The organism is Flavisolibacter nicotianae (assembly GCF_003628535.1).
GTDB classification, from domain to species: Bacteria; Bacteroidota; Bacteroidia; order Chitinophagales; family Chitinophagaceae; genus Flavisolibacter; species Flavisolibacter nicotianae.
In genome coordinates this window covers 288,358-346,028 of the sequence record NZ_RBCI01000004.1, presented here as the reverse complement: position 1 = coordinate 346,028, position 57,671 = coordinate 288,358, and the positions used below count along the sequence as shown (strand labels likewise).

Here is a 57,671-nt window from a genome sequence, read left to right as displayed (position 1 = left end):
TTGGCAACGGCCGGTTGAAACAGCGGGTTGTGGCGGATGGAAAAGCCAGTTACACCTGGGAAGTGACGGCTCCGATCAACGCCTACAACATCATCCCCTACATCGGGCATTATGTCTCGTGGACTGATACGCTTTCAGGAGAAAAAGGTAAACTGGATCTTGCTTACTGGGTGCTCGACTATGAGAAAACAAAAGCCGAAAAACAATTTGAGCAAGTAAAGCCCATGTTCAGGGCCTTCGAGCACTGGTTTGGCCCCTATCCTTTTTATACCGATGGCTATAAATTGGTCCAGTCGCCCTACCTGGGTATGGAACACCAAAGCGCCGTGGCTTATGGCAATGGATTCATGAACGGCTACCTCGGGACTGACCTTTCCGGTACAGGCTGGGGACTCAAATGGGATTATATCATCGTGCACGAAAGCGGGCACGAATGGTTTGGAAACAACATCACTGCAAAAGACATTGCCGACATGTGGGTGCACGAGGGCTTTACCGATTATTCGGAAACATTGTTTACCGAATACTATTATGGAAAAAATGCGGGCAATGATTACACGCAGGGACTGCGAAAAGGCATCGCCAACGATAAACCCATCATCGGCCCCTATGGCGTGCACAAACCCGGTAGCGACGACCAGTACAACAAAGGCTCCAACGTTCTGCATACGATCCGGCAAATCATCAATGATGATGAGAAGTTCCGGCAAATTCTTCGTGGGCTGAATGAAACGTTTTACCACCAAACGGTAACAACAAAACAGGTAGAAGACTACATCAGCCAAAAGAGCGGCAGGGATCTCCGCAACGTGTTTGATCAATATCTCCGCACGACCAAAGTTCCGACACTGGAGTACAAGCGATCGGGCAAAACAGTTCGATACCGCTGGGCCAATGCTATAAAAGGTTTCGATATGCCGGTCAGGTTGACGAATGGCGATCTTATTGGTCCGACCGAAAATTGGAAGACCCTTACTTTGCCTAACACCGTACAATTTGACGTGGATAAAAACTTTTACATCAATCTACGAAAACTGTGATTTCTTTGCCGCGAATGAAAAATGACCTGACCGTTTTGTCGGTTCCATCCAAATCCGGGTTTGATCAATGAGCACCATCCGAAAGCAAAGCATTGTTGCCTCTGTTGTGGTGTATGCCGGCTTTGCGCTGGGTTTTTTCAACACCTTTCTCTTTACACGGCAAGGTGGTTTTACCAAAGAGCAGTTTGGCTTAACGGCCATTTTTGTGGCCATCGGTCACATGATGTATTCGGTGGCAAGTGTGGGGATGCCCGCATACATCAACAAGTTTTTTCCCTACTACAAGGCGCACCTCCCAGCCAGGAAAAGCGACCAGATGACCTGGGCCCTGCTCCTGCCCTGTATTGGTTTTTTGGTGGTGCTGGCGCTGGGCATCTTATTCAGGGGGCCGCTGGTAGGCAAAATCTTTAACAACTCGCCAGAGTTGCTGCAATATTATTACTGGCTCTTTCCGTTTGGATTTGGCTTCACCCTGTTCATGGTGCTGGATGTGTACACCTGGCAGTTGCACAAAGCTGTTTTAAGCAATGTGATGAAGGAGATCGTTTTCCGTGCCTTTGTTACGGTGCTGATCGGGTTGACGATGGTTGGTGTCATTTCCAGTTTCGACACCTTTATCGGCCTCTATGCGTTTGTGTATATTGGATTGGTGGTATTCCTGCTCGTCTTCCTGGGGAGCAGGGGCTTGTTGCATTTCCATTTTAAACCGACGAGGGTCACGCAGAAATTCCGGAAAAAGATCATTGCGCTGATTGGTTATGTCTGGACAGGCGGCCTTGTTTTCAGCATTGCTTCGGTGATCGACACCTTGTTTATTGCAGCCGTTTTACCCAACGGGATTGGTGCTGCCGGTGTATTTACTTTTGGACAGTATATGACGAGCCTGATCCAGGCGCCGCAGCGGGCAGTCGTTTCCGCAGCCACGGGGCCACTCTCCCAGGCCTGGCGGGAGAAAGATTACGGCAAAATAAGACGCATTTACCACCGCTCCTCTATCAACCAGTTATTGTTTTCCTGTGCAATGTTTTCACTTATCTGGTTGAACTTCGAAGACGGGATCAGCACGTTTCACCTGCAACCAGCCTACCTCGGAGCGAAATGGGTGTTTTTCTACCTGGGCCTGACCCGCATTGTGGACATGGGCACCGGCGTAAACGCACAGATCATCGGCACGTCCACCTACTGGCGGTTCGAATTCACCACAGGACTCATTTTGCTTGGATTGATGTTGCCGCTTAATTATATTCTTACACGGAAATTTGGCATGTACGGCCCTGCCATTTCGAGCCTGATTTCGTTTACCGTATACAACACCATCCGTTACCTGTTTCTTCTGCGAAAACTCGCTATGCAGCCCTTCGACCGGAAAACACTTTATGCCCTCGTGCTGGCTGCCCTCTGTTTTGTAGTCGCTTATTTCCTTTTTCATAACAAAACCGGGTTGCAATGGATCATACTCCGGAGCCTTGTTTTTTTCCTGCCCTTTGTTTTGGGAACCATCCAGCTCAAACTCTCACCCGATGCCATCCCGGTTTGGCATACGCTGAAAAAAAGGCTTGGACTGAGTCGTGGTGTGAAGCCATAAGTCATAGACGACTCTCTTTTACTCTACATTTTTTTAAGGATGTGAAACCATTCCCTGGGCTTTCAGCAGGTAAAGGACCATTACTGTGGAAACCCAGTCGCAACCGTTTTGCATCAAAAAAGCCCTGCTTTCCGGCAGGGCTTTTCAAATTTTTATGTGGAATACTAGGGATTTGGAGTTAACAAAACGGCCGGAACAGCATTGTTCTCTTCTACCAGTCTACCGGCGCCAATCAGGCGGTTGGCATAGTAGGGATCGAACATGTCGGAAATGGTGACGCCGTTGGACGAAGAGGCATGAACAAACTTGTTGTTACACAGGTACATTCCCACATGCGATACGCCTCCGGTGGTATTGAAGAAAAGCAGGTCGCCTTCCTTCAGTTCGGTGCGGGAAATCCTGCGACTGGCATCGTATTGCTGTTTGGCCGTGCGGGGCAGCGCCATGCCGTAAAGTGAAGCGAAAAATACCTGCATCAGGGCCGAACAATCGATCCCTCTTTTGGTAGCCCCTCCCAACAGGTAGCGGGTTCCCATCCAGCCGTCGATCAGGTTCAGCAGGTGGATATTTTTCAGGAATTCAACTTCTACATCCAAAAGCAAGGAGTATTTAAACTGCAGGGCGCCGGCGCCTTCGATTAAGCCGGACGACGAGGTTTTCGCTGCATTCAACAGGTCTTTTTTAACAGTTGGAACGGCCATCCGTACGGGTTCGGCAGGCATGGCTTCAACAGCCGGTTCAATGGAGATGTCATCGAGAAATTTATAATTTGTTTTAGAGGCTTCGGTGTTATTTTGTTTGACGGATGTTTGGGCCGACACGGACATGAAACTGCCCATAAATAACAAGATGGTGGCTGTCAATAGGATTTGTTTTACCATGAGGCTTGTTTTTGTGGTGCTCGGTGAGGGACGAAAATAGGGTCTTTGTTCCATTTTTCCCACACCCTGTGGATTTCTTTCAACGGACCTTAACAGGCATTATTGCGTTAAACGGCTGTACCTTGCGCAAGGTAGGCCGCCCTGCCTTTTACAATTTCTGATTTAGATCAAGAGGAGACCCGATGAAGTTTAGCCATTTACACGTTCACACACAATTTTCCCTTCTCGACGGTGCCGCCAATATCCAGGCATTGTACAAAAAAGCAGTGAAAGAGGGAATGCCGGCCATTGCCATCACCGACCACGGGAATATGTTCGGTGCGTTTGAATTTGTATCGGAAGCCTACAAGCACAAAAACGATGATGGAACCGTTAAGGTAAAGCCGGTCGTTGGGTGTGAATTCTATGTCGTGGCAGACCGAACCCGCAAGACCTTTTCCAAAGAGCAGCGCGACCAACGCTACCACCAGGTGCTGCTGGCGAAAAATGCGATCGGGTATCAAAACCTGATCAAGCTGACTTCTTTGGGCTACCTGGAGGGAATGTACTCCAAGTATCCCCGTATCGACAAACAATTACTTGAGCAATACCACGAAGGCCTGATTGCCACCACCTGCTGCATTGGTGCCTATGTACCGCAAACCATCCTGCACGACGGCGAGGAAGCCGCCGAGAAAGAATTCAAATGGTGGCTGGACATGTTTGGCGAAGACTACTTCATCGAGCTGCAGCGCCACAACATGCAGGAGCAGGAAACCATCAACCAGGTGCTGCTGAAGTTTGCCAAAAAATACAATGTTCCGGTCATTGCCACGAACGACAGCCACTATACCGACCGTGATGATTACAATGCCCACGACATCCTGCTTTGCATCAACACAGGCGAAAAGCAAAGCACACCGGGCTTTGATGATTTCGTAAACGACGATGCCAACCATAAAAACCGGCGCTTTAAATTTCCCAACGACCAGTTCTATTTCAAAGGCGTTGACGAAATGAAAAAGCTGTTCAGCGACGTGCCGGAAGCCATCGACAACACCAACATGATCGTGGACCGCGTGGAATTGCTGAACCTGAAAAAGGACATCCTTCTTCCCGCCTTCCCGATCCCGAAAGAGTTCCAGGTACACAACGATGCCAACCTGAATCAATGGGAATACTTAAAACACCTGACCTTTGAAGGAGCCCGCCAGCGCTATGGCACCATCGACGAAAAGGCGCAGGAACGCCTCGACTTTGAGCTGCACACCATTAAAACGATGGGGTTTGCCGGTTACTTCCTCATCGTATCTGATTTTATCAGGGCGGGTCGCGACCTCGGCGTCTTCATCGGTCCCGGTCGTGGATCGGCGGCAGGTTCGGCGGTGGCCTATTGCATTGGCATTACCAATATCGACCCGATTAAATACGACCTGCTGTTCGAGCGTTTCCTCAACCCCGATCGTAAGTCGATGCCCGATATCGATACGGACTTCGATGACGAAGGCCGGCAGAAAGTGATCGATTACGTGGTGCAGAAATATGGCCGCAACCAGGTGGCGCAGATCGTCACCTATGGTACGATGGCCGCGAAAATGTCCATCAAGGATGTGGCCCGTGTGCTGGACCTGCCGCTGGCCGAATCAAATGCGTTGGCCAAGCTGGTGCCCGACAAACCCGGAACGGAACTGGGCCGTGTGCTGAAGGCGCCGCTCACTGCGAAAGACGGCGAAAAGAGCCTGGAAGAAAAAGAAGGCTACGGCAACGACGATATCGAGAATGTCAAGCAGCTCCGGGCCATTTACAACGGCAGCGACATCCGTGCGCAGGTGCTCAAGGAAGCCGAACGCCTGGAGGGATCCGTGCGGAACACCGGTATTCACGCCGCCGGTATCATCATCGCTCCCGACAACCTGATGAACATCATCCCGGTGTGCACGGCCAAAGACTCCGAGCTGCTGGTGACGCAGATTGAGGGGAAGATCATCGAGGATGCCGGGGTGATCAAGATGGACTTCCTGGGTTTGAAGACCCTCACCATTATTAAGAATGCCCTCGAAATGATCAAGGCTAACCACGGCGTTGACATTGTAATTGACGATATTCCGCTGGATGATCTGAAGACCTACGAGATCTACCAAAAAGGTGAAACCATCGCCACCTTCCAGTTTGAAAGCCCGGGCATGCAGAAATACCTGAAGGAACTGAAGCCCGACCAGTTTGCCGACCTGATTGCGATGAACGCCCTGTACCGTCCGGGTCCAATGGCCTATATCCCTCAATACGTCGACCGCAAACATGGACGCGAGGAGGTCAAATACGACCTCGCGGAAATGGAAGAATACTTGAAGGAAACTTATGGTATCACGGTGTACCAGGAGCAGGTGATGTTGCTGGCGCAGAAGCTGGGTGGCTTCTCCAAGGGAGATGCCGACGTGCTGCGAAAAGCGATGGGTAAAAAAGACCGGAAGACGCTGGACAAGATGAAGAGCAAGTTCATCGACGGCGCCGTGGCCAAAGGCCACCCGGCAAAAGTGTTGGAGAAAGTCTGGACCGACTGGGAGGCCTTTGCCCAGTATGCCTTCAACAAATCGCACTCGACCTGTTATGCGTTCGTAGCCTACCAAACGGCTTACCTCAAAGCCCACTACCCTGCCGAATACATGGCGGCGGTACTCAACAACGCCAACGCCATTGAAAAACTCACCTTCTTTATGGAAGAGTGCAAGCGAATGGGTATCCGGGTACTCGGACCGGATATCAATGAATCCAGGAAAGGTTTTGCCGTGAATGCAAGGGGGGAAATTCGCTTTGGCCTGGGGGGATTGAAAGGCGTGGGTGAAGCAGCCGTGGAAAGCATCATCCTCGAACGCGAAAAAGAAGGCCATTACAAAGATCCGTTCGATTTCATGCGTCGCATCAACCAGCGAACGGTGAACAAGAAAACACTGGAATGCCTGGTGTACGCCGGCGCCTTCGACACATTTCCGCAACTGCACCGTGCCCAGTATATCTGCATCCCGGAAGGTGAAACCCAAACGGGGCTGGAAAAAATCATCAAGTATGGCAACATCGTGCAGTCACAAACACTCAATACGTCAAACACACTGTTTGGCGATTTGCCCGCCGTGCTCGATATCAAACCGCCGCAGATCGCCAGTTGCCCGCCTTGGTCGTTGACGGAGCAACTGGACCGGGAAAAAGATGTGGCCGGTATTTACCTGAGTGGCCACCCGCTGGATCACTACAAATTTGAAATGAAGAATTACGGTATTACACCGGTTGCCGATTTCAACGAGGTCAAAGATTCTCCCACCCTGTCTGCACAGGGCAAAAGCTTCAAGCTGCTTTGTCTTGTGTCCACGGCCAATCAACGGATTTCGCGGCAGGGAAACAAGTTTGGTTCGTACGTGCTGGAAGATTATTCCGGCAAAACGGAACTGGTTTTATTCGGCGACGACTATGTACGGTTCCAGGCTTTCCTGCTGCAGGGATCGGCTGTGTTGCTCTGCGGCGCGTTCAAGCAGCGCATGTACAAACCCGAATACGAGTTTAAACTGACAAGCATTACGCTTGCCGAAAATATCAAGCGCCAGCTCACCAAGCAGCTGCAACTCGAGATGGATGTACGCAACCTGCAAAGCGAGATCATTGCTTTTTTTGAAAAAAACCTGCAGACGCATCCCGGGAGTTCCTCGGTCCGCATCACGGTTGTCGAGCCAAAAAATAACTGGAAGGCGGCGCTGCAAACAAACGGGCATGGCTTTGAAATGAACCACGAAATGATCGAGTTCCTCGAACGAACGCCGGAAATCGATGTAAAAGTCGTCACAGCTTAAGCGTAAAAGAAAAAGGGGTACGGTTGAGATTTGAGTTCGGATGACTTTTGAAATTTTACTTTTGGCTTGCTCTCCTGACACGACGTCACGAAAATTCGGATTGGGCTTAAATTTGCAGAATTATCGTTTGAAAATTTTTTAAATCATAAAACCATGGCAAAAGCATTCACAGATTCAAACTTTGAAACGGAAGTACTGAAATCGGATAAATTGACAATCGTTGATTTTTGGGCTGAATGGTGCGGCCCCTGCCGTGCTATCGGACCAGTAATTGATGAACTGTCGAAAGAATATGACGGGAAGGTAAATATCGGCAAACTGAACGTTGATGAAAACCCGCAGGTAAGCATGAACTACGGTATCACGTCCATTCCTGCCATTCTGTTCATCAAAAACGGACAGGTTGTTGACAAGCTGGTTGGTGCGCAACCGAAAGGCAACTTTGTGAAAAAGATCGAAGCACATGCTAATTAAACACAATTGGCAATAAACAAAAGAAAATGGGGTGAACGGTTTCACCTAAAAACGAAAAACCCGAAGCAAAAGCTTCGGGTTTTTCGTTGCAGAATGCTTGTTGCCGATTGGATCAATGCGGTGTCATTTCCTGCAGTGTGGCTGCCTCCAGCTCCTTATCCACCGTTTGGTGACGGTGCCGGAACAGAACAAAGAACAGGACGGCCACGATCAGTGCATAGATCGCAAATGCCAGCCAGATGCTGTGCCAGTTCTTATCGCCATTGGGCAATGTATAATACGCATCGATCACATAGCCACTCACCTTGCTTCCTAAAAAAGCGCCCAGTCCATTGGTCATCATCATAAAAAGTCCCTGTGCGCTGGACCGGATGGAGGGGCTGGTTTCCGTTTCCACGAAAAGAGACCCGGAAATATTGAAAAAGTCGAAGGCCATCCCGTAAACAATACAGGACAGGATGATCATCCACAAACCTTCGGCAGGATTGCCGTAAGCAAAAAGTCCAAAACGCAGCACCCAAGCCAGCATTGAAAATAACATGACTTTTTTGATGCCAAACCGTTTCAGGAAAAAGGGTATGGTGAGGATAAACAAAGTCTCCGACATCTGCGAAATGGACATGATAATCGTGGAGTATTTCACTACGAAAGAGTCGGGGCCATATTGCGGTATTTTTTTAAAGTCATCCAAAAACGTATCGCCATACATATTGGTTAGTTGCAAAGCGCCGCCGAGCAACATCGAAAACAGAAAGAACAGCGCCATCTTGTATTTCGCAAACAGCTTAAACGCCTGCAAGCCCAATTGTTCGGCGAGGCCGGCATTTTTGGCAATGCTTTTTTGGGGCGGGCATTTGGGCAGGGTAAAGGAAAACAAGCCGAGGAGCACCGCTGCGATTCCGCCGATGATAAATTGGTTGGCGTTGGCTTTGCTGCCGGTCAGGTTCGTGATCCACATGGCCACGATAAAACCAACCGTTCCCCATACACGGATCGGCGGAAACACTTTTACAACATCGTAGCCTTCCCGTTTCAGAATGGTATAGGCAATGGAGTTGGAAAGGGAAATCGTCGGCATATAGCAGATCATGGCGCCGAAGATGACATAGTAAAGCGTATCGGCATCATGCACTTTCGGTACATAAAACAGGAACGCACCATATAGAATATGCAGCAGGCCATAGAGCTTTTCCGCATCTATCCATTTATCCGCAATGATGCCTGTAACGGCCGGCATGAAAAGAGAAGAAAGCGCAAGCGTGGAGAAGATAGCGCCGAACTTGGCTCCCGGGTTTTCGATCTTCGCCATATCGCTGGAAAAGAAATAGGTGGCGATGGTAATCAGCCAGGCACCCCAAACAAAAAACTGGAGAAAACTCATTAGGGTCAGGCGGAACTTGATATTCATGTATCTGCTGCGTTTATTTTGCCGTGAAAGATAGCGGATTTAAAAATACAATACAGGTCGCCGGCTTGTTTCTGCGGTGAAATGCGAAGCGGCTTTCGTTATTCCAACTGCCCTCCGGAATCACCGTTTTGCCTCGCTTGTTTTCGTTGAAAAATTGCTTGCAATGACAAGGGGCAGGCAGGTGAATAACCAGATTGCTGGTGCACTGGTCATTTGCTTTTCCGTGCGGAAGCAACAAGCGGTATAGGGTTTCGTCCCGCTGACCGAAAACTTTTTTCCTGACCGTACGAATTGAGTATTATTGTCTCTACGAATACGATCCACCATTTTATTCAGTAAATCGAACTGCTTTGAAACCTGCCATTATCCTTGCTCTGACTGTTTCCGCCGGCCTTTTTTTATCAGTGAAAACGACGGCGCAGCAAAAAACCAACGCAGTCCGCCGTTGTGCCACCATGGACCGGGTCGCCCTGTACGAAGCAAACAACAACGCCTTTAAGACAGCCGCTCCCGAAAAAGCAAAACGGGTGATGGATGGTCCCAATGCCGGCAACTTTCGCCTGCAGGGCCTTGTCAGTATCCCGGTTGTCGTGCATATCGTTCTTCCCAACCCTTATCTGGTTACCGATGCAGATGTGCAGGCACAGATCGATCGCCTGAACCAGGACTTTGCAGGGCTCAATGCCGACAGCACCAATGCCATTAGCTTTTATACCGTGAGGGGACACAGCCAAATCCGTTTTTGCCTGGCACGTCGTTCACCATCCGGGCAACTGACCAACGGGATCGACCGCCGTTGGAGTGCCACAGGCTCCGATGCCACGGCCAGCACAGACCCGATCAAGCGCACGTCACTCGGTGGACTGGACGCCTGGAATACAAACCAGTACTTGAATCTCTGGATAGGCTCCGACGAAACCGGCCAGGGTATCCTTGGATATGCAGACAATGTCGGCGTGGGATCCGGCAGCGACGATGGCGTGTTTTTGAATTACAAGGCTTTTGGTTCTTCTGGCTGTTATTCCATGCCGCAATACAATTTGGGGCGGACGGCCACGCACGAAATCGGGCATTACTTCGGGCTTTACCACATCTGGGGTGACGATAATGGGACCTGTAACGGCGATGATTTCGCCCAGTTGCCTTCATCGACAAGCTGTAGCCTGCCGAATGGTTTGTTCAATCCTGCCGGGACAGGCAACGGCGCCAACGACGTGGGTGATACGCCCAACCAGGGCGACGCTACGACTTCCTGTCCCGTGGGCAGTATGACTGACGGCTGTGCCACGGCCAGCCCCGGCAAAATGTACCAGAATCACATGGACTATACCCAGGATGCCTGCCTGTCGATGTTTACCCGGAAACAGGTAGCCCGGATGGAATGGGTACTCGACAACTGCCGGGCAAGCCTGAAAACATCCCTGGGCTGCCAAACGCCGGCCGATGCTGTGTTGCTGGATGCCGGTGTGATTTCGTCCGTGAGTCCGGGCGGTGCAGAAATGATCGGGTGCTCCTCCATCTATTACACCGACACCATTAGTTGTCCCGGAACCCTGATCCCGAAATTCCGGGTTGTCAATAACGGGTTGACGACGCTGACCAGCCTGACCGTTGGTTACAGCTACGATAACGGTAACGCGGTTACACAAACTGTTTCGGTGAATATCCCGCAAGGTGGAACATCTGTCGTCACTTTCCCGGCGATTGCCGTAACAGTTGGCCAGCATACGCTTCGCTTTTTTACGGCTTCGCCAAATGCAGGCACCGACGCCGTACCCGCCAATGACTCCTATACCCAGAACTTCGTGGTGCTTGCCCCGGTGGCGACCCCTTTGAACCAGGGATTCGAAACAGCACTCCCCTATACCGACTGGACAATCGATAACCCGGATTTTGATTTTACCTGGCAGCGCACCACACCCGGACGCGACGGATCGCTGGGAAAACTTTCCATCGATAATTACTACATGGAAGGATTCAACCATATCGACGATTTCCGCAGCACGGCGATCACGGTCGATCCGGCATCGGCCTACCTTCTTTCGTTTGACCTGGCCCATAAAAATTACCCGGATGCCAACAATTCCGATACGCTGGCCGTCCTCGTCTCCACCGATTGCGGGCAAACGTTTAAACGGTTGTATAGCAAAGGCGGTGAACAACTGGCAACAGCCGGTTCTTCCGATTTGAATTACAACCAGCCAGCCGAGGGAGACTGGCGCACAGAAAATATAAGCCTGAACGGCTCACTGATCGCATCGGGCAGGATCATCGTGGTGTTCCGCAACATCAGCGGGTATGGCAACTGGATCCATTTGGACAATATCTCCATTGCAAAAGTGGGAGCAAGAGACCTGCAGGTCGTGGAGATCGCCAGCCCGGGATCAACGGTCTGCTCAGGATCCATCACGCCGGCCGTGACGGTTCAAAATGTGGGACTGGAAGCAGTCACCGCCTTCAGCATCGGCTACAGGATCGACCAGGGCGCCGTTTTGCAACAAACGTTTACGCAAACAATCAACCCGGGTGATTCGGCAACGGTATCGTTACCGCCGGGTGCAACGTTTTCGGGAACGCACACCTTAACCGCCTTTAGCTTTAGTCCTGTAGCGGTTTCAGGCACGGGTGATACGCGTCTCAGCAACGACACCCTCACCAAATCGTTTACTGTGGTTCGCCTGGCCAATACACCAGTCGTGGAAGATTTTGAAAACGCCTTTCCTTCACCCGGCTGGAGTATTGTTAATCCCAACAAAAATGTAACATGGACAAGAACGTCACCGGGTAAGGCCAGCCGGTATGCGGTTTACTTTGATAATTTCAACAACAACGTGATCGACGAGACAGACGACCTGCGCACACCATTCATCGACGTGAGTGGCGCCGACTCCGTGCTGGTGCGTTTTGACCTGGCCCACAAAAATTACCAGGGCTCTGTCGGCGATAACCTTTCCGTGCTGACGACAGTGGATTGTGGCAACACCTTTACACCGGTGTACAGTAAAACCGGTGCTGCGCTTGCCACCTCCGGCAGCACGCAGACTGAATACACAAATCCTGCTGCCGCCGACTGGAAAACCGAAAGCATCGTTTTAAATGCCCAGGCCCTCCGTTCGGGAAGTCTTGGCCTTGCATTCCGGAACACCAACGGTTTTTCGAATAACATCTTTCTTGATAATATTTCGGTCACCGCGGTTTACCAACGCGATGTGCAGATAGTTTCCATTCAACAACCGAAGAATTTTGTTTGCACCACCACTGTTACGCCATCGGTCACGGTACGAAACAATGGCACGGATACCGTAAAATCATTGCGTGTGGTGTACAGCATCAACAACGGTGCGGCGGTGTCGCAAACGGTGACCGGCTTGTCGTTGGCGAGAGGTGCAGAAACGGTTGTCAGCCTGGCACCAGTGACCGGTCTTGTGCCGGGCAGCCATGCGTTCACGGTCTATCAAACCGACCTGGTAACAGCAAAAGGCACGGTTGATTTGAACCGGAGCAACGATACGTTGCGCCTGTTATTTGCGGTCCCGGGTACGGTTAATGCGCCGCTGGAAGAGAGTTTTGCAGCCGCGGGCTTCCCGCCAAATGGCTGGAGTGTGCTAAATGGCGATCATGCAATCACCTGGCAGCGATTCGCGACGGGCAACGGCAACGAGGGTTCGGCATTTCTCAATACCTATCGCTATTTTACCCTGGGCCAGAAAGACGACCTGGTGTCGCCGGTTGTCAACTACGGCCCCGTGGATTCGGTTCGTCTGAATTTTGATTTGGCCGCTGCCATAGCCTCCGCGGGTCCGGACACAATTCCGGTAGACACCTTGGAAGTGCTGGTGACAAAAGACTGCGGCAACAGTTTTACCACGATCTATAAAAAATGGGGCAACGACCTTCAAACCCTTGGGGCCAATGCCACGCACGTTGATGAATTCTTCCCGCAAAGCAGCCAGGAGTGGCGTACCGAGTCGGTCGACATTAGCCCATTTGCCGACGGCGGGCCGATCGTGGTTTTCTTCCGGGCTACCAACAATAACGAGAACAATCTTTTTATTGATAATGTCAGCATCAAAACGAAGATCCTCCCCTCCTTGCTGAAACAACAGGGCTACCTGGTCTATCCCTCTCCGTTCCAAAGCAACTTCGTTGTCTGGCACTATCAAACGCCGGCCGACCTGCGGTACATCCGGGTCATGAACGTAACTGGCCAAACCCTTTGGACAAAACAGTTCACCGGGAACGCCAGCAAGCAGGAGGCTGTAAACCTGGGTGGCAAGCCGGCCGGGATCTATTTTGTTGAAATGGGCTACGACGGCGGGAAGAAATCGGTCACCCAGCGTGTGATCAAACAATAAAGCGGTGTATCCACTTTCGTTTGTTCACTCGAATAAAGCATGTTGAAAACGGAACCTGATAAAGATCATCGCGAACCGACTCAAAGTCCTGCATTTTAGCAGGACTTTTTTTTGTTCGCTGCTTACTTTTGCGCTATGAAAGCAACTGCAGAAAACGTTCTTTTCCGCCACGAATCTCCGGCCCTGCAAACCATTGCCGACAAGGTGTATGCTGGTGAGCGCCTCACCGAAGAAGATGGCCTCCTTTTGTTTGAGAAAGGCAACCTTTCCTTTGTTGGCGCCCTCGCCAATCATGTTAAAGAAAAGCGTCACGGCGACGCCGTTTTTTTCAACCGGAACTTTCACATCGAGCCGACCAATGTCTGCGTGTTTTCCTGCAATTTTTGTTCGTACTCCCGCCTCTATGCCCACCGTGAAGAGGGCTGGGAACTGTCGGTAGACGACATGCTGAACATCGTTAAAAAATACGACGGGCAGCCGGTGACGGAAGTGCACATCGTGGGCGGCGTTCACCCGAAAATGAACCTGTATTTTTTTGCCGACCTGTTGAAGGCGATCAGGGCGCACCGGCCCGACCTGCATATCAAAGCGTTTACCGCTGTGGAACTCGATTATATGTTTCGCAAGGCGAAACTTTCAGTTGACGAAGGCGTGCAGGTATTGAAGGAAGCCGGGCTGAATTCCATTCCCGGTGGCGGTGCCGAGATTTTTGATTCTGCGATCCGGGAGAAGATCTGTGCCGACAAAGTGGACGCAGAGGGATGGCTGGCGATACACGAAGCCATTCACAATGCCGGCATGCACAGTAACGCCACGATGCTGTACGGACACATCGAAACCTATCAGCACCGGATCGATCATATGAGCCGGCTGCGCCGTCTGCAGGACAAAACCGGCGGCTTCAATACTTTCATCCCGCTCAAATTCCGTAACGGCGACAACGACATGAGTTCTGTGCCCGAAGTGAGCGTGGTGGAAGATTTTCGCCTCTATTCCATTGCCCGCCTGTTCATGGACAACTTCCCCCACCTGAAAGCCTACTGGCCCATGCTGGGACGGAAAAACGCGCAACTTGCACTTGCCTTTGGCGTGGACGATATCGATGGTACCATCGACGACACTACGAAGATCTATTCGATGGCTGGCGCCGAAGAGCAAAACCCGGCCATGAGCACCGACGAACTGGTAACACTGATCAAACAGGTGAAACGCAAACCCGTGGAACGGGATACGCTTTACAACGTGATCAGGGAATATTGATGGTGAAAAATAATCTCTCACGGGTCGCCCTGATGAATTCAAAAAAGCAACTGTAGCTTTCCGTGCTATCTGTGAGAAAACGTTTCTGCTCCGTAGCCAGGCGAACACTGAACGGAGCGTGGTAACGAATGTTCAATCGTTTTCCTGCAGTTAATTCCATAGAAAAACACCTTCTGACTGAAGGTGTTTTTTGTGTTCAAAAAGGTATCACTTACTCGTTCCCGTAGAGTGTATTAAACAGGAACTTAAAAGTGCCATGCGTTTGTCCGCGGAACGTGATCTCCGGCCCAAAAGCGTAGAAGCTACCCTTCCCAACCGGAGCCCAAAAGGCCGCGATGCCGTCTTTGAGGTAAGCCTGTCCCCAGGCCCAGCCGCTGCGCAGGGTTTTGTCCGTCGCAAACCAGCCAATCGGCTTTACCGAGCCCCGGGCAACGGCTTCGGGAGACAGCCTGAAAACCGGGCTCCCATCAAAATACACGTCCACCTCCGAACGGGCTCCCCATGCGGCGGGCTGTGTCGAGTCGACGCTCATGCGCAACACACTTCCGGGGATATAAAACTTTTCACCCGGCAGCGACCGCTCTCCGGCCGCCGTCATTTCAACCAGTGCATTGCGTACCGGCAGGCCGAGGTGATAGGCCAACGCGGTGCTGCTTCCAATGGTCACCACACGACCACCTTCTTCCAGAAATTTCCGGATCTGTGGTATCGACGTATCCGCACTGATCCGTCCCAACCTGGCGCGCCATTCAGCCGGCACATCTTCGGCTTTGGGTTGGCGTAACGGATTGCTTGCACCGGGTGCGGGAATGGCACCGCCGACAAAAACCAGGACATCGTATTTCCGCTTCAGGTTCCCGGCGTCGATTTCTTTCGGGTACACCACATCGGCACCGAAGTGGTATTGCTCCATCAGCCAGCGCACCCACCCGGAGGCCATGGAACCGCCGTATTGATCCCAAAGCCCGATACGAAGCGACGAAACGTTTTGCAGCGAAGAAGGTTTGGCCGACACCTCGACCTTCAGCCCGGTAGCCGTTGCAGTCTCCCGTAAAACAGCTTTTGCTTTTGTACCGGAAGGGACAAAAAACGAACCGGCCTCTTTCCCATGGGTGATGCGAAAAACCGGAACGCGAGCCTTCAACAAGTCGTTGACGACAGAATAGGCGGCATTCGATTGCCCATTCAGCACATAGCCTGCGCCGGCTGCCGGCAAAACGCTTTTTGCTGTTTGTGCCTGCCCGTAAGGAACCGTTTCAAAAGGTCCCTGGAAGTCATCCAGCAGGCGGTCGAACTGCACACCCATGGTATATGCCAGCGTCCAGCCGGCGGCATCGTAAGGGCGAACAGGCGGCCCGCCTGGATAAGCAAAATCGTTGGGGTGATCCTGCGGCTCAAACATGTCAAGTACATGGGGACGAAAAGCCTGCGCCGTTTTGACGATGTAGGAGCCGGCCGGATACGATTTGCCCTTTACCGAAAAATCAGTTGTTGCTTTTTGCACCTGGATGCCGGAGCCGATCAATGCATTGACAAAGCGCACCGCCGACGGAAAATCGGGCTGGTCGGCCGGGATGATATAGCCCCGGGCATCCCGCAGTGTGGGATCGGTAAACACCGTTTCAAAATATTTTCGACCCAGCGAATCTGTTCTGGCCGTGTTAGCGGCTGTTTCAGTCCGCGGCGTTTTTTGGTCTTTTTTGGTGACATTGGTCAGTGAGTCGACCCACTTTGGTGAAAGCGTCCAATTGTCGCGACTTCCTTTTTCAATGGAATTTTTTCCCATGCGGTAAATGCCGAACAACACGTCTTCTTTTTGATTGACGGCATAATTCGCCACCGCATAATTGAGCGAAACGGAGTAGTCGATCGACTGCCGGAAATGCCATTGTTGCGGCGCCACCGGGTTGGGTGTAGCGTCGTTTGGAATCAGCCGGCTTGGAATCAGCGGGATGCTGGCCGGTGTGGGATTGCCGATGATTTCAGTGAGCAGCCCAATCATGTTGTGGAAATAGGCCGTCGTTCGCAGGCCACCGTTCCACCATGTGGAGTAAACCGATCCGGCCCGCTTGGTATAACCCGGTTTGTTTTCGACATTCAGGCGATTTTCCATGGCGGCACCCACAGCGTCAATGCCGGTTACCAGCAGCGGATCGTAAACAAAGTTGAACGGATCGCGGTAAGGAGGCCCCGAAAGCACGGAGCCGGGCGGGCCGGTCTGGTGATGGTTGTAAATGATTTGTGGCATCCACTCCAGATATTGCTGGCGGCTGATGTTCTGCGTTTCCCTGACGTTCTGGATAAAAAAGTCGCGGTTGTTGTCGTGGCCAATGTATTTCTCGTAGAGCCGTGGAATTGTGAAGTTGCGTTTTTTGGGATCTTTTTCCTGCATGTACCAGTTGGAAACCAGTTCCTGTCCATCGGGGTTGGCATGTACAAAAAGAAGAATGGCATTATCGAGAATATGATTTGTTTCCTTGTCGTTCCGGCTTACAAACTGGTACAGGGTTTCAATCAACTGGTGCGTGCCCACCACCTCGGTGGCATGCAGGCCGCCGTCGATCCAAACCACCGCTTTTCCTTCGGTGGCCAGTGCCCGTGCCTGTTCGTCCGTCAGGTTCTCGGCCCTTGCCAGTTGCTGGGAAATAGCTTTGTAGCGATCCAAGTTTTTGATATTGGCCGGCGACGACACGATCATCATATACTGGTGACGGCCTTCCTCTGTCAGGCCCATGTCAACTAGCTTCGTGCGGTCTGATGCGGCGGCAAGCTTTTTCCAATAAGCCTCCGTCTGCGTGTAATTGGCCAGGGTGTAATCGTCGCCGATGTTGAAACCAAAATGTTCCTTTGGGGTCGGGATTTGTTGCGCAAAAACGGTTGCCGTTCCCCGTAACAGGAATAGCAAAAGAAAACAACGTAGGATGAATTGCATGAATGAAAGTTAGAGTTGGCCATAAATATATCGACAAATCAACACCGGGATATTTCGATTCTCGGGAACGAATCGGTGTTTGCAGGTAATGGTAGAAAATGTGTGGAAAAAGAAAATCCCCTCGGCGCACCGTACCGCAATCTTGTTTCGAATGCACAAAAGCCAGGTGGCTGCCATGCAGATAGCTATTTTTACAGCGGCAAGCAAAAACGGATTTAACCTGCCTTGAATAGAAAGCCATGGATGAAAAGAAAACGATTTTCGCAATTGTCGGAAGTGCCAGCCAGCAGTCGGCCAACCAAAAACTTGTTGACCATTTCATCAACCTGACAAAAGACGATTTTATTGTCACCCAATGGGATGACTTAAAACGGCTTCCTCCTTTCAACCCGGAACAATCGGCTGGTGATCCACCAGCAATCATCCAGCAGTTTCGTGCTTCCATTCAGCACGCAGACGGCCTGTTGATTTGTACGCCGGAATATGTTTTCAGCATCCCGAGCGGATTAAAAAATGCCATTGAATGGTGCGTCGCCTCGACGGTTTTTTCCTACAAACTCGTTGGCCTGATTACCGCATCGGCAAATGGGGAAAAAGGGCACGAAGAATTACAGTTGATCATGAAAACGGTCATGGCTAAATTTTCTGCCGAAACCGCCCTGTTGATCCGGGGGATAAAAGGGAAAATCAATGCGCATGGTGAAATAACGGATCGCAAAACCGGCGATGACCTGGACCGATTCATCAGAGCATTTAAAGAGTCCTTCTGATTCATCCAGGCGGGAATTTGTCTTATATTCAAGAAAAATATACCGTATGACAAGGCTTCTGAAACTTTCCGCCTTTGCCTTCCTGTTTCTTGTTGCGCTGACCGCAACCAGCTTTGTGACATTCAAAAAACAAACACAGGTTAACCTCTCCGGCGCCTGGAAATTGCAGGACGTTCCCAACGAACAGGTCATCCTGTTCATGAACGATTATGTGACCTACACCAGCTTCAACAAAGAAGGAAAATTGTTTGAACAATCCATGGGTGGAACCTATAAAATTGACAATAGCCGGCTGCTGGCCAGCATTGAATTCAACTCGGCTGAGAAAGAACTGGTGGGCCAAACCATACCCTATCCGTTTTCGCTTGAAAATGACGTGTTGTCGATTACGGTCGACGGGCAGCCCACTACCTGGAAGCGAATTGACGAAGGTGCAGGCCCGCTGGCAGGTGTATGGCGCATTACGGGCCGCATGCAGGAGGGAAAGGTGGTGCCGGTGCAACAATCGGGAACGCGGAAAACCGTGAAAATTCTTACCGGCAGCCGTTTTCAATGGGTGGCCATGGATCCGGGCACCAAAGAATTTTCGGGCACGGGTGGTGGTACCTTCAGCTTTGCCGGTGGCAAGTACACGGAAACGATCGAATTTTTTTCACGGGACAACAGCCGTGTCGGTGCTTCCCTTTCCTTCAACGGCAAACTGGAAAATGATGGCTGGCACCACAGTGGCCTTAGCTCCCGTGGCGACCCGATTTATGAAATCTGGAACAAAGTGAAATAGCTGCAAAAGAAATTGCAGAAAGGAACGCGGCGCTGGCAAAATGCCCCGCGTTTTTTATTGCCGTTTTCTTTTTGAAGACCTGGATTTGCCGACAGTGCCTTGTCAGACCTTGGTTTCCTCACTTGGCAATTGCCGGTTGCGCCTTGCAAATTGGTATTAGTCGTTTTTAGCCGTGGGGTAACCTGGTATGTTCTGGCCCAGGTAAATGTTTCGTTCCCCGTACAAAATGCCGTCCTTTTCACGAAGCCTGATGATCCCGCTGCCACCCCTCCGCTCCTCTTTTTCTTTACCCGCTGCCGATAAAAATGGGTCGCCTTCAAATTGGTATTCATCGATCCAGTATTCATTTTTACCGGACTCTTTGACGATGGGATGGATATGCGCCGGAATGGTGCTCCCGGGGTAAGAGGCTGGCCGTAAAGTGAAAAACCTGTATTGTCCTTTTGCATTGGTCCGCATCCACCCTTTGATGTAGCCATGCCTGCCGGCATAACCTTCTTCGTTGTCACGATTCGTGTATTTGCCCGTCTGGTCCGTGTGGTACACATACAGGACGACATCCCTGGCCGGCGTATGGCCATCGCTTTGGAAAACCGTTCCGGAGATTACCAGCCGCGGACCTTTTTCGTTGAAGTCGGGAAGTGTATCCACCCAACCCAGTTGAGAAAATGGCACCGGGCTGTTGAAGATAACCTCGCAGCCTTCGCACGGTCCGCCAATTTTTTGCCCGTTGCTGCTGTTCAACAACGCGGGTTTTTTTTGCGAATTACTCTGCATGCAGGCAAGTGAAAGCATTGCTGCCAGGAGAAAGCAAACAGGTTTCATTTGTTTTCCATTTTGTCATAAAGGTTTCACCATGTGGCAAGGACGGCAAATTCTTTACATCACCGGCCGTACCTGCTTGATGAACCGATGCTGCGTTTCGTCAACAGATTGCCACCGGACATGTAAAGCCCCGGCTGCGGCAGAAATCGTAGATTTATTTTCGGATATGAACGCAAAAAACGTCTTGCTTCGTTTCAAGCTTCATCACGTACTGTTTTGGCTTTTGCTGGGAGCGGCCTGGTTTTATTTGCGCTACCAGGACTATTCCACGATTCAAAAGGCCCTGCAGGTCACGATCGTGAAGGTTTTGGACCTGACGATCATGATTTACATCGCCAATTATCTCCTGATCCCCAAACTGCTTTACCGGAAAAAATTTGTTCTCTTCGCCATCCTCGTTTTGAGCATGATCGTGCTAAGCAGTGGCTGGAAGATGTACCTAATCGGTCGCCTTCTGCACAACCCTGCACTTTACCACTGGACCGACCAGCTCAAGGCAAGAATTTACGACAATGTGCTGCCGCATATTTTCCTGGTGATCGCCGGGATGGCCTTTAAGCTGTTGTTGGACTATAACCGGATGCAAAGCCGCTTGCTGCAGGTCGCGAAAGAAAAAGCGGAAACCGAACTGAATTTCCTGAAAGCACAGATCAACCCGCATTTCCTATTCAACTCCCTCAACGCGGTGTATTTCCTGATCGACAAAAACAACAATGACGCAAGGGAAGCGCTGCACAAGTTTTCGGACATGCTGCGTTATCAATTGTATGGCGCCCGGGACAACAAAGTGAGCATCGAAAACGAATTGCAATACCTGCAGGACTATATCGGCCTGCAAAAACTGCGCAATGAAAACTGCTCGATACGACTCGACGTGTCACCCGGTCTTCCCTCCTTTACCATCGAACCGCTTTTGTTGCTGCCGTTCGTGGAAAATTCGTTCAAGCATCTTTCGCATTATGCCGATGGCAGGCCCAACCAGGTTGTGGTGGCACTGGACCGGCAAAACGGCGAGATGGAATTCTGCGTCAGTAATACAACCGAAGGCCGATCGAATGAAGAGCCGGGCGGCATTGGCCTGGCAAACGTGCGACGGCGGCTCGAATTACTCTACCCGAAAAAACACCATCTGGATATCAGCCAGGAAGAAGGCTGGTTTCGCGTTTGTTTGAAAGTAAAAATTGCCAGCCAATGAAACCGATCCGCTGTATTGTCATTGACGACGAGCCGTTGGCCCGCAAGGGGCTGAAAGAGTATATCGATGATGTGCCCTACCTTTTTTTTGAAGCGGCGTATGACTCCGCTCTCACTGCCTTGCAAACATGGAAAGAAGGCGGCGCGGACCTCCTGTTTCTCGACATTCAAATGCCGAAAGTAACCGGGCTCGAATTACTGAAAACCTTGCATACCCCGCCGCCCGTGATTCTCACCACGGCCTATCCCGAATTCGCCCTGGAAGGTTTTGAATTGAATGCCCTCGACTACCTTGTAAAACCCATCTCGTTCGACCGCTTTTTGAAAGCGGCGCAAAAAGCAAAAGACTATTATGAATTGCGACAGGCAACCGAAGGAGAAAGTAACCGGGAAAATGATTTTTTTTACGTGAAAGTGGACAACAAGCTGGTCAAACTGCTGTTCGATGACATTCTCTTTGTGGAAGCACTGCAAAACTATGTTGTCATTCACACGCGGCAAAAAAAATACATTACGTACCTCACCTTCAAGTCGATTGAAGAGTATCTTCCGCCCGGCAGTTTTATCAAAACCCATAAATCATTTATCGTTTCGCAATCAAAGATCGATACGATCGAAGGCAACGACATTTGCATCGGCGAACACCACATTCCCATCAGCCGGGCGACGAAAGAGGAAGTCCTGGAAAAGTTGCTGAAAGGCCGTTTTCTGAAGCGGTGAACGAAGGTTGTATCAGTGTGTTTCTTATCTTTCCGCCATGCTGAAATCTTTTCTACTGGTTGCCGGGTTATTTCTCGCCTGTAACAACTTCGTTTTTGCACAAACAGCCTGTCCGCCGTTTTGGAATGACATCCAGGCATTCGCGAAAAAAGACAGTGCGCAGTTGCCACCCAAAAACGCCATCCTCTTTGTGGGCAGTTCATCGTTTACCAAATGGACCGACGTGCAGGCTTATTTTCCCGGATACACCATTATCAACCGCGGGTTTGGCGGGTCGACCCTGAAAGATGTGATCCGTTATGCTTACGACGTCATTTTGCCCTATGCGCCGAAGCAGGTAGTTGTGTATTGCGGCGAAAACGATTTGGCCGGCGATCCTACGCTTACCGGTGCCGACGTGGCGCAGCGTTTTGAAACGCTGTTCGGGATGATTCGGCAAAACCTTCCTTCGGCGACGATCGATTTCATTTCCCTGAAGCCCAGTCCCTCGCGGCAGGCACTGTTCCCGGCATTTCAAAAAGCCAATATGCTGATCAAAGTGTTTTTGGAAAAACAGCCCAATGCGCACTTTATTGATGTGTATGCACCAATGCTCGACGCCAGCGGCAGTCCGCGCAAAGACATTTTTATAGAAGACAGGCTGCACATGAATGCTACGGGCTACAAGATCTGGCAGCGGGTACTTTTGCCATACTTGAAAAAATAAGCGGATTCGCCGCCCTGAGTCGGCCATAAAAAAAGCCCGGGCATTCCACCGGGCTTTTTTTCGTTTTGTTTACGACTATATTTTTTCTTTCATCAATTCAACGATCGCTTCGTAGAGCTGGTTTTTTGTAAACGGTTTTTCGAGGAAAATGTCGGCCCCGTTTTCCAGCGCCACGTCTTTTGCCGATCCGTCGAAACCGGAGATCATGATGATCCGGATGTTTGGATAATTGCTTTTAATATGGCTGATGAAATCGATCCCGAAACCGTCGGGTAACTTGTTGTCGAGGATCACAACTTCCGGTTGCTGTTTTTGTAGATATTCTTCAGCAGCCGCCAATTTTTTCACATGGTCGAGTTCCATGTCTTTCCCGTTGAGCATGATGTTCAACAGCAGGCACATGTCACCTTCATCTTCAATAATCAAAACTTTCTTGGCCTTTTTCTCTTCGGCGATAGCGTTTGTCATGAGTGTGTGTTTTGAGAATGGTTAGGATAATCGAGACCAACCCGTTTTGGTTGGCTTACTTCTTCCTAGAGAAAAAATCGTTCCAATAAAATTGTGGAAATACTACTGCCCAACATGCGGTAGCCCAACCTGCTTACCGCGTCTCGTTTTTAACCTGTTTCCAGGCATAGGCCAATGCAGCCACCGGCGACTCAAAAAGCTTTGTTTCGCCGTCTTCGTCGGCAATTGGATCGCCATCTTTTGCGTCCGGCGCCGGCTCTTCGTAAAAACAGGTGACCGTGAAATACTCCGTGGGGATGATGTTTGGATTGGATCGCTCTACGTGGTAGGGATCGACTTTCATCCACACGTCTTTGCCGTTGATAGTTTGCTTTTCGATCATAGCCTTTTCTTTACAAAGTTAGGGCCATCCATGCGTACCAGCTCCCCGCAACCGGTGTTGCCGCTGCAGCAAATGCTTTCCTGTTTTTTCCCAACCGCAGCGAATTCTTTTCCGATCGGTTGTGGCATACCGAAAAAAAGATAACTTGGGCTTTTACCATTGTTTATGAAAAGAATTGCAGCCCTCCTTCTAAGTGGCCTGGCTTTTTCAGCCGGCGCACAAAAAACCGTTTATCTCCTGGCCGGTACCTACACTACCGGGAAAAGCAAAGGCATTTCTGTGTATCGCTTCAATACGCAAAACGGGCAGGCGACCCTGGTAGATTCGGCCATAACCGCCAATCCCTCCTACCTGGCGGTTTCGCCCAACAAACAGTATGTGTATGCCGTTAACGAACTGGGAAACAATGAAGGCGGTGGAAAGGTGACGGCGTTTCGCTTTACTACATCGACGGGACATCTGGAACGCCTGAACGAGCAGTCTTCCATGGGTGAACATCCTTGTTATATCACCGTTGACAAAACGGGCCGGTGGGTGATTGTAGGCAATTACAGCAGCGGTACCCTTACCGTGCTTCCGGTAGCGGCCAGCGGCGAACTTGGAAAGGCTACAGACGTTGTTCAACACAAAGGCAGCAGCGTTCATCCGCGGCAGGAAGGCCCGCACGTACACGCCACGGTGCTATCTCCCAACAACAAATTTCTGTATGTGCCGGACCTGGGGATCGACAAATTGATGATCTATTCGTTCAACGATGCCACCGGCCAATTGTCGCCAAAAGATACGACCCTGAAACTGGCAGCCGGCTCCGGCCCGCGTCACTTCATTTTTCATCCCAATGGCCGGTGGGCCTATCTTGTGCAGGAGCTGAAAGGAACAGTCACGATGTTCCGGTACATGAACGGTGACCTTCAGCCTGCGCAAGTTATTTCCGCTCTTCCCACGGGATTCAAAAAGCCGTTTACTGCGGCCGATATTCATGTTTCTGCAGACGGACGGTTTCTATATACATCTCTCCGCGACTCCGCGAATCTTCTCACCGTCTTTCGCATCAACCCGGCTAACGGCTCGCTGGCACGCACCGGGCACCAGTCGGCACTTGGTAAAACGCCGCGTAATTTCAACCTCGATCCTTCGGGAAACTACCTGCTGGCCGCCAACCAAAACAGCGACGAAATTGTGGTCTTCCGTGTGAACAAAAAAACGGGAGGACTGCAGGATACGGGCCGGCGAATTGCGGTTGGCAACCCGGTCTGCATCAAATGGATTGTCCCGTAGCCAGCCGGCATCCCGGCGCGGCATAAAATTGGTATTAGCTTCCTGGTCAACGACGAGCGATGGTGAACGTGGATTTACGTGTTTTGCCATTGCAGCCCTGTGTATTACTGGTGCGTAAAATCTCCTTTTATGCATCGAAATTCTACGTGGGGTTGTCTATTTTTATATGAACCCTATACCAGGCCAATGAAGCATTTTTACCTTTTGATTGCATTGCTACAAGCGGGCAACCTGTTTGCCCAGGACAGTGTTTTACAGCGTAACAAATTGGGGCATGTTGAGATCGCGGAAGTCGTTGCGGCCGACAGCCTTTCTGCTTCCCAGTTGTTTTGCAATGCCAAGCTTTTTTTAAACAACGTTTTCGCCAACGCAAGAGAAACGGCCCAGATCAGGGACGAGAAAACGCGAACGGTGGCTACCAAAGGTTCATTTCCGGTAACCGTTGCATCCGAAACGGGCGAAGTGCGGACGGGCAAGACCTATTTCAGCCTGATGATCCAGGCAAAGGATCATTTTTACAAGTACACGGTGTACGACCTGTACTTTGCCCACAAGGAAGAAACAGGTATGACGACCTATGCCTCTCTCAGCGACCGCCAGGGCCTGACAATGACCAAAAGTCAATGGCGCCAGTTAGAGCTGCAAACCGGTGAATTTTTCGACGGGTTTATCCTGGACCTGAAAGATTACATGCAGCAGCGAAAACTCGTCTGCGCAGAAGATTTGCAGGCTAACCGAAAGAGCGGGAACCGGAAGGATTAGCATTTGGTTTTCCGGGACTTTCCCGCTGGAGGAATTGACTTCTTTGCAGGAAAGCTTGCCGGCACCACAACCGGTTAATCCCATTTTTTCCGGCCAACAACATCCGCGTACTGTAACAACAAAAGCCTACTTGTGAGGCTTTTGTTGTTACGGGTACATGTCGAATAAATTGAGGCCTGGTGCTGCGTTAGTTCTTTTTATTGTGCATTATTTCTTTCTTGAGAGGATGACTGCAACCGCCAGCAGTCCTGCAGCGACCCACACTCCTTTTCGCAAGACGCCTTTATCGAAATAGGCTTGCCAGCCACCGTCAATTCCCGTCCCAAAATCGACGGGTTGCAAAACATTACCGCTTGTTGTTTCGCTCTCGTCGGCCCTGGCAAAGTAAGACCGGACAACAGATGCCGTAATGTTGCGGCTAAGGAGAGGGAAAAAGGTATGGACGGCCTGCAAAAAAAAGGAAGCGCTGCCAATCTTTATCCGGTCCCTGGGCCTTTGAATGGCTGCGACCACCGCTTTGGCAACTTTCCGCGGATCGTAGACAGGTGGTGCCGGTCGCAAGGTTTTGCCGGTGTAATTGGCGGCATGCTGCATACCCGGTGTATCGAGAAAACCCGGGTACAGATCGCAAATGCGGATGGCAGGAAATTGTTTCAACTCACCCTTCAGTGACTCGAAAAAACCACGAAGCCCAAACTTGCTGGCGCTGTAGGCGGTCATGTAAGGTGTGTAAAACCAGCCACCGACCGAAATATTGTTGATCAGCAAACCATAACCCTGTTGTTTGAAAACCGGCAGCACCGCCTGGGCGCCGTGCATGTAACCAAAAAGATTGGTGCGAATTACGTCTTCGTTCACTTCCGCCGGTATGTTGTCGAAGGCTCCCGCCGCCAGAACGCCGGCATTGTTCACCCAAACATCGATGGCGCCGAACTGTTGCACTGTTTCTTTTGCTAGCCGGTGTACGTCCAGCATTTCTTTTACATCAGTAACGAACGCAACGGCGCTGCCGCCAACTTCTTTGCACTCGTCTACCACTTCGGCCAGCGCTTCTTCCCTGCGGGAAGCCAGCACCAGTTGTGCGCCTTCCCGCGCCAGCTCGATCGCGATGGCACGTCCGGCGCCGCTCGACGCACCTGTGACAACCACAATTTTGTTTTCTGCTTTTTTCATTCTGTTCCGCTTTGGTTTCAGGTCATCAAGAATGGCACCAACGGCTTACCCGCTCGCAGGTTTGGAGTTCCTGAACAGGCTGGAGAAAAACAAAAATCCGGTAAGACGTTCGCAAAAATTACCGGCAAGAATTTTTTTGAAATGATTCCGATAGGAAAGAATAATCCTGTCGATTGCTCAAGGCCAGCCGATTGATAAATCGCCCAACAGAGCGAAATCGAATTCTTTCTGTAAAGGGCTGATGTTGGACACCGGGAAATACGACCGTCAAAAAGCGTCAGGCAACAGCACCCAGACCGTTGCAAAAGGGATGGATTGGAACGTAGGTGCAGGAATTGGCAGGACAAACTGCCTACGGCACATTCCTGCTTCGTTCACTGTCTTGCTTCCCTGTCGATTGCTGCGTCGATCGACCAGGGGCCGCTGCCGATGATGAGGAACCACACCACCAGTACCAGCACGATAAATGTCATGAAGAAGCCGGACAAATGACCAAGTACATCCCAGCTTACAAAAATCAATGCACCAAGAAGGATGGGAATTTGGGCGATGCAGGCCACCCGGGTAAGCAAGCCAACCGCCAGGAGGAAACCACCGGCAATGTGGGCGAAGATGATGTAGTGCGACAAAAGCAGCAGGACAAGGCCACTGAACGGAAGCTGGCGCGATACCAATTCTGAAAAATTGCTGGAGCCCTGCGCAAATTCAACTCCTTTCAGGATCAGGAATATTCCCAGGGCCATCCGCAGAATGTCCATGTACTTGGGGTGATGGGCTTCTCCCCAATGTTCAAGGCGCTGAAGGTTGTTCATATCGCTTGTGTTAGAGGTAAGAAATAAAGAGCTCTCCTAAAGTTACACGCTTCTTTTTTGAATTCGCCTGATTCCGTATTGTCGTTTTTTGCTGTCAATCCTTTAAGGGTAAGACAAAATCGTTCTATCTTCAAGCGGGGCAATTTTATATTATGGACCTATATTCGAATTACAGCATCGACCAGGACATTGCGACACTCGATGCAGGTGGCGGTGTGCGGTTGGAAATGATTGACGACCGCCATGCAGATGAAACGTTCTCCATGATCCGCAGTAACAAGGAGCACCTCGGCGAATGGTTGCCCTGGGTAAACAAAATACAGACAACAGCCGATTTCCGTGTTTATATCCGGCAGTGCAAACAACAGCACCAGGCAGGTACGGATTGCGGTTATATGATCTATTGGAACGATCATCTTGCCGGCCGTATCGGGCTTCATTATATTCACCGGCACAACCGTTCCGGCGCTATCGGTTATTGGCTGGGAAAAGAGTTTGAAGGCAAGGGGATCGTTACCCGGTCCTGCGCGTCCATGCTCCATCTTGGCTTTACCAGGCTCGGGCTGAACCGCATCGAAATCAAATGCGGGGTCGGCAATCTAAAAAGTGCGGCTATCCCGGAACGGCTCGGATTTTCGAAGGAAGGCGTGTTGCGCCAGGCCGAATGGGTGAACGGCGGCTTTCTTGACCTTTCGCTTTATTCCCTGCTGAAAGAAGAATGGCAGGCACAGCACTAACCCATCCCGAGGTGGCAAAAAAATTGAAGTAAAACCCGAAAAACATGTACCGCACTCTCCTTTCTACTCCCGACCAGGCCCTCGTTCATTTGGCATTTCACTGCTGCCTCAAAGATGGCGAATTGCAGAACGAGGAACTGGATTTCCTTTCCTCCACGTTTGTCGCTAAGGGCATTAACAAGTCGCTGAATCTAAAAGAAGAGATGCAGCAGTACCAGTCGTATTACAAAAACATCAGCGACGAATCGTCGTACGTGCAGTTCCTCATTGAAACCATCCGGCCGAACAACAAGCTGGCCCTGTTTGCTTTTTGCACCGAAATCATTTACCGCGATAACAATATCTCCATCTCCGAAGAAGTGTTGCTCAACAAGATTGCCGGTTACCTCTATGTAAAAGACAGCGAAAACCTCGCGATCCAAAACCTCATTACAGAACTGAACGACGTAGAGCAAAACAATGCGTTTTAACGACCGGTAATTTAGCCGCCACCTGTTTTTACCGGGGAAACCCCGGTGTTTACCGGTGATTTTCCCGGTACGTACCTATCTCCCCTTGTCTTCGTCGCATTTGCCGTCTTTCTTTGTTGAAAAGAATGAAACATGGACGAGCACAAATTTGAAAGCAGGATTGAACAGCGGCTGGAGCGACGCATGCAGCGGTATCGTTACCGCAGTGCGCAAGGGCGCCGCTGGGTGGGAGTCTTCTTAGTGATAGCCGGCGGTCTCTGGCTGGCCAGGGCAACCGGCGCGATTGACTTTCCGCAGTGGTTTTTTACCTGGCCAATGTTCCTGATTGGTATCGGCTTCCTTTCCGGTATACGCCATGGATTCAGGGAGGGTGGGTGGCTGATTATGGTTGCCATCGGTGGCATTTTCCTTGCCAACGAAATTTCGCCCGAACTAAAACTGAAACCGTATATCTGGCCTGTGGTACTCATGGCGTTTGGCCTCTTGTTTTTATTTCGTCCGCGGAGAAACCATCCCCCTTTCGAAAGCGACGGAGCCAGAGAGAATATGCCACCTACAGCAGACGATTCGCCCCATTTCAAAACACAATGGAAGCAGGCCATGAACGACGGGAACGACGTCATAGACGCCACAGCCATTTTTGGCGGCGTAAAAAAAAACGTGTTGAGCAAAGCCTTCAAAGGCGGGGATGTCACAACATTTATGGGCGGCGCCGAGATTAACCTTACTCAGGCTGACTTCAATGGCAGGGTCATGATCGACTGTTTCAACATGTTTGGCGGCACCAAGCTGATTATTCCTGCGGACTGGAATGTGCAAAGCGGCGTGGTAACGGTCTTTGGCGGCATCGAAGACAAGCGGCAGCCCGGCCTGGCCAATCCCGATAAAGTGCTCTACCTCGACGGCACCTGCATCTTTGGTGGCATCGAGATCAAAAGCTTTTGATTGTTTACAACCGTTTATACTCCAGCCATGAATTGGTTCACAGCAAGAATCGTTTACCAGATTATTTGCGGCGACGGCGCCCATACCCCACAATTCGATGAACAAATCCGCTTGATCAGTGCTGCCGATTTGCCCGAAGCTTTGGAAAAAGCCGGGCAGGTTGGACTCCAGGAAGAAGTGGTCTTTTACAACGACCAGGAAAAGCTGGTACAGTGGAAGTTTGTCGACATCGCGGAAATCTATGCACTGTGTGAACTCAGTGATGGTGCGGAGATCTATTCGCACATCACCGAAGTGGATGATGCGGATGATTACGTTCGGCTGATTCAACGGAAAGCTGCTTTTTTGCAGGAACGAATAACCCGTCAACAGTTGCATTTAATTTAACCGCTTGAGCAAATCCATTTTTAAAACAACCCGGTTTCGCATTGCCTTTTCCGTGTGGTGGTGGGCCTGGCTCCAACTGCACACCCTGATCATGACCAAGGCGGGCCATAGCTGGAAGGTCGCCCTGGTCGACAGTGGCATCAGCAATCTTTTCCTGGCCGGTGCCGCGTTGCTCGTCTTTATCAGTTTACAACATTATACACCCCAAAAAAATCGTTATGGGTATCTATTTTCTTTATGCACTGCTTTATCCCTTCTTTGGCTCTTTGTTACCCGACTGCTTTTGTTTTTGATCCTGACAGATGAACATGGATACGCCACATTTTACTCGCAGACCATGCTGCTTCGCGGTGCCACTGGTTTTCTTGTTGTGAGTTGCATGGCGTTGATTGCCGTCTTGTGGTACACGCTCCAGGACCAGCAGGAAACCGAGCAACGAAAAACGGAAGCCGAACGCCTTTCGAGGGAAGCCGAACTGGTAAACCTGCGGCAGCAGTTGCAACCGCATTTTTTATTCAACAGTTTAAATTCCATCAATGCCCTGATCGGTCTGCAGCCGCAAAAAGCGAGGACAATGATCCAACAGCTTTCCGATTTTTTACGGGGCACGTTGCGGAAGGAGGAAAAAGAATGGACCTCGCTCGAAGACGAACTGCAACACCTGCAGCTTTACCTCGATATCGAAAAAGTACGCTTTGGTCACCGGTTGAATACAACGGTTTACAACGATGCTCCCGGCGCACAACTCCCCGTTATGCTCTTGCAGCCGGTGGTGGAGAATGCCATCAAATTCGGCCTCTACGATACCACCGACGCCATCAGCATTGCTATTTTTGCAAAAAGGGAAAACAGCATTTTGGTGCTCGAGGTCACGAACCCATTTGATTCCGAAACAAGCTTTCCGAAAAAAGGAACAGGCTTTGGGTTAAGTTCTGTACAGCGACGACTGACCCTGTTATTTGCCCGGCACGACCTCGTAAAAACTGAAATTCGCGGGCCTATTTTTGTCACCACCATCAAAATTCCACAGCCATGAAGGCAATCCTCATCGACGACGAACCGCTGGCCCGGATCCTTGTCAGGGAATACCTGCAAAATCATCCCGATATCGAAGTCATTGCCGAATGCAACGACGGTTTCGAAGGCGTAAAAGCCGTGAACCAGTTGCATCCCGATTTGCTTTTTCTCGATATCCAAATGCCTAAAATCAACGGCTTTGAAATGCTGGAACTGGTGGAGCAGCCCCCGGCTGTCATCTTTACCACGGCATTTGACGAATACGCGATTAAAGCCTTTGAAGCGCATGCCGTGGACTATTTGCTAAAACCCTTTAGCCAGGACCGATTCGACAAAGCCGTTGACAAATTCCGTCAGCAAGCCGGCCAGCAGAAAGAAGCGACGGAAAAATTACTGCAGGATTCGCCCAAGCTGCCTTCGCAATCCGAACGCATCGTGGTGAAGAATGGCGGCAAGATCAAGATCATTCCTGTTCCTTCGATCCTTTACCTGGAAGCAGCCGACGACTATGTCCGGATCGTGACGCCGGAAGGATCTTTCCTGAAAAACAAGACCATGGGCTTTTACGAAAAGCATTTGCCTCCCGATTCCTTCGTGCGCATTCATCGCTCCTATATCATCAATGTGCAGGAGATCACCCGCATAGACCCGTATGAAAAAGAATCGCACCTTGCCATTCTCAAGTCAACTGAGCGACTGCCGGTCAGCAAGAGCGGTTATCAAAAATTAAAAACGATTTTGGGGCTTTAGTTGCAGACGGTCGCAGAAGGGTTTGCTGTCAACGTAAAATCCTCGAACCGGTATTCGGCCGTCGGTTCTTTTTACCTGTCTGCCGGCAAATGCATCGGGCAACTGGACTGATGCTGTACATTGAAGAAAATCCCAATTATGCCTGCAAAAATTTTTGAAAAGTATTTGTTCATTGGCGTCGGCCTTCTGTTGATGAGCGTATTCATCATTTGGAATACAAATCTCTTCATCGCCCCGGTCAGGGGTTCCGAAAAAGGTCTTTTGATTGACCTGGCGGCTGTAGCCTTGTTTTGTGCTGCTTTCTGCCTTATTTCGAGGAGTATTCACCGGCAGTAAAGCAACTGCGTGATTTCGCAAAGCCTCTTTTGGTGAATTTCCTTACAATGGAGTCTTTCCTTGCGTTAATTTTATGAGCAGGACAAAGCAGAACGTCTTCGTATATGGAATATTTGGATTATTATAAAATTCTTGGTGTTGGTAAAAATGCTTCGGACGAAGACATCAAGAAGGCCTACCGCAAACTGGCCCGGAAATATCACCCCGATCTCAATCCCAATGACAAGGAAGCGCACAAGAAATTCCAGGAGATCAACGAGGCCAACGAAGTGCTAAGCGACCCGGAAAAACGCAAAAAATACGACCAGTACGGGAAGGACTGGAAGCACGCCGACCAGTTTGAGCAGGCCAGGCGGCAGGGCGGCGGAGATTTTAGCGGCGGCTTTGGTGGTGGTTTTGGCGGCAACCAGCCCCATTCCGAAACATATACAAGCGAAGACTTTGATTTTTCAGATTTTTTCAATTCTATGTTTGGCGGTAGCAAAAGCAAGCGGCAGGGCCGGGCCGGTTACAAGGGCCAGGATTACCAGGCCGAACTGCACCTGGGCCTGCGTGATGCGGCCACAACTCACAAGCAAACTCTCACCATCAACAGCAACCAGGTGCGCATCACTGTACCGGCGGGTGTGGAGAACGATCAAAAGATCCGGCTGAAAGGTTATGGTGCGCCGGGGGTGAACGGCGGTCCGGCCGGTGACCTGTACCTGACCTTTAAAATTGCCGATGACCCGCAGTTCCGCCGTGCCGGCAACGATCTTCACACCACGGCGCAGGTTGACTTGTACACGGCTGTATTGGGCGGAGAGACCACCGTCGATACCCTGGAAGGCAAGATCAAGCTGAAAGTGGCCGCCGGTACGCAGAATGGCACGAAAGTGCGGGTGAAAGGCAAGGGCTTCCCGGTGTACAAGCAGGAAGGACAAAAAGGCGATCTTTATGTCATTTTCCACGTCACCATACCCACCCAACTTTCCGAACGGGAAAAAGAACTTTTCACCGAATTAGCCAAACTGAAAAAATAGTTGCCATGGAGGAAAGAATGTTTTTTTCGGGCAAAGCGTTTTGCACCCATCACCATATCGAGATCTCCTTTCTTCATTCCCTGCACGATTACGGGCTTCTCGAGGTCACTTCATCGGAGGAGGATTTTCTGCTGCCGCAGGACCAACTGGATGCGCTGGAGAAAATGGTCCGCCTACATTTCGATCTAAACATCAATCTGGAAGGCATCGACGCCATTTACAACCTGCTGCACCGGGTGGAAGACCTGCAGCGGGAAGTTTCTACCTTACGCAACCAACTCCGGGGGTTCGAGGCAGGAACCTGAATGCATTAGTGAATGGGGAAAGGTCAATAGTGAATAAAGGGGTTTCTCATTCACCGTTTCCGATTGACCACTGCCCCCGGCATCTTCTCTGTTAAAACAACTTAAAATCGGTACGGGCCGCGAGCAGACCCGGCGCAAATGGGTGAAATTTGCCGCCATGCCGCCCATCCGTAAATCCGTTTCTCTCCTGTTGGTATTTGTGCTGTTTTTTGCCGTGGCGTCCCATGCACAGGTGGTCAAGGTATATGGCAAGATCACCAATAACAAACTGGAACCGCTGCCCAACGCCAGTGTGCACCTGAAAACGTCTTCCGTTGGCACCCTGTCGAAAGATGACGGCAGCTACGAGCTTTTTGTTTCAAAGGGAACTTACGAAATCGTGGTGAGCATGGTCGGCTATAAATCGACGGTGCTGCCCGTGGTGGTGAATGACGAAACATTGCAGAACGTGATCCTCGACGATGACGATGAAAAGTCGACGCTTTCGGAAGTTGTCATCAAGGTAAAGCTGAAAGACCGGGCTGACGAGATCATGCGCAAGCTGGTGGAGCACAAGGATAGCGTCAGCAATGTGGTGAAAAACTTCTCCTACAAAGCGTATATCAAGGCCCTGCAGCAGGATTCCGTCAGCACCGACAAACAGGAAAGCGACACCGTAAAGCCCGAACCACGGGTTGTTAGCCTGCAGGAGATTTTGTTGAAAGTGGACCAGGATGCACAGCACCGCATCAAGGAACAGCGGCTGGGTGTAAAGGTCAGCGGCGAAAACAAACTTCTTTTCTACACGACTACAACCGACGGCGATTTCAATTTTTACAACAACCTGGTCCAGGTGCCGCGGATCTCTCCCACCCCCTTTGTGTCGCCTGTCAGTAGTACCGGCCTGCTTTCGTATAAATTTAAAACCCTCCACATCGAGCGTCGTGGCCGCGAAAAATTGTACACAATCTCCGTTCGCCCGAGGGCGCTGACCAATGCCACAGTGGAAGGAGAACTGACCGTTTCGGACAGCACCTGGAACATCCTTTACTGCCGGTTTCGTTTCCCGCAATACCACCTCCAAGAATACAATTTCTTCGAAGTGGAGCAGCAGTACGATTTCGTGAACAACCAGGCCTGGATGCTGAAGCAGCAGACGTTTACCTATTATGCCGATGGCAAACGCAAGCGGGTGCAGGGGAAAACGGTGGTAAACTACTCCGACTATGAACTGGACAAGCAGTTTGACCGTCGCCATTTCAACAGCGAAGTGAGTGTAACGGCCGAAGAAGCTTACCACAAGGACAGTACGTTCTGGAACAGTGCCCGGCGCAAAACGCTGTCGGTAAAGGAAACGGAGTTCATCCGCTACCGCGACTCCCTGTTTGCCATCACGCAAACCGAATCGTTCAAGGATTCCATCGCAAAAGAGATCAACCGCATCACCTGGAAAAAAATCGGCTTTTTTGGACAAACCCTTTACGATCGCCAGAAAGAGCGCAGTTGGTACCTGCCGCCGCTGATTTCGCTCTACTCTCCTTTTGCCTTTGGCGGCGGGCGGATCAACGCTTCTGTTGGTTACGGTAAATTTTTTCCCAGCCGCAAAAATATTTTCATCAATACCAGCCTGAGTTACGGGCTGCGCAACAAAGACATCAACGGCTCTCTGGACCTGAACCGCATGTACAACCCGTTCAACCGAGGTTATTACACCATTACAGCCAAGCGGGAATTCCAGTTCATCTTCGAAGGTGATGCCTATATCAACATGATCAAGCGCAGCAACATTTACCTGAACAACGAGCTGGGTATCGGTCATGGTCTCGAGATTGTGAACGGCCTGTTCCTGCGAAACGAATTGGGCATAGCACTTCGCCGCTCGGTGAGCAATTACAAAACAGGCCGGCTGGTGGACAGTTTGCTGGGCGATGTCCTGAACAACAACCAGCCCATTCCGTTTGAGCCCTACAATGCTCTTTACGGCAAGGTGCGGCTCGAATACACGCCGTTCCAGAAATACCGGCGGGAGCCTTTGGAGAAAGTGATCCTGGGATCCAAATGGCCAACGATTTACGTGGAGTGGCGGAAAGGAATAAAAAATATACTGGCGTCGGATGTGGACTTCGACTACCTCGAAGCGGGTTTGCAGCAGCAATTGAATATGGGCCTGCTCGGTGTGTCGAAATACACGGTGAAGACAGGGAGCTTCCTGAACACGAAAGACCTACGGCTGATCGACTACCAGTTCCAGCGCCGCGGCGATCCTCTCCTGTTCATGAACCCCTATAAATCCTTCCAGGCACTCGACTCCACCTTTCCCATTTTCAAGCGGTTTTACGAAGGGCACCTCGTGCACGAATTCAATGGGTTTTTGCTCAACAAAATTCCCCTGCTGAAAAAGCTGCAACTGCGTGAAATTGCGGGCACCGGCTTTCTTTTTACGCAGGAACGAAACCTTCGGTATGCCGAGTTGTATTTCGGCATTGAACGGGCTTTCCAGTCGCCTTTTAACCCGCTGGACAAATTCAAGCTGGGCGTGTACGTTGTGACCTCGGCCGCCAACCAGTTCAGCAATCCCATTCAGTTCAAGATCGGCTTTACTACCTGGGACAAACGGAGAGGAAAATGGTTTTAACGGGCGGATGGCAGCGTGCTGGCCTTGACATCAATACCTGGGAAAGGGTTCAAACAGATTAACGAAACTGCAGAAAAAATAAAACGAAATAAGCGTGTGGTGGAAATGAGAATGTTAGGTGAAAAATTGTAGTTTCGGCTTATTCGTTAATGCTACTGTTAGCCACGACTTATGAAGCCAGGTTTATTTTTAAACATATTGCTGCTGCTATTGTCAACTAATGTTTTCGCTCAAAAAATCTTGAACGAAAAGTTTGAAGCGTCAAAAGGAAAATGGCAACTGCCATTGAAGCATATCTCGCTTGTAGAGGACAATGAAAAGCGCAAGCATTCAGCAGTAAACATGTTCGACTCTACACTACGGCTAATTACCGATAGTGCTTACAAGGTTTTTGCTGTACATGATGCTGAAGTGGTGGGAGTATTTGAAGTGAAAGGAGAATACACGGTTGTATCAAAATATGGCGATTACTTTATCAGCTACCAAAGACTTTCCAAGCCCTCCTTCAGCAAGGAAGCTACGCTTAAAGCCGGTCAATATATTGCTTCACTGGTGAACCGAACGGAAAGCCAGTACAGCCTTGAACTTACTTTGACAAAGGAAAATGGAGAATTGGACGCCAGAACATGGTTCAACTGGTCGAACGCGGCTAACAAAGGATTGGTAAAATAGCGGCTGATGTGCTATTTTTCGGCTGTAAAACAAATGGCAATGGTAGCAGGGAATTGAAGCAGCAGTTTCCCAAATACCGCTACTTCACCAATCCTCTGCACGTTGTGCGAATTTTCTCAAACCTTTTTTCTCAATTGAACTATTGCTAAAAATTCTTCCTATCCAAGTCTTCCTTTTATTCAATCAATAAAAAATTATAAAGTTAGAAAGAGCTAACTTCAACTTATTAAATGTTTATTTTATTAATCATTTATAAATAATACACTTATGGAAAAGTATGCACTCTTGGCGAGAGTTGAAGCTAAAGCTGGCAAAGAAAAAGAAGTGTTAGAATTTCTCAAATCTGCCCTTCCTTTATCACAAGCGGAACCTGGAACTATCAGGTGGTATGCATTGCAAATTGGACCTTCCACTTTTGGTATATTTGATACTTTTGAAACAACCGAGGGACGGATGGACCATCTAAATGGAGAGATTGCCAAAGCTCTAATGGCCAATGCCGCAACACTTTTGGCTAAAGAACCAATCATTGAAATGGTTGACTTACTGGCAGTAAAATAGCAAAACTCGATTAGAAAGTATTCTCATAAACGCTTTGAATTTCAAGTACAGCTTTTTACCATAACACCATAAACACTTCGCACAACAGTGCATCGGCAATATGGCGGGGCGACAAAGATATTCTCGGCTTTTTGGTCGCTGCTCAGCTTCAGTTCGGCAGAGGAATAACGCCGAGTAATAGAATAAACAATGAGGCTTTTCTACCTTTAATCAGCAGCGGCACCAGGCAGACGGAACACAGAATGCCGCCACATCGAAAATGCTTCAATGTTGTACGCCACAATTGACAGCACTATATAACGTATCAAGAGTTGATTCTAATTCGAATTTCCTCACACAAAGCATTGCCACTAATACATCTCAGTGTTTTTACTGATCGCTATCATACAATGATATTAGATCATAGTATAAGTTTATTAAATAATAACTCTCCCCTTTGGAATAAGGATTGAAAAACTACAAATGGTTCGCACCCTTTTAAATTAAATTTCAACCCTTAGGTGAAATGCATCTTTTGTAGAAAGAATTTCTTTAACCAAAACTCATAACAATGAAAGCTTTATCAACTTTCAAGCCTGCTCCAACCATCGCAGCTCTCTCACTTATTGGAATGGGGTGTCAAAAAGAACAATTGTCATCTAATGGCATCTCTACAGAAGATATGCTATCGTCCAGTAATGCTGTCGCTAAACAGATTAAACAACAAGATCGTCCTTTTAAGGGAGATTTTGTTACCACTGTTGGTTTTATTCCCGATTGGGTGGGTGGGTATAATCCTTCAATAGATCCTGGAGCACCTGCTTGGTACCCCGGAAGTGGAGAAGGAAATCTTACTCACCTGGGTTTGAGCTATACGTTCATTAATCAACATGTCGTTCCAACCGGTGTCCTAGTCGGAGAAGGTACTACACCGCCGGTTAATGACTATTTCAAGGCACAATTAGCAGCGTATAACGTTACTGTACCAGATGCAGTGGGTTGGATTTTTTTGGACAAACACGGAAACTCTATTTGGGGCAAAGGCACACTGAAATACCGGAGCCCGCAGGATATCGGATAGATGCAGACGGTGGATTCGATATCATTGGCGGTACAGGCAGGTTCGAAGGTGCGAAAGGGCATTTTACCCTTCAGGTTATGGTGACTTAAATTTTGAGACATTTCAGAGCCCATTTAATTTTGGCGTCAGTGGCTTTATTGCATATTGATACTTTAAACTAAATATCTGCTGGCGTAAAACATGGGGCTTTGTGCAAGTAGGGCAAGACGTTGTTACATCAGCCAAGTGCAAGCATCGGCTGTATTTCTGGCATGACGAACAACATTCAGCGATAGAATAGACAATGAACTTTAATTTATAAATTGAGCAGCGGTTAAGGGCAGACGGAATGCTATTTCCCCACCCACACAAAGCCTTCAACACCGTAGCCGGCTGCGATTTGATCTTACCTCATGATGTTGATTTCTGCTTTTGATAACCAGTAAAATATGTTTTATGAAGCTGAAAAAAGAAGACATTCCTGTAACGTTGCAGGCTCCCGGTACCGTCATGCGTGGACATCCCGGATGGGGCGGAATGACGGTAGCATTCAATGAAATGCCCGCCGGTACGGATCTTGCACCCGTATTGCAGGGACTGAAGAATGACAGTTGTCAGTGCCCACATTGGGGGTACCTATTGGAAGGCGAGGTGGTGATGAGATACGATGATGGAACGGAAGAGAAACTACAAGCAGGGGAAGTTTTTTATATGCAACCTGGCCATACGGCAATTGTGGTAAAGGATGCAAAGCTAATTGATTTTAGCCCTGAAGGAGAATTGAAGGAGGTCATGGAACATGTTGCTAAAAAAATGATGGAATTTAGTCAGTAATTCCTTTTGGGTTGAAACAGCAGCCAATAATGCATTGCTTCAAGAGTAGCTGAAGTGCTACTATGTCGCATGGCAAACAATACGTCAACCGTTTTGCTTCACTCAACAGGACTTCTTCCAATGCCCTACCTGACAACAATGCGTTACCATTGTAAGCAACCCTGGCGAACACCGTGATTATTGTCAACATCAAAACTGTTTAATATGAAAAAGAACCTTTTTCCAATCAGTTTTATTTTGACGCTGTTTTATCTGTGTTCATGCAATATCAGTAACACTGTCAAAGCGCAAAGCGAAACCCACCTTGGACCTGAACTCAAAAGCATTTTCATCAATGGTGACAGTATTCATTACATTGATATAGGTAAAGGCGATCCCGTGGTTTTTGTTCACGGTGCATTGGGCGATTACCGCACCTGGCAGGCACAAATAGATACGTTTGCTAAAAATCACCGGGTCATTGTTTACAGTCGCCGCTATGCCTGGCCTAATCAGCAAACGATGATCGATTCGTCTAAACATTCTTTTGCATCCCATGCGAACGATCTTGCAGAATTTTTAAAAAAGCTGGACCCTGGACCGGCTCACCTGGTAGGGCATTCCTCCGGCGCCTACATTACATTATTAGCTGCAATTGATCACCCTGAACTTGTGCGCAGTCTTACGCTTGGGGAGCCGCCGGTTATGTCGTTGTTGCCGCCTCCTTCGCCAACGGATGCAAATCCGTTTGCGAAAGCAGTAGAAGCATTTGCAAACAATGAACAGGAAAAAGCAGTACACTCCTTCGTTGGCGTCGTAACGGGTGACAGTTCGTACTTCTCTAGGCTTTCCCAATACAATCGTGAATTAATGATGATGAATACGCAGGAGGCCAGGGCAAATGTTACTCTTCAAAACATTATGCCTCCAGTCACCTGTAATGATTTGAAAAAAATAAACTGCCCGGTCCTATTGCTGGGAGGCGATAAATCTCCCTCGTTTTTCCCTTTAATTATTAATAAGATGGAACCTTGTTTACGCAATAAAGAAAAAGCAACGCTGCCGAATACCTCGCATGGATTGGAGTATGAAAACCCGTCTGAATTCAATAAAGTTGTGCTTGGATTTATTGGTAAACATTAATTGTGCATGATTGCAGTAGAAGAAGAGCTGCTTGCACAGGCAGTTTTGCTGCAGCAGGGGCCGAATAATTCCTTCCTGGCAGTACTACTTTCCGTTACATATCCGCCCAAACCAACAAGGATAGATAGCAGAAAATATACTTGTTGGTTTATAATTTCAGTCGGCGGCTGCGGGCTGGAAATTTACCAAATGTCCTGCTGAACGTAAAGCTGTGAAATGTTGCATCCCATACAAAACTGACACGTGTTGCTTTTAATCTCGGCATTGTATCAGTCTCGGGACATTGTGATAAGGTTAGACTGTTTCTACGAGATGCCTTGCCGTATCGACTGACTTTTCCCGGTGAGCAGCGGTAAATCTACGGAATGGGATATCTTTAAACAGGCTGATACCCTGCCACCGCCGCTACGGACAACAAGCGGTGATCCGTCAGGCGTGGCTTTCCGACAGAGGGGTTCAGATTTCAGCTTCATTAAGGAAAGGTTTAAGTTGTAATTATAAACTTTATTCAATAAGGAGAAAAAACGATGGCAAAAAACAGGTTACTTAGAATGGATAATGTCGGTATCGTGGTCGAATCTCTTGATAAAGCCATTTCTTTTTTCACAGAAATTGGTCTGAAACTCGAAGGACGGGCAACAATCGAGGGTGAATGGGCTGGTCGTGTTACAGGAGTCGGTTCCCAGCGTGTGGAAATTGCGATGATGGTGACCCCCGATGGACACAGCCGGCTTGAGCTTTCACAATTCCTTACCCCACCAACCATTTCAGATCATCGGACTGCTCCCGTGAACTCTCTCGGCTATTTACGTGTGATGTTTGCTGTTGAAGACATAGACGAAATGGTCGCCCGACTCTGCAAGCAGGGTGCGCAGCTCGTTGGTGAAGTGGTTCAGTACGAAAACGCTTATCGACTCTGCTACATCCGGGGCGTCGAAGGACTACTTATCGGGCTGGCAGAGGAAATTGGCAAGAAATAAGCAAAGCAAATCTGCGGTGACCGTTGCACAAGTCACTTATTCAATCGGCTTTTTCAGTTTTTGATCCGGCAAATGGCGGTTATATTTTCCTTTGCCAATACGCAAAGTGAACCACTATCCCCATCCCGTTGTATTAAGAAGTACCACAGAATAAAAAGAGTTCTGCAAACGTTTGTTGGTTTTTTTTCGCCTGTCCAATTTCAGCAGTCGGTCGTAACTGTAGCAGACCTCGGCCATCAGCATACAATTGCTGACCAGTTTTATTCGTCAGCTGTTCACCCGTTGCATGCCCAAACGTTCATCAGGGTGCCGGTCGCCGGTTCCAGGGCGGCGGCTGAAACTTTTCACCCGACGGACCTTTGATTTTGCGTGCCGGTGCATTCCGACTATCAGTAAAAATTGAATGGCAATGATAAAAGACCAGTAATCGACACGTTAATTTCCACCGATGATTTTCGAAACATTGCAGTTACCTCGCCTTCGCATTCAGCCATGACGATTGGCGCATTCGCACCGCCAGGGAATCGAAGGGATTTGTGAGATTTGTAGCCTGTCAAAACAGAAATCATGAGAAAATTAATTTTAGGAATGACCGTGACTGCCGACGGCTTTGTTTGCGGACCCAATCATGAACTGGACTGGTTCATGCGAACGAAGGACGACCATGTAAAAGACTGGATTGAAAAATCCCTGTGGGAAGGCGGTGTTCATATCATGGGCCGTCGCACATTTGAAGTCATGGCTCCTTACTGGGCGACGTCAACCGACCAGCTGGCAGCACCAATGAACGGGATTCCAAAAGTGGTTTTTTCCAAAGGTGGTTTTGTTCCGAAAGCAAGTTATGGTGACTCAACAGGAGCCATTTCTCCGTCTGCTTCGACGTGGGCAGATTCAGCCGTTGCAACCGATCTTGTTGCCGACATCACTAAACTTAAACAACAAGACGGAAAACCCATTTTAGCGCATGGCGGAGCAGGTTTTGCCCAGGAGCTCGTCAAACATGGACTGGTTGACGAATATCGGTTTTCAATTCACCCTGTTGCGATAGGACGGGGTATTTCAATTTTTGCTACAACGCCTCACCTGATAGACCTGGACCTTGTCAGCTCGACTCCTTTTACGTCTGGGGCGATCGTAAACGTGTACGCCACGAAAAATAAGTAGTATGGCCGTCTGCAAAGGCTTGTGACCTGCGCCGGCTTCCATGTTCCAAAAAATGAATCCTGGTCTGAAAAGGTGTTACGGAATGCACGGCAACAAAAAAACGGCGGTAGGCCCGCCGTTTTTTTAAACTATTTGCTGAATTCACTTTTCCTGGGTCCGGAATACCATCCAGCAATTCCAGGGTAAACTGTGTATCCTGCCTTTTTTTACTTAATCATTTTTTCCTTGTAGCATGGGCACAAAGCTGAAGCGGTCGTACACTTCTTCTTTAACGCTGCCGTCCTGCTGCTTGATGAGTCGCTTCATAACCTGCACGTCGCCGCCGCCGAAAGGAATGACCATCATACCGCCTGGCTTGAGTTGGGTGATGAGCTTTACCGGCACGACCGGCGCTGCGGCCGTGATCAGCACTTTGTCGAAGGGCGCATACGTTGGCAGTCCTTCGTAACCATCACCATAAAAAAATTTAATGTTGGGATATTTCTTCAGGAAAAGAAATTGCTTGTTACTGTCGAACAGTTTTTTTTGCCGTTCAATCGTAAACACCTTCGCACCAATCTCGGCCAGCACACAAGCCTGGTAGGCACTGCCTGTTCCGATTTCGAGTACTTTTTCGTGGGGCTTTACTTCCAGCAGTTGGGTTTGATAGGCAACCGTGTACGGTTGCGAAATGGTTTGGCCTGCATCAATGGGAAAGGCCTTGTCTTCATAGGCTACTTCGTCAAACGCGGAATCAAGAAAAAAATGGCGGGGAATGTTTTCAATAGCAGTCAGGATTCTTTCGTCGGTGATACCCTTGCTACGTACCGTTTCTACCAGTTTTCTGCGCAGTCCTTTGTGACGGTATGTGTCTTCAGTCGCTCTCATCCGGCAAATATAATTTTCCCCACTTTACTTTTTTCAGATTGTACTTTTACCCCATGCTTTATCACCACATACTTCTTGCCATACTCTGGATTTTATATGGTGTGTTGCACAGCGTGATGGCCAATCTTGGTTTTAAAAGCGCCGTCCGCAAACGGACCGGAAAATATTACCGTTACTACCGGCTTTTTTATACCGTATTTGCCGCTGTTTCCCTGGTCGCCCTTGTCGTATACCAACTCGGCATCCCGGGCAAATACCTGTTTCAGCCAACCTTCACTACGCGGATCATTGGCGGTGTTCTTTTGCTGGCCGGCCTGGTCCTGATGGCTGTCTGTATCAAAAAATATTTTGCGAACCTCAGCGGGCTGAAAAGCCTCTACCAGGAAACTCCCTCATCGGAGCTGATGATCACCGGGATTCACCGTTACATGCGCCACCCCCTGTATACGGGCACCTTCCTCGCCATTTGGGGATTATGGGTGATCGTACCCGCCTCTACCCTGCTGATTGCCGATGTTGTGATCACCGTATACACCCTGCTTGCCATTCAACTGGAAGAGGAAAAACTGGTAGCGGAATTTGGCGATCAATACCGGGTTTACCAGCAGACAGTGCCCGGGCTCATTCCCCGTTTTTAATTGGCCGAAGACTTTCCAGCGGCCGGACGTGGAAAAAATCCCTTTCGGCGAATGCATCCCTGTCCTACAGCAAAAACCCGTTTTCTTTGTGTTATCAAAATCGTGCAACCAATTTTATATATAAAGCATTAAGTCCATCCGCCTAACGAGAAAGCGCTTCCCAAGAGCGCTTTTGTTGTTTTAAAAAAAGAGCCGCTCAATCGTTGAACGGCTCTTTTCTTTTATCAGGATTTTAAATCCTAAAATCTCAGTCCAAAGACTATGCTAAGCTCATATCGCTGATGATCTGCTTGATCTTTCCCTTTGCTTTTTGCTGAGCTTCGGCAAAATGTTCGGGTGCCGAAAGCTGCGTGTTCACGCTGAAATAAAACTTGATCTTCGGTTCCGTGCCCGATGGCCGTGCACTGATTTTACTGCCGTCTTCCGTGATAAACTGCAGAACGTTTGACTTGGGCAGTTGAATGGTTTCCGTTGCACCGGAAGTGAGGTCGGTCTTCACGCCTTTTTCATAGTCGAGCAATTGAATGACCTTGCTGCCGGCCAGTTCTTTCGGCGGGTTGGCACGGAAGCTTTCCATCATGTCGGCGATCTCCTGCTGTCCGTTACGGCCTTTCTTGGTAATCGAGATCAGGTCTTCCTGGTAGTAGCCAAACTTTACATAGAGGTCGAGCAATTTTTCATAAAGGCTGCGACCTTTTGATTTTTCGTAAGCGGCCATTTCGCAGAGCAGGGCTACGGCCGACACGGCGTCCTTGTCACGCACTTCATCACCGATCATAAGGCCATAACTTTCCTCACCGCCTACGATATATTTTTCCTTTCCTTCCTTTTCACGGATCAGTTCTGCAATCCATTTGAAACCGGTCAGCACGTTGTAGCAGTTGACACCGGCCTGTTTTGCGATCACATCGATCATGTTGGTCGTGACGATGGTTTTTACCACCATATCGTTGGGCTGCTGCAAGCCTTTTTCCTTGCGGCTTTCGATCATGTAATTAAACGCCAGTACGGCCGTCTGGTTTCCGTTCATCAGCACCCAGTTGCCCTTGGTATCCTTCACGCCGATGCCTACACGGTCGGCATCCGGGTCGGTGCCGCAAAGAATGTCGGCATCGATTTCCTGCGCTTTTTTCAGGCCGATGCTCATGGCCTCGCTTTCTTCGGGATTGGGATAATGCACGGTTGGAAAATTGCCATCGGGTGTGGCCTGCTCGTCAACGATCGTCACGTTTTCAAAACCGAAGGCTTTTAGCACGGCCGGTACCTGCTTGATGCCCGTTCCGTGGATCGGTGTGTAAACGATTTTCAGGTCTTTTTGCTGCCGGATCACTTCCGGGTAAACACTCAGGCTTTTGACCATTTGAACATAGGCGTCGTCAAGTTCTTTACCGATGATGGTGATGTTGGCTTCGCCCCCGCTCCATTTTACATCGTTTACATCGGCGATTTTTTCCACTTCGGCAATCACTGCCTTGTCGTGCGGCGGCACCAGTTGACCGCCATCGGTCCAATAGGCTTTGTACCCGTTGTATTCTTTCGGGTTGTGCGAGGCCGTGCAGACGACACCGCCTTTGCAGCCGAGATGGCGGATGGTAAACGAAAGTTCCGGCGTGGGACGAAGGTCTTCAAATAAGAAAACTTTCAGACCGTTCGCCGCAAATACATTGGCCGCCGTTTCTGCAAAAAAGCGGCTGTTGTTGCGGCTGTCGTGAGCGATCGCCACTTTTATCTCTTCGTTGGGAAAGCTTTTTTTCAGGTAATTGGTATAGCCCTGCGTGGCCATGCCAACCGTGTATTTGTTCATGCGGTTGGTGCCGATGCCCATAATGCCCCGCAAGCCGCCGGTCCCGAATTCGAGGTTGCGGTAAAAGGCATCTGCAAGATCTTCGGGATTGTTTTTCTGTAGTTCTTTAATGGACGTTTTTACATCTTCGTCATACGCACCGTTGAGCCAGGAATTCACCTTTTGTTCGATTACTGCATCCATAGAAACAAGTTTTATTGGTTGGTTTTAGTCTGATTTGAGGGTTTGAAGATATTTGTTTTTTCCATCTCCGCGAAGAGATGTGCCGTACATTTGGCCAGTGAAGAACGGCCTTCTTTCCATTTTGATTTTTTATTCGGTAACGGCAGTCTGCCAGGATACCGCCACCCTACGTGTATCCGGTAATCGTTTTGATTCTCCAGCCCGCAAGTGGACCATCGGAGCGTTAACCACGGCCGGCTACGGAGGATCCTTTCTTTTTCTGAGCCAGGCCTGGTACAAGGATTATCCCCGTACCTCCTTTCATACGTTTAACGATAACGGCGAATGGCTGCAGGTCGACAAGGTTGGCCATGCGTGGACCGCCTACCACACCAGCCGCATGACGACAAACATGTGGCGATGGGCCGGCGTGTCGCCAAACAATGCCCTCATCCTCGGCACGGGCAGCAGCCTGCTCTACATGCTTTCCATCGAATACCTCGATGGCCGTTCTGCTGAATGGGGATGGAGCTGGGGCGATGCAGCCGCCGATATATTGGGCGCTTCGCTGTTTGCCGGCCAGCAACGTTTGTGGAACGACCAACGCATCGGGTTCAAGTTTTCTGCCCACCCCGCGAAGTATGACCAGCCCGACCTCGAGGCAAGGGCGGACAAGCTGTTTGGCCGTTCTTTCCAGGGACGGTTGCTAAAGGATTACAACGCACAAACCTATTGGCTCAGCGCCAACCTTCGTGCTTTTTTGCCGGAAACGAAGATGCCCGGATGGCTGAACCTTTCGTTGGGCTATGGTGCGGAAGGCATGTTTGGCGGATTCGAAAACCTGGCAACAGACAAAAGCGGCGCTGTCGTTTTCGATCGGCGCGACCTTCGTCGCTACCGGCAGTGGTACCTGGCACCCGACATCGACCTGACAAAAATTAAAACCGGCAGTAAGTTGCTCCGTTCCGTTTTTTCTGCGTTCAACTGTGTAAAGATTCCAGCGCCGGCTCTCGAATTTTCAAGGGGAAAATTTAAACTGAAAGCCCTGGCATTCTGAAAAATTCACAAGTTTATATGTTCACGGGTTGACGAGTTAATTTAGTAGCGACACTAACTTGTGAACCGTACTAGAACAACCAGGCGCCGGTGATCTCACCTTCTTTTGTTTCGACCGCGATGTGTTCCTGCAGTGTTGTGGCAATCGTCAGGCCGGCATAATCCGTTTGGATGGGAAAAAGTTTGTGGCTTCGCTCTACCAGGACAAGCGTTTGCAGCTTTTTGGGTGTCGATGCCAAAAATGGCTTCAGGGCAAAAAACATGGTTTTGCCGGTATTGGCCACGTCATCCGCGATGATGATGACTTTATCCTGGAACGAAGCCTGTCCCTCTACCGAAACATCCCGCAGTTCTTTTTTATTTAATTGAATGGTCACAACACTGACCTTCACGGGGACGATCGTTTGCAGTTCGGCGGCAACCGACCGCGCTACGATTTCTCCATTGCCCACGATACCGGCGATGATCAGTTCATTTTCCTCCGTGTTTTGTTCGGCAATTTCCAGCGCCATGCGTTTAATTTTCCGTCGCACCGTTTCTTTATCAAGGATCGAACTCTTTGTTTCTGCAGAAGGCATTTGACTTATTTTTACCGGGCTTAAATTAGCATTATGCAAATCGTGCAACAAATTTTATTTCTCCTGCTTGTCGCTGTCGCTGTCTGGATTTTTGTAAAAAAAGTTGGCTTTATCCGTAAGAACATCAACCTGGGCAGGGATGAAAATTTTGAGCCGCACCCCGATCGCTGGCGCAATGTGTGGCTGATTGCCTTTGGCCAGAAGCGCATGTTCGACAAGCCGCTGGTTGCCCTGTTGCACCTCGCCGTCTATGCCGGTTTTGTTGTGATCAACATTGAAATTTTAGAGATCATCCTCGATGGCCTTTTGGGCACGCACCGTTTGTTTGCGCCGTCGTTGGGAGGGTTTTATTCATTCGTGATTAATTTTTTCGAAGTCCTTGCGTTTCTGGTACTGAGCGCCTGCGTTGTGTTTCTCCTGCGCCGCAATGTTGTTAAGGTAAAACGCCTGAACCAGCAGGAACTCAGTGGCGGCTGGCCACGAAAGGATGCCAATTATATCCTGGCGTTCGAGATTGTGCTGATGTCGCTGTTCCTTCTCATGAATGCATCGGACAAAGCCTTGCAGTTGAAAAACGTCGGGCACTATGCGGAGGTGCAAACGAATTTCCTGGTGTCCGGTTTGCTCACACCGCTTTTTGCAAATTTGGATGCGTCTTCGCTTGTCGGCATTGAACGCGGTGCCTGGTGGCTGCACATTACGGGAATTTTCGTTTTCCTGAACTACCTGCCTTACTCCAAACACTTGCACATCATCCTGGCTTTTCCGAATACGTATTATGCGAGGCTGAAGCCACAGGCCAAAATGGTGAACATGCCCGAGATTCAAAAAGAGGTATTGTATGCCATGCAGCCAGAGACCGTTCCAACCGACGCGGCGCCGGAAGAACACAAGCGCTTTGGTGCCAAGGACGTGACCGACCTGTCGTGGAAGAACCTGCTCGATGCCTATACCTGCACCGAGTGCGGACGCTGCACGCAGCAGTGCCCCGCCAACCAAACCGGAAAACTGCTGTCGCCACGAAAGATCATGATGGACACCCGCGACCGGATGGAAGAAATCGGCAATAGCCGCGAGAAATCCGGCTCCTTGCAGGATGATGGCAAATCGCTTCTCCACGACTACATCACCACCGAAGAATTGTGGGCCTGCACCTCCTGCCAGGCTTGTGTGCAGGTCTGCCCTGTGCTGATTGACCCTTTGCACATCATCAACCAGCTGAAGCGCTACCTTGCCTTGGAAGAGAGCAACCAGCCTTCCGAATGGAATGGGATGTACAGCAACGTGGAAAATAATTTTGCGCCCTGGAAGTTTAGCCCGGACGACAGGGATGCATGGGCCAATAGTTAAGTCAACATTCAAAAGGCAGTCTGCATGTGAAAGATTTCTATTTTTTTTGCCTTTTGAATTCTCCTGATTTTTCTCATCTTTTCCGTTGATGCTTCTCAGCCGGCTACAGGTTCATCTTTTGAACTTTTGCTGCCACTATGCCCCTTGTCGAAGCACCGGTCAGAAAAAAAGAAAACCCTGCCAAAACAACCGTACAGTGTTATCACTGTGGCGAGTCCTGCGACAGGTCAATTGCAGATGACGGCCATTTTTTTTGTTGCGATGGCTGCCGCTTTGTGTATGGACTTTTAAAAGACAACGGTCTTTGCAACTATTATGACCTGAGCAACACGCCGGGTATCAAAGCCAGGGGAAAATTCGCATCGGAAAAATTTGCATTCCTGGACACACCGGAAGTCATACAAAAACTCCTTTCCTTCAGCGACGAAAAGCAAAGCCAGGTCACATTTTACCTGCCGCAGATGCACTGTGCCTCCTGTATCTGGCTCCTGGAAAACCTCCACGCCATTCAACCGGGAATCCTGTTTTCCAAAACCAATTTCCAGCGCAAAGAGGTTTTTATTGCGTTCAGCCATAGCGAAACGTCGCTTCGCAAGGTGGTGGAGCTTTTGGCCTTCATCGGTTACGAGCCAGCCATTAGTCTCAGTGAAGAGGAGGCCAAAAAAGAAAAAAAAGTCAGCCGCAAACAATTTTACAAGATTGGTGTTGTAGGATTTTGCTTTAGCAATATCATGATGCTTAGCTTCCCGGAATATTTTTCGTCCGGCGACATCGCTGAAGGCACGCTCAAACACCTTTTTATTTATCTCAACCTGTTGCTGGCACTGCCGGTTTTCTTTTACAGCGCTTCCGATTTTTTTGTTTCTGCCTGGAAAGGCTTGCAGCAAAAGTGGCTGAACATCGATGCACCGATTGCCCTCTCCATTCTCATCACGTTTTCGCGAAGTGTATACGAAGTGCTTAGCGGCACCGGCGCAGGCTATTTCGACAGCATGAGCGGCATCGTGTTATTCATGCTGGCGGGCCGTTGGTTTCAAAACAAAACCTACGACAGTTTTTCCTTCGACAGGGATTATAAATCCTACTTCCCGCTGGGTATTACCAAAGTGGAGAATGGCACCGAGATTCCTGCCACCATTAGCAGCCTGCGAAAAGACGATCACATCATCGTGCGCCACCAGGAAATGATCCCGGCCGATTCCGTGCTGATTAGCGGTGAGGCAAATATTGATTACAGCTTTGTGTCGGGAGAAAACACACCGGTTGCCAGGAAAAGAGGCGATCTGATTTATGCAGGGGCAAAGCAACTGGGCGGGAGCATTGAATTGCGGGTGATCAAAACGGTCAACCAGAGTTATATCACCCAACTTTGGAACAATAATGATTTTTTTGCCCACAGTAAGAATGGGGAAAAATCTTTCATCCATCCCTGGAGCCGCTATTTTACCGCGGTGCTCCTGGCGGTTGCTGCGGCTGCCGGAATTTACTGGGGAATTGCAGATCCGAAGAATGTACTGCCTGCCATCACGGCTTCGCTGATCGTGGCTTGTCCCTGTTCGCTCCTGCTGTCGGCAACGTTTACGTTTGGCAATATGCTGCGCTATTATGGCAAGAATAAACTTTACCTGAAGAATGCGACGGTGATCGAGTCGCTTGCCCGTGTGAACAACATCGTCTTTGACAAAACGGGTACACTGACCTACACTTCCAACGCGGAGATTGAATTGCTTGGACTGTTGAGCGCAGACGAAATGGCCGCCGTGTATTCGCTGGCAACAGAAAGCGCCCATCCTCTAAGCCGGTTGATCAAGGAACACCTGCTGAAAAAAACAGCCGTATTTGCCCTGCCGGTGGAAGGATTTAAGGAAACAGCCGGGAAAGGCGCAGAAGGGTTCATTAACGGTGTGGCAGTGAAAATCGGTTCCTGCCGTTTTGTAACCGGCTACCATGATTCAAGAGGCGGCAGTGCCGAAGTGTGGGTTGCCGTTGACAACAATGTAAAAGGCTATTTTGCCATTCATAATCTTTACCGGGACGGAGTAAAAGAGATGGTTCGGAAACTGGAAGGATCGGGTTTTTCGCTTCACCTTCTTTCCGGGGACAACAGTGCGGAACAGGAAAAGCTGCGGGCATTTTTTGGAAAAAAAACTCCGATGCTCTTCAACCAGTCGCCGAAGGACAAGCTCGATTATATTAAAAATCTGAAAGAAACGGGAACGGCCAGCGTGCTTATGCTGGGCGATGGCCTCAACGATGCCGGTGCACTAAAGCAAAGCAATGTCGGGATTGCGGTCAGTGAGAACACCAGCCAGTTCACACCGGCATCCGATGCAATTCTTGACAGCAGCAAAGTGGGTATGCTGAATGCCTTTCTCTCCTATGCCCTCGCCGGAAAACGCATTGTGCTGGCAAGCTGGATCATTTCCATCCTTTACAATTTCGTAGGTCTGAGCTTTGCCGTTCAGGCAAAACTGTCGCCGATGGTCGCAGCCACCCTCATGCCGGTAAGCTCGATCACCATTGTCAGTTTTGTGACGGTGGCGACGTCGATCGCGGCAAAGCGCAGGGGGTTGTAAGGCGCTTACGTACCATCGACAGTGGTGTTACTTTGTCCCTGGCATTTTAAGCCAGTTAGCCCATCCGCGGTTTCTTGCGGTAAGGTCAAACGTTAGACGCCGGCCTCTTAAAAATCCCGGCAGGAACGAATCGCGAATCCGTTCTCCTGCACAGAACCTCCATGTCTTGCACAGAATACCAAAACCTGATTGAAGTCATAAATTCTTTTGATACACCTCAGCACCACCCCTGGAGCGGAAAAATACTTTTGCGTCTACAATATTTTTTATGAGTGTCATTATTGTTCTTGTCATCATCAGCGTCATTGTAGCCGGCTCCTTCCTGGCGGCTTTTATCGTATCGGTGAAAAAAGGGCAATACGACGACGACTATACGCCATCCGTGCGAATGCTTTTCGACGATAACGTCACCGAAAACAAAACGTCAAATTAAATACGAACACATGCTGCAACAAACATCGCTCGACCCCAAGGTTGTACACGCCAAAGCAAGGGCCGGCAACCTGGAAACATTTTACTACGACAATGCCATTGTGCGCAACTTTGCCTTTGCCACCATTATTTGGGGCGTGGTGGGTATGCTGGCCGGCTTGTGGGTTGCCCTACAGCTGGTTTTTCCAACGGTGCTGAACCTCGGCCCCTGGCTCAACTTTGGACGCCTGCGTCCGTTGCATACCAATGCAGTCATCTTTGCCTTTGTGGGCAACGGGATTTTCATGGGTTACTATTACTCGCTGCAACGCCTGCTGAAAACAAGGATGTACAGCGATAAACTGAGCAAAATCCATTTCTGGGGCTGGCAGGCCATCATTGTTGCTGCAGCCATCACCTTGCCGCTTGGCTTTACGTCGGGTAAAGAGTACGCGGAACTGGAATGGCCGATCGATATTGCCATTACCGTAATCTGGGTAGTGTTTGGCTGGAACATGTTTGCCACCATCCTGAAGCGCCGTGAAAGACACCTGTACGTTGCCGTATGGTTTTACATAGCGACGTTTATTACGGTGGCCGTTTTGCACGTGGTCAACTCCATCGAGCTGCCGGTCGGCTTTTTCAAAAGCTATCCCGTGTACGCCGGTGTGCAGGATGCCCTGGTGCAGTGGTGGTATGGTCACAACGCGGTGGCCTTCTTTCTCACGACTCCCTATCTGGGCTTGATGTATTACTTCCTGCCGAAAGCGGCCAACCGTCCGGTTTACTCGTACAAGCTTTCCATTATCCACTTCTGGGCGCTGATCTTTATTTATATCTGGGCCGGTCCGCACCACTTGCTCTACTCCGCCCTTCCCAACTGGGCACAGTCGCTGGGCATTGTATTTTCCTTTACCCTCATCTTTCCGAGCTGGGGCGGTATGATCAACGGTTTGCTGACACTTCGCGGCGCCTGGGACAAAGTGCGTGAAGATGTCGTACTGAAGTTCATGGTGGTGGCCGTTACCGCCTATGGTATGGCAACATTTGAAGGCCCCATGCTTTCGTTGAAAAGCATCAATGCCATCTCCCACTTTACCGACTGGACCATTGCCCACGTACACGTTGGCGGTTTGGGCTGGAACGGCATGCTGACCTTTGGTATCCTTTACTGGCTGATCCCGAAAATCTTCCGCACCCCGCTTTATTCCAAAAAGCTGGCGAGTGTTCACTTCTGGATTGCAACCCTGGGTATCCTGTTTTATGCCATTCCCATGTACGTGGCCGGTTTCATGCAGTCGAGCATGTGGAAAGAGTTTACGCCAAGCGGCCAGTTGAAATATTCCTTCCTCGAAACGGTGACTTTCATGAAGCCTTTCTACGCCGTTCGTGGCTTTGGTGGAACGCTGTTCGTCGTAGGCGCCATCATCATGATGTATAACCTGTTTAAAACGGTGGCGCAGGGCAAGATTGTGGCCAACGAGGCGGCTGAAGCTCCCGCACTGGAAAAAGAATATGTCAAACACCAGGGCGAACACTGGCACCGCTGGATTGAAAGAAGGCCGACACCCCTGCTGGTAATGACCCTGATCGTGATCCTGATCGGTGGTGCGGTGGAAATGATCCCGACGTTTATGGTAAAGTCCAATATTCCGACTATTGCCAGCGTAAAGCCGTATACACCGTTGGAACTGCAGGGACGTGATATCTACGTGCGGGAAGGTTGCTACACCTGTCACTCGCAGATGATCCGCCCCTTCCGCAGCGAAACGGAACGTTATGGCGAATATGCCAAGGCCGGCGAATTTGTGTACGATCATCCCTTCCAGTGGGGTTCCAAAAGAACCGGTCCGGACTTGAGTCGCGAAGGTGCCGGTAACAACAAAAAATCCGACACCTGGCACTTCAACCATATGGACGATCCGCAATCGATTTCGACGGGTTCGGTGATGCCCTCCTATTCATTCCTGATCGACAACAAGCTGGATACATCTACCACGGCTGCCAAGATCATTGCGATGCAAAAGCTTGGGGTGCCCTACGAAAAAGGGTATGAATTGGTTGCGAACCAGGATCTGCAAAAGCAAGCCGCAGAAATCGCTGCCAGCCTGAAAAAAGACAATATCCAGGTGAAGCCGGATAAGGAGATCCTGGCCATCATTGCTTACCTGCAACGCCTGGGAACTGATATCGGTAAAAACAAACAAACAGCGCAAAACAATTAAGTCAAACGTGAAACGTCAAACGTCAAACAAACGTGATCCCCGGAAGTGTGTTTTCCTCAGCCCCACGTCTCACGTTTGACGTTTCGCCAACTATAACCGCCATGCTCAAATACATCAAAAACTACGCAGACTCCATCAAGGGCATCGATGTGTACCCGATCATCTCCCTGTTCATTTTCGTGCTGTTCTTCATTGCTGTCATCTATTACGTTCGGAAAATGGACAAGCGCCGTGTAGAAGAAATGAAAAACATGCCACTAGACCTGGATGCCGAAACCACTCTTCCTCTTCACACCGTAAAACAAGCCTGATTGTATGAGAACAAACACAAAACGTATTTTCTGTTTCCTGGGGGTGTTGGGTGCCCACGTGGCCGCACTGGCACAGGAGAAAACCGTTTCAAACCCGCTGGTAGATGACAGTTTCAACGGAACAGCCTGGGGCCTGGGCATCCTTCTTCTCTTTGGCTTTCTCGGCCTCGTGTTCGTGATGCGCAAGTTTGGCAGCCTGGGCACGGAAGAAAAACCTGCGACGTCCTTCCGGCAGTGGTGGTCCAACCTCGACGCAAGGCTGTTCACCAAAGCCATCCCGTTAGAAAAAGAAGCGGACCACTTGCTGGACCACGATTACGACGGCATCCGCGAACTGGACAACTCGTTGCCGCCCTGGTGGAAGTATGGCTTCTATGTCACCATTGGTGTAGCGATATTTTACTTGTTTCGCTTCCACGTGTGGAACACCGGTCCGACACCGGAGCAGGAATACCAGAAAGAAATGGCCGTGGCCGCAAAGCAGATCGAAGAATACCGCAAGAAAGCTGGTGATATTGTGGATGAGAAAACGGTTACGATGGCCGATGCGAAAGGAATTGCCGAAGGACAAAAGATTTTTCAAAGCAACTGTTTCGCCTGCCACGGCGCAAAAGGCGAAGGTGGTGTTGGTCCCAACCTCACCGACAGTTACTGGCTGCACGGCGGCACCATCAACGACGTGTTTAAAACCATTAAATACGGTGTTCCTGACAAGGGAATGCAGGCCTGGGAAAAAACCTATTCCCCTTCGCAAATCAAAGCCCTTGCCAGTTATATCAAAAGTTTAGCCGGCACCAACCCGCCCAACGCAAAAGCCCCGCAGGGTGATCCGTTCGACGAAAAGAATAATGGTCCAAAAGCGGCTCCCAAAGACTCAACAACGAACGTCGCAAAACGATAAAAACGAAAACGAAACACTCGATGGAAACAAAAACCGGGACATATCAAAGCGTGACGACAAAGAAGGCCGTGATCATGGATCAATCGTTCCGGGACTCTGTTGCCACTATCAATGCGGAGGGCAAGCGCAATTTTCTTTTTCCCAAAAAGCCAAAGGGTAAATTGTACAACCTGCGTACGGCCATCTCGCTGGTATACCTGGCTGTCTTTTTTACCCTTCCCTTTATAAAAGTGGACGATGAGCCATTGTTTCTTTTCAATGTACTGGAAGGAAAGTTTATCCTCTTTGGCCAGATCTTCTGGCCGCAGGACTTTTTCATTTTCGCGGTCGGTTTGCTCGCCTTCATGGTCTTTATCGTGGTGTTTACCGTGGTCTTTGGCCGTGTGTTTTGCGGGTGGGTTTGTCCGCAGACCATTTTCATGGAAATGGTCTTCCGTAAAATCGAATACTGGATCGACGGCGATGCACAGCAACAAAAGCGCCTGAAAGCAATGCCCTGGAATGCATTCAAGATCCGCAAGAGGGCAACAAAGATTGCTGTGTTTTATGCGATCGCTTTCCTGATCGCCAATTTCTTTCTTTCCTACGTCATTGGCATAGACAACGTCCTGAAAATGGTAAAAGACGGCATTGGTGCTCACCCGGTGACGTTTTCCACGTTGATTGGCTTTGCGACCGTTTTCTTCTTTGTGTACTACTGGTTTCGCGAACAGGCCTGCCTGGTGGTTTGTCCCTACGGACGGCTGCAAGGCGTTTTGCTGGATAAGAAATCAATGGTTGTGGCGTACGACTATGTGCGTGGAGAGCCGAGGGGAAAACTGAAAAAAGCGCAGATCGATCTGTCCCAGGGTGATTGCATCGACTGCCTGGCTTGCGTTCGTGTTTGTCCTACCGGCATTGATATCCGCAATGGCACGCAGCTCGAGTGCGTCAACTGCACGGCCTGCATTGATGCCTGCGACGACATCATGACGAAGATTAACAAGCCTCTGGGCCTGATCCGCATCGACAGCGAGGAGAATATCCAGCATGCCAAAAAGAACCGTTTCAACTGGCGGGTTGCGGCCTATTCGTCTGTCCTGGTGCTGCTGGTCGGTTTCCTGGCCTTCCTGGTCATAAGCCGGAAAGATGTAGATGCAACGGTGCTTCGCACTCCCGGCCAGATCTTCCAGACTCAGCCCGATGGCCGCATTTCAAATTTGTACAGCATCAAGCTGGCGAACAAAACAAGAAAGGACATCCCCATCCGGCTCGAGCTGGAAGACATCGATGGCGAAATTACCGTCATTGGTAATGCCCTTGTTGTGCCCAAAGAAAGCCACTTCCAATCGCCATTTTTTGTGAAGATTCATCCAGCTAAAATTGAACGCCGCAAGACCAAAATCAGGATCGCCGTGTACCAGGGCAAGAGGCGGCTCGAAACAAGCGAAACGACATTTTTGGGACCGGGAGGTTGAGCGTAGATATTGGATATTGGGATATTGGTTATTTAGATATTGTGATATCGAAAAGAGAAAACGAGGCTGTAAAAACATCAGACATTAAACATCAAACAGTACACCATGCGTATCAGTTGGGGATATAAAATTTTTATCGCGTATTCGCTCTTTGCTGCGGGCATTCTTTTTCTGGCCTACAAAGCCAGCCGGCAAAATTTCGACCTGGTGACGGAAAATTATTACGATGCCGAATTAAAATACCAGGATGTGATCGACCAGAAAAGCAACGTGGCGGTTTTGTCGGAGGCACCAAGAGTTTCACATACGTTGAAGACCGTTAGTCTACAATTGCCGGCGGAGTTTGCGAACAAATCTGTACGGGGGGAAATGTACCTGTACCGTCCATCTGATGCCGGTAAGGACATCCGGAAGAACTTTTCCACGCAGGATGGTTTTTACCAGTTGGATCTTGGTAAAGACCTCTCCGGCGCTTACGAGTTGAAACTTTCCTGGGAAGCTGGCGGCAAGCGATTTTATCATGAAAAACGGCTCTTTTTTTAAACTGTCATGAGTCCTTCCGAGATCATACCGCTTGCATTTGTCATGGGTGTCGTGGGCAGCCTGCACTGCCTGGGCATGTGCGGTCCGATTGCGATGGCCCTGCCGATGGGAAACCGCACCACGGCCGGACGGTTGTATGGCGGAATTCTTTACAACTTCGGACGGGTGCTGACCTACACCTGGATCGGACTGGTGTTGGGTCTGACGGGAGGC

At 49.7% G+C, this 57,671-nt stretch carries 53 protein-coding genes (2 of these 53 only partly in view); 41 read left to right on the top strand and 12 right to left on the bottom strand.

From position 1 onward, the window contains the following. Window positions 1–1,040 carry the 3' portion of a M1 family metallopeptidase gene (locus D6024_RS13270; protein ID WP_121355109.1) on the top strand. Its footprint begins 607 nt before the window's first position, so the window shows 1,040 of its 1,647 coding nt (coding positions 608–1,647); its start codon lies beyond the left edge, outside the window; it ends in the stop codon at window positions 1,038–1,040. Between the two features lie 67 nt (window positions 1,041–1,107). Continuing rightward, the gene (locus tag D6024_RS13265; protein WP_121355108.1) at window positions 1,108–2,625 is read left to right on the top strand and encodes a polysaccharide biosynthesis C-terminal domain-containing protein; all 1,518 of its coding nucleotides are present in this window, start codon (window positions 1,108–1,110) and stop codon (window positions 2,623–2,625) included. Window positions 2,626–2,789: 164 nt separating this feature from the next. Here D6024_RS13265 and D6024_RS13260 read toward each other — a convergent pair whose 3' ends face one another. Next, on the bottom strand, window positions 2,790–3,506 hold the full coding sequence (locus tag D6024_RS13260; RefSeq protein ID WP_121355107.1) for a C40 family peptidase: 717 nt from the start codon (window positions 3,504–3,506) through the stop codon (window positions 2,790–2,792). Window positions 3,507–3,688: 182 nt separating this feature from the next. Between D6024_RS13260 and dnaE the strand changes: the two genes are divergently transcribed. Continuing rightward, entirely contained in the window at window positions 3,689–7,324 is a 3,636-nt protein-coding gene (gene dnaE, locus D6024_RS13255) for a DNA polymerase III subunit alpha (protein ID WP_121355106.1), read from the top strand. A 153-nt stretch (window positions 7,325–7,477) separates the two neighbouring features. Then, complete coding sequence (gene trxA / locus D6024_RS13250; RefSeq protein WP_121355105.1) at window positions 7,478–7,798, top strand: thioredoxin; 321 nt, start codon at window positions 7,478–7,480, stop codon at window positions 7,796–7,798. A gap of 112 nt (window positions 7,799–7,910) precedes the next feature. Here the strand turns inward: trxA and D6024_RS13245 are convergent, their stop codons facing one another. Then, window positions 7,911–9,206 (bottom strand): nucleoside permease, encoded by a 1,296-nt coding sequence (locus tag D6024_RS13245; protein ID WP_121355104.1) that lies wholly within the window; start codon window positions 9,204–9,206, stop codon window positions 7,911–7,913. A 350-nt stretch (window positions 9,207–9,556) separates the two neighbouring features. On the opposite strand from D6024_RS13245, the gene D6024_RS13235 reads away from it, so the two are divergent. Then, window positions 9,557–13,561 (top strand): T9SS-dependent choice-of-anchor J family protein, encoded by a 4,005-nt coding sequence (locus D6024_RS13235; protein WP_121355102.1) that lies wholly within the window; start codon window positions 9,557–9,559, stop codon window positions 13,559–13,561. 135 nt (window positions 13,562–13,696) lie between these two features. Then, entirely contained in the window at window positions 13,697–14,821 is a 1,125-nt protein-coding gene (mqnE, locus tag D6024_RS13230) for an aminofutalosine synthase MqnE (RefSeq protein ID WP_121355101.1), read from the top strand. Window positions 14,822–15,032: 211 nt separating this feature from the next. Here mqnE and D6024_RS13225 read toward each other — a convergent pair whose 3' ends face one another. Next, the gene (locus D6024_RS13225) at window positions 15,033–17,753 is read right to left on the bottom strand and encodes a M14 family metallopeptidase (RefSeq protein WP_121355100.1); all 2,721 of its coding nucleotides are present in this window, start codon (window positions 17,751–17,753) and stop codon (window positions 15,033–15,035) included. Between the two features lie 239 nt (window positions 17,754–17,992). Between D6024_RS13225 and D6024_RS13215 the strand changes: the two genes are divergently transcribed. Continuing rightward, window positions 17,993–18,523 (top strand): NADPH-dependent FMN reductase, encoded by a 531-nt coding sequence (locus D6024_RS13215; RefSeq protein ID WP_121355098.1) that lies wholly within the window; start codon window positions 17,993–17,995, stop codon window positions 18,521–18,523. A 46-nt stretch (window positions 18,524–18,569) separates the two neighbouring features. Beyond that, entirely contained in the window at window positions 18,570–19,304 is a 735-nt protein-coding gene (locus tag D6024_RS13210; protein ID WP_121355097.1) for a membrane or secreted protein, read from the top strand. A gap of 156 nt (window positions 19,305–19,460) precedes the next feature. Here the strand turns inward: D6024_RS13210 and D6024_RS13205 are convergent, their stop codons facing one another. Continuing rightward, window positions 19,461–20,129, bottom strand: coding sequence for a dioxygenase family protein (locus D6024_RS13205; protein WP_121355368.1), 669 nt, complete (start codon window positions 20,127–20,129; stop codon window positions 19,461–19,463). Window positions 20,130–20,295: 166 nt separating this feature from the next. On the opposite strand from D6024_RS13205, the gene D6024_RS13200 reads away from it, so the two are divergent. The 3 genes from D6024_RS13200 to D6024_RS13190 are packed head-to-tail and all read left to right on the top strand — an operon-like array spanning window position 20,296 to window position 22,749. Next, window positions 20,296–21,324 carry a sensor histidine kinase gene (locus tag D6024_RS13200; protein WP_162944748.1) on the top strand — a complete coding sequence of 343 codons (1,029 nt, stop codon included), beginning with the start codon at window positions 20,296–20,298 and terminating at the stop codon, window positions 21,322–21,324. Next, complete coding sequence (locus D6024_RS13195) at window positions 21,321–22,043, top strand: LytR/AlgR family response regulator transcription factor (RefSeq protein WP_121355095.1); 723 nt, start codon at window positions 21,321–21,323, stop codon at window positions 22,041–22,043. The genes D6024_RS13200 and D6024_RS13195 overlap by 4 nt, the downstream gene beginning before the upstream one ends. A 37-nt stretch (window positions 22,044–22,080) precedes the next feature. Next, complete coding sequence (locus tag D6024_RS13190) at window positions 22,081–22,749, top strand: GDSL-type esterase/lipase family protein (RefSeq protein ID WP_121355094.1); 669 nt, start codon at window positions 22,081–22,083, stop codon at window positions 22,747–22,749. Window positions 22,750–22,824: 75 nt separating this feature from the next. Here D6024_RS13190 and D6024_RS13185 read toward each other — a convergent pair whose 3' ends face one another. Continuing rightward, the gene (locus D6024_RS13185; protein WP_121355093.1) at window positions 22,825–23,217 is read right to left on the bottom strand and encodes a response regulator; all 393 of its coding nucleotides are present in this window, start codon (window positions 23,215–23,217) and stop codon (window positions 22,825–22,827) included. Window positions 23,218–23,350: 133 nt separating this feature from the next. Beyond that, a complete protein-coding gene (locus tag D6024_RS13180; protein ID WP_121355092.1) occupies window positions 23,351–23,599 on the bottom strand; it encodes a hypothetical protein in 249 nt (82 codons plus the stop codon). Between the two features lie 165 nt (window positions 23,600–23,764). Between D6024_RS13180 and D6024_RS13175 the strand changes: the two genes are divergently transcribed. Both D6024_RS13175 and D6024_RS13170 read left to right on the top strand, forming a co-directional pair. Beyond that, the gene (locus tag D6024_RS13175; protein WP_121355091.1) at window positions 23,765–24,877 is read left to right on the top strand and encodes a lactonase family protein; all 1,113 of its coding nucleotides are present in this window, start codon (window positions 23,765–23,767) and stop codon (window positions 24,875–24,877) included. Between the two features lie 186 nt (window positions 24,878–25,063). Then, entirely contained in the window at window positions 25,064–25,639 is a 576-nt protein-coding gene (locus tag D6024_RS13170) for a DUF4468 domain-containing protein (RefSeq protein ID WP_162944747.1), read from the top strand. A gap of 207 nt (window positions 25,640–25,846) precedes the next feature. On the opposite strand, the gene D6024_RS13165 is transcribed toward D6024_RS13170, so the two are convergent. Next, entirely contained in the window at window positions 25,847–26,812 is a 966-nt protein-coding gene (locus tag D6024_RS13165; protein WP_121355089.1) for an SDR family oxidoreductase, read from the bottom strand. 374 nt (window positions 26,813–27,186) lie between these two features. Beyond that, the gene (locus D6024_RS13160; RefSeq protein WP_121355088.1) at window positions 27,187–27,624 is read right to left on the bottom strand and encodes a DoxX family protein; all 438 of its coding nucleotides are present in this window, start codon (window positions 27,622–27,624) and stop codon (window positions 27,187–27,189) included. A 152-nt stretch (window positions 27,625–27,776) separates the two neighbouring features. On the opposite strand from D6024_RS13160, the gene D6024_RS13155 reads away from it, so the two are divergent. The 6 genes from D6024_RS13155 to D6024_RS13130 all read left to right on the top strand — a co-directional run bounded on the left by D6024_RS13155 (window position 27,777) and on the right by D6024_RS13130 (window position 31,930). Further along, entirely contained in the window at window positions 27,777–28,361 is a 585-nt protein-coding gene (locus tag D6024_RS13155; protein WP_121355087.1) for a GNAT family N-acetyltransferase, read from the top strand. A 44-nt stretch (window positions 28,362–28,405) separates the two neighbouring features. Continuing rightward, window positions 28,406–28,831: a TerB family tellurite resistance protein gene (locus D6024_RS13150; RefSeq protein WP_121355086.1), complete on the top strand. Its 426-nt coding sequence runs from the start codon at window positions 28,406–28,408 to the stop codon at window positions 28,829–28,831. A 132-nt stretch (window positions 28,832–28,963) separates the two neighbouring features. Further along, the gene (locus tag D6024_RS13145) at window positions 28,964–29,776 is read left to right on the top strand and encodes a LiaF transmembrane domain-containing protein (RefSeq protein ID WP_121355085.1); all 813 of its coding nucleotides are present in this window, start codon (window positions 28,964–28,966) and stop codon (window positions 29,774–29,776) included. A gap of 27 nt (window positions 29,777–29,803) precedes the next feature. Then, window positions 29,804–30,163 (top strand): DUF4288 domain-containing protein, encoded by a 360-nt coding sequence (locus D6024_RS13140; RefSeq protein WP_121355367.1) that lies wholly within the window; start codon window positions 29,804–29,806, stop codon window positions 30,161–30,163. 4 nt (window positions 30,164–30,167) lie between these two features. Beyond that, window positions 30,168–31,199 (top strand): sensor histidine kinase, encoded by a 1,032-nt coding sequence (locus tag D6024_RS13135; protein WP_240410028.1) that lies wholly within the window; start codon window positions 30,168–30,170, stop codon window positions 31,197–31,199. Further along, a complete protein-coding gene (locus D6024_RS13130) occupies window positions 31,196–31,930 on the top strand; it encodes a LytR/AlgR family response regulator transcription factor (RefSeq protein ID WP_121355084.1) in 735 nt (244 codons plus the stop codon). Before D6024_RS13135 ends, D6024_RS13130 begins: the two co-directional genes overlap by 4 nt. On the opposite strand, the gene D6024_RS26720 is transcribed toward D6024_RS13130, so the two are convergent. Beyond that, a complete protein-coding gene (locus D6024_RS26720; RefSeq protein WP_162944746.1) occupies window positions 31,907–32,287 on the bottom strand; it encodes a hypothetical protein in 381 nt (126 codons plus the stop codon). The two genes, D6024_RS13130 and D6024_RS26720, sit on opposite strands and share 24 nt — an antisense overlap. A gap of 83 nt (window positions 32,288–32,370) precedes the next feature. Here D6024_RS26720 and D6024_RS13120 point away from each other — a divergent pair, with 83 nt between their 5' ends. The 11 genes from D6024_RS13120 to D6024_RS13075 all read left to right on the top strand — a co-directional run bounded on the left by D6024_RS13120 (window position 32,371) and on the right by D6024_RS13075 (window position 42,579). Beyond that, the gene (locus D6024_RS13120; RefSeq protein ID WP_121355082.1) at window positions 32,371–33,288 is read left to right on the top strand and encodes a DnaJ C-terminal domain-containing protein; all 918 of its coding nucleotides are present in this window, start codon (window positions 32,371–32,373) and stop codon (window positions 33,286–33,288) included. A gap of 5 nt (window positions 33,289–33,293) precedes the next feature. Beyond that, window positions 33,294–33,593 (top strand): chaperone modulator CbpM, encoded by a 300-nt coding sequence (locus tag D6024_RS13115; protein WP_121355081.1) that lies wholly within the window; start codon window positions 33,294–33,296, stop codon window positions 33,591–33,593. Window positions 33,594–33,750: 157 nt separating this feature from the next. Further along, window positions 33,751–36,207: a DUF5686 and carboxypeptidase regulatory-like domain-containing protein gene (locus D6024_RS13110; protein WP_162944745.1), complete on the top strand. Its 2,457-nt coding sequence runs from the start codon at window positions 33,751–33,753 to the stop codon at window positions 36,205–36,207. Window positions 36,208–36,378: 171 nt separating this feature from the next. Further along, window positions 36,379–36,879 (top strand): hypothetical protein, encoded by a 501-nt coding sequence (locus D6024_RS13105; protein ID WP_162944744.1) that lies wholly within the window; start codon window positions 36,379–36,381, stop codon window positions 36,877–36,879. Between the two features lie 267 nt (window positions 36,880–37,146). Then, the gene (locus tag D6024_RS13100; RefSeq protein WP_121355078.1) at window positions 37,147–37,440 is read left to right on the top strand and encodes a putative quinol monooxygenase; all 294 of its coding nucleotides are present in this window, start codon (window positions 37,147–37,149) and stop codon (window positions 37,438–37,440) included. Window positions 37,441–37,990: 550 nt separating this feature from the next. Beyond that, on the top strand, window positions 37,991–38,500 hold the full coding sequence (locus D6024_RS13095; RefSeq protein WP_121355077.1) for a hypothetical protein: 510 nt from the start codon (window positions 37,991–37,993) through the stop codon (window positions 38,498–38,500). Between the two features lie 435 nt (window positions 38,501–38,935). Next, complete coding sequence (locus D6024_RS13090; RefSeq protein WP_121355076.1) at window positions 38,936–39,313, top strand: cupin domain-containing protein; 378 nt, start codon at window positions 38,936–38,938, stop codon at window positions 39,311–39,313. 204 nt (window positions 39,314–39,517) lie between these two features. Beyond that, entirely contained in the window at window positions 39,518–40,435 is a 918-nt protein-coding gene (locus D6024_RS13085) for an alpha/beta fold hydrolase (RefSeq protein ID WP_121355075.1), read from the top strand. Window positions 40,436–40,441: 6 nt separating this feature from the next. Beyond that, entirely contained in the window at window positions 40,442–40,636 is a 195-nt protein-coding gene (locus D6024_RS26715) for a hypothetical protein (RefSeq protein WP_162944743.1), read from the top strand. A 350-nt stretch (window positions 40,637–40,986) separates the two neighbouring features. Then, window positions 40,987–41,415: a VOC family protein gene (locus D6024_RS13080; RefSeq protein WP_240410027.1), complete on the top strand. Its 429-nt coding sequence runs from the start codon at window positions 40,987–40,989 to the stop codon at window positions 41,413–41,415. 567 nt (window positions 41,416–41,982) lie between these two features. Then, a complete protein-coding gene (locus D6024_RS13075) occupies window positions 41,983–42,579 on the top strand; it encodes a dihydrofolate reductase family protein (RefSeq protein WP_121355073.1) in 597 nt (198 codons plus the stop codon). A 210-nt stretch (window positions 42,580–42,789) separates the two neighbouring features. Here the strand turns inward: D6024_RS13075 and D6024_RS13070 are convergent, their stop codons facing one another. Further along, a complete protein-coding gene (locus D6024_RS13070; protein ID WP_121355072.1) occupies window positions 42,790–43,446 on the bottom strand; it encodes a protein-L-isoaspartate(D-aspartate) O-methyltransferase in 657 nt (218 codons plus the stop codon). Between the two features lie 53 nt (window positions 43,447–43,499). Here D6024_RS13070 and D6024_RS13065 point away from each other — a divergent pair, with 53 nt between their 5' ends. Next, window positions 43,500–44,084, top strand: coding sequence for a methyltransferase family protein (locus D6024_RS13065; RefSeq protein WP_162944742.1), 585 nt, complete (start codon window positions 43,500–43,502; stop codon window positions 44,082–44,084). A gap of 259 nt (window positions 44,085–44,343) precedes the next feature. On the opposite strand, the gene D6024_RS13060 is transcribed toward D6024_RS13065, so the two are convergent. Further along, entirely contained in the window at window positions 44,344–46,071 is a 1,728-nt protein-coding gene (locus D6024_RS13060; protein WP_121355070.1) for a phospho-sugar mutase, read from the bottom strand. 97 nt (window positions 46,072–46,168) lie between these two features. Here D6024_RS13060 and D6024_RS13055 point away from each other — a divergent pair, with 97 nt between their 5' ends. Beyond that, the gene (locus D6024_RS13055; RefSeq protein WP_162944741.1) at window positions 46,169–47,107 is read left to right on the top strand and encodes a DUF2279 domain-containing protein; all 939 of its coding nucleotides are present in this window, start codon (window positions 46,169–46,171) and stop codon (window positions 47,105–47,107) included. A gap of 70 nt (window positions 47,108–47,177) precedes the next feature. On the opposite strand, the gene D6024_RS13050 is transcribed toward D6024_RS13055, so the two are convergent. Beyond that, on the bottom strand, window positions 47,178–47,684 hold the full coding sequence (locus tag D6024_RS13050) for a phosphoribosyltransferase family protein (protein WP_121355068.1): 507 nt from the start codon (window positions 47,682–47,684) through the stop codon (window positions 47,178–47,180). Between the two features lie 33 nt (window positions 47,685–47,717). Between D6024_RS13050 and D6024_RS13045 the strand changes: the two genes are divergently transcribed. The 9 genes from D6024_RS13045 to D6024_RS13005 form a co-directional block, all read left to right on the top strand. After that, window positions 47,718–49,034 carry a (Fe-S)-binding protein gene (locus tag D6024_RS13045; protein WP_121355067.1) on the top strand — a complete coding sequence of 439 codons (1,317 nt, stop codon included), beginning with the start codon at window positions 47,718–47,720 and terminating at the stop codon, window positions 49,032–49,034. A gap of 137 nt (window positions 49,035–49,171) precedes the next feature. Beyond that, a complete protein-coding gene (locus tag D6024_RS13040) occupies window positions 49,172–51,610 on the top strand; it encodes a heavy metal translocating P-type ATPase (protein ID WP_121355066.1) in 2,439 nt (812 codons plus the stop codon). Window positions 51,611–51,878: 268 nt separating this feature from the next. After that, window positions 51,879–52,043 carry a cbb3-type cytochrome oxidase assembly protein CcoS gene (gene ccoS, locus D6024_RS13035; RefSeq protein ID WP_121355065.1) on the top strand — a complete coding sequence of 55 codons (165 nt, stop codon included), beginning with the start codon at window positions 51,879–51,881 and terminating at the stop codon, window positions 52,041–52,043. A gap of 10 nt (window positions 52,044–52,053) precedes the next feature. Then, window positions 52,054–54,246, top strand: coding sequence for a cytochrome-c oxidase, cbb3-type subunit I (gene ccoN, locus D6024_RS13030; RefSeq protein WP_121355064.1), 2,193 nt, complete (start codon window positions 52,054–52,056; stop codon window positions 54,244–54,246). Window positions 54,247–54,347: 101 nt separating this feature from the next. Beyond that, entirely contained in the window at window positions 54,348–54,557 is a 210-nt protein-coding gene (locus tag D6024_RS13025; RefSeq protein WP_121355063.1) for a cbb3-type cytochrome c oxidase subunit 3, read from the top strand. 4 nt (window positions 54,558–54,561) lie between these two features. Continuing rightward, entirely contained in the window at window positions 54,562–55,458 is an 897-nt protein-coding gene (locus D6024_RS13020) for a cbb3-type cytochrome c oxidase N-terminal domain-containing protein (RefSeq protein WP_205573277.1), read from the top strand. 20 nt (window positions 55,459–55,478) lie between these two features. Next, window positions 55,479–56,915, top strand: a complete 1,437-nt coding sequence (ccoG, locus tag D6024_RS13015) for a cytochrome c oxidase accessory protein CcoG (RefSeq protein ID WP_240410026.1) — start codon at window positions 55,479–55,481, stop codon at window positions 56,913–56,915. 105 nt (window positions 56,916–57,020) lie between these two features. Next, complete coding sequence (locus D6024_RS13010) at window positions 57,021–57,458, top strand: FixH family protein (protein WP_121355062.1); 438 nt, start codon at window positions 57,021–57,023, stop codon at window positions 57,456–57,458. Between the two features lie 6 nt (window positions 57,459–57,464). Next, window positions 57,465–57,671, top strand: the 5' end (the start) of a protein-coding gene (locus D6024_RS13005; RefSeq protein ID WP_121355061.1) for a sulfite exporter TauE/SafE family protein. It continues 504 nt past the right edge of the window; the window shows 207 of its 711 coding nt (coding positions 1–207); the start codon lies at window positions 57,465–57,467; the stop codon falls past the right edge of the window.

Bases quoted from the DNA above. Each gene is read 5' to 3' on its own strand.
- D6024_RS13245 (WP_121355104.1), bottom strand. From the start codon at position 9,206: ATGAATATCAAGTTCCGCCTGACCCTAATGAGTTTTCTCCAGTTTTTT.
- dnaE (WP_121355106.1), top strand. From the start codon at position 3,689: ATGAAGTTTAGCCATTTACACGTTCACACACAATTTTCCCTTCTCGAC.
- D6024_RS13150 (WP_121355086.1), top strand. From the start codon at position 28,406: ATGTACCGCACTCTCCTTTCTACTCCCGACCAGGCCCTCGTTCATTTG.
- D6024_RS13175 (WP_121355091.1), top strand. From the start codon at position 23,765: ATGAAAAGAATTGCAGCCCTCCTTCTAAGTGGCCTGGCTTTTTCAGCC.
- D6024_RS13190 (WP_121355094.1), top strand. From the start codon at position 22,081: ATGCTGAAATCTTTTCTACTGGTTGCCGGGTTATTTCTCGCCTGTAAC.
- D6024_RS13050 (WP_121355068.1), bottom strand. From the start codon at position 47,684: ATGCCTTCTGCAGAAACAAAGAGTTCGATCCTTGATAAAGAAACGGTG.
- D6024_RS13170 (WP_162944747.1), top strand. From the start codon at position 25,064: ATGAAGCATTTTTACCTTTTGATTGCATTGCTACAAGCGGGCAACCTG.
- D6024_RS13025 (WP_121355063.1), top strand. From the start codon at position 54,348: ATGCTCAAATACATCAAAAACTACGCAGACTCCATCAAGGGCATCGAT.
- D6024_RS13105 (WP_162944744.1), top strand. From the start codon at position 36,379: ATGAAGCCAGGTTTATTTTTAAACATATTGCTGCTGCTATTGTCAACT.
- trxA (WP_121355105.1), top strand. From the start codon at position 7,478: ATGGCAAAAGCATTCACAGATTCAAACTTTGAAACGGAAGTACTGAAA.
- D6024_RS13160 (WP_121355088.1), bottom strand. From the start codon at position 27,624: ATGAACAACCTTCAGCGCCTTGAACATTGGGGAGAAGCCCATCACCCC.
- D6024_RS13075 (WP_121355073.1), top strand. From the start codon at position 41,983: ATGAGAAAATTAATTTTAGGAATGACCGTGACTGCCGACGGCTTTGTT.
- D6024_RS13010 (WP_121355062.1), top strand. From the start codon at position 57,021: ATGCGTATCAGTTGGGGATATAAAATTTTTATCGCGTATTCGCTCTTT.
- ccoS (WP_121355065.1), top strand. From the start codon at position 51,879: ATGAGTGTCATTATTGTTCTTGTCATCATCAGCGTCATTGTAGCCGGC.
- ccoG (WP_240410026.1), top strand. From the start codon at position 55,479: ATGGAAACAAAAACCGGGACATATCAAAGCGTGACGACAAAGAAGGCC.
- D6024_RS13195 (WP_121355095.1), top strand. From the start codon at position 21,321: ATGAAACCGATCCGCTGTATTGTCATTGACGACGAGCCGTTGGCCCGC.
- D6024_RS13100 (WP_121355078.1), top strand. From the start codon at position 37,147: ATGGAAAAGTATGCACTCTTGGCGAGAGTTGAAGCTAAAGCTGGCAAA.
- D6024_RS13205 (WP_121355368.1), bottom strand. From the start codon at position 20,129: ATGAAACCTGTTTGCTTTCTCCTGGCAGCAATGCTTTCACTTGCCTGC.
- D6024_RS13155 (WP_121355087.1), top strand. From the start codon at position 27,777: ATGGACCTATATTCGAATTACAGCATCGACCAGGACATTGCGACACTC.
- D6024_RS13115 (WP_121355081.1), top strand. From the start codon at position 33,294: ATGGAGGAAAGAATGTTTTTTTCGGGCAAAGCGTTTTGCACCCATCAC.
- D6024_RS26715 (WP_162944743.1), top strand. From the start codon at position 40,442: ATGATTGCAGTAGAAGAAGAGCTGCTTGCACAGGCAGTTTTGCTGCAG.
- D6024_RS13180 (WP_121355092.1), bottom strand. From the start codon at position 23,599: ATGATCGAAAAGCAAACTATCAACGGCAAAGACGTGTGGATGAAAGTC.
- D6024_RS13020 (WP_205573277.1), top strand. From the start codon at position 54,562: ATGAGAACAAACACAAAACGTATTTTCTGTTTCCTGGGGGTGTTGGGT.
- D6024_RS13140 (WP_121355367.1), top strand. From the start codon at position 29,804: ATGAATTGGTTCACAGCAAGAATCGTTTACCAGATTATTTGCGGCGAC.
- D6024_RS13065 (WP_162944742.1), top strand. From the start codon at position 43,500: ATGCTTTATCACCACATACTTCTTGCCATACTCTGGATTTTATATGGT.
- D6024_RS13085 (WP_121355075.1), top strand. From the start codon at position 39,518: ATGAAAAAGAACCTTTTTCCAATCAGTTTTATTTTGACGCTGTTTTAT.
- D6024_RS13165 (WP_121355089.1), bottom strand. From the start codon at position 26,812: ATGAAAAAAGCAGAAAACAAAATTGTGGTTGTCACAGGTGCGTCGAGC.
- D6024_RS13040 (WP_121355066.1), top strand. From the start codon at position 49,172: ATGCCCCTTGTCGAAGCACCGGTCAGAAAAAAAGAAAACCCTGCCAAA.
- D6024_RS13225 (WP_121355100.1), bottom strand. From the start codon at position 17,753: ATGCAATTCATCCTACGTTGTTTTCTTTTGCTATTCCTGTTACGGGGA.
- D6024_RS13210 (WP_121355097.1), top strand. From the start codon at position 18,570: ATGACAAGGCTTCTGAAACTTTCCGCCTTTGCCTTCCTGTTTCTTGTT.
- D6024_RS13090 (WP_121355076.1), top strand. From the start codon at position 38,936: ATGAAGCTGAAAAAAGAAGACATTCCTGTAACGTTGCAGGCTCCCGGT.
- D6024_RS13070 (WP_121355072.1), bottom strand. From the start codon at position 43,446: ATGAGAGCGACTGAAGACACATACCGTCACAAAGGACTGCGCAGAAAA.
- D6024_RS13260 (WP_121355107.1), bottom strand. From the start codon at position 3,506: ATGGTAAAACAAATCCTATTGACAGCCACCATCTTGTTATTTATGGGC.
- D6024_RS13060 (WP_121355070.1), bottom strand. From the start codon at position 46,071: ATGGATGCAGTAATCGAACAAAAGGTGAATTCCTGGCTCAACGGTGCG.
- D6024_RS13080 (WP_240410027.1), top strand. From the start codon at position 40,987: ATGGATAATGTCGGTATCGTGGTCGAATCTCTTGATAAAGCCATTTCT.
- ccoN (WP_121355064.1), top strand. From the start codon at position 52,054: ATGCTGCAACAAACATCGCTCGACCCCAAGGTTGTACACGCCAAAGCA.
- D6024_RS13095 (WP_121355077.1), top strand. From the start codon at position 37,991: ATGAAAGCTTTATCAACTTTCAAGCCTGCTCCAACCATCGCAGCTCTC.
- D6024_RS13130 (WP_121355084.1), top strand. From the start codon at position 31,196: ATGAAGGCAATCCTCATCGACGACGAACCGCTGGCCCGGATCCTTGTC.
- D6024_RS13145 (WP_121355085.1), top strand. From the start codon at position 28,964: ATGGACGAGCACAAATTTGAAAGCAGGATTGAACAGCGGCTGGAGCGA.
- D6024_RS13120 (WP_121355082.1), top strand. From the start codon at position 32,371: ATGGAATATTTGGATTATTATAAAATTCTTGGTGTTGGTAAAAATGCT.
- D6024_RS13185 (WP_121355093.1), bottom strand. From the start codon at position 23,217: ATGACAAACGCTATCGCCGAAGAGAAAAAGGCCAAGAAAGTTTTGATT.
- D6024_RS13215 (WP_121355098.1), top strand. From the start codon at position 17,993: ATGGATGAAAAGAAAACGATTTTCGCAATTGTCGGAAGTGCCAGCCAG.
- D6024_RS13265 (WP_121355108.1), top strand. From the start codon at position 1,108: ATGAGCACCATCCGAAAGCAAAGCATTGTTGCCTCTGTTGTGGTGTAT.
- D6024_RS13110 (WP_162944745.1), top strand. From the start codon at position 33,751: ATGCCGCCCATCCGTAAATCCGTTTCTCTCCTGTTGGTATTTGTGCTG.
- D6024_RS13200 (WP_162944748.1), top strand. From the start codon at position 20,296: ATGAACGCAAAAAACGTCTTGCTTCGTTTCAAGCTTCATCACGTACTG.
- mqnE (WP_121355101.1), top strand. From the start codon at position 13,697: ATGAAAGCAACTGCAGAAAACGTTCTTTTCCGCCACGAATCTCCGGCC.
- D6024_RS13045 (WP_121355067.1), top strand. From the start codon at position 47,718: ATGCAAATCGTGCAACAAATTTTATTTCTCCTGCTTGTCGCTGTCGCT.